We start from the raw sequence: 56,024 nt of genomic DNA, 5'->3' as shown, positions 1-56,024 counted from the left end.
GGTGTCCTACGGCGTGGGATGCCGCGATTTTCAGGAACCCGGGTCGATCACAGCGCCGCTCAGCGCACCCGGGCGAGGGTGAGGCCGTCGGCGATGGGCAGCATCACCGGGTCCACCCGTACGTCGGCCAGCACCTCATCGTTGAACGCCGCGATCGCCCGGTCGTTGACGTCCTGCGGCGCGATCACCCGCCCGCCGCGCAGCACGTTGTCGACGGCGATCACCCCGCCCGGCCGCATTCGCGGCACCAGCTCGGCCCAGTAGACCGGGTACCCGGTCTTGTCGGCGTCGATGAACGCGAAGTCCAGGTGGCGCTCCTGCGGCAGTTCCCGCAGCGTGTCGCCGGCCGGGCCGATACGCAGGTCGATGAGGTCCTGCACCCCGGCGCGGGACCAGTAGCGCCGGGCGATCCCGGTGTACTCCTCGGAGATGTCGAAGCAGGTCAGCCGCCCTCCCTCGGGCAAGCCCCGGGCGATGGCCAACGCCGACAGGCCGGTGAACGTGCCGACCTCGACGGCCTGCCGTACGTCGAGCAGCCGGGTCAGGAACGTCAGGAACGCGGCCTGCTCCGGCGCCACCTGCATGCTGGCGTGCTCCGGCAGCACCGACCGGGTCTCCTCGGCCAGATCTCGAATGATCTGGTCCGGCGGCGCGCCGTGCGCGACCAGGTAGGCGTGCAACTCGTCGGTGAGCGGGATCGACTTCGTGGTCATGAATGGACGTTACCGAGCGGCTCGACCGATTGGCCGCCCGGCGCGACCTTTGTCCACAGGTCCGTGATCTGCAGCCCCAGTTCCGCCAGTAGCCGACGCAGCAACGGCATCGACAACCCGACGACGGTCCCCGGGTCACCCTCGATGCGCTCCACGAACGCCCCGCCCAACCCGTCGATCGTGAACGCGCCCGCCACCGCCAACGGCTCGCCCGTGGCGACGTACGCGGCGATCTCGTCGTCACTGATGTCGGCAAAGTGGACGACCGTCGAGGCGACCGCCTCCGCCCGCCGCCCGGCGACACCGTCGATCAGACAGTGGCCGCTGTGCAGGACCCCACTGCGCCCCCGCATCCGCAACCAACGACGGGTCGCGTCCGCCGCGTCGGTCGGCTTGCCAAGAATCTCCCCGTCGAACTCGAGCACCGAGTCACACCCGATGACCAGGGTCCGCTGGCGGGCCGTGCTGGCGCTGGTGGTTGCGGTGTTGGTGCTTGCGGTGTTGGTGCTGGTGGTGGTGGTGCTTTCCGTGCTGGTGTTGGCGGTGTCCTTGGCGTTGGTGGTTGCGCTGAGCGTCGTGGCGGTCGGATTCAACCGGGCGAGCACCGCCTCGGCCTTGAGCCGGGCCAACTCGAGGCAGAGATCCTCAGCCCGATCGGCCACCACCAGGGATTCGTCCACCCCGCTGACCAGCACGTCCGGCTCGATGCCGGCGGCCCGAAGTGACTTTCGACGAGCGGGACTGGCAGAGGCCAGCACAAGGCGAAGCGGCAGAGTGTCAGACACCGGCCCGACGTTACCCGGCCCGCCACGCCTGACACTCGTTCCCGGCCCTCACCGCCGCGCCGCGCGCCGCCGTGCCGCGCGCCGCAATGATCAACTCAACTTCCAGCAAACCGCGGCATCCCAGGCCACCGGACACCCCAACCTCAAGGAACCCGAGTCGATCGAGGACGCCCGCCGCCGTGGTCCACTCGGCTTCCAGTAAAACCGGGGCATCCCGAGCCACCGGACACCCCAACCTCAAGGATCCCGAGTCGATCGAGGACGCCCGGCACGCCTAGCGACTGATTCTGGGCGGCGGGTCATCTCCGCGCCGCCGACGCCGTGCCACGAAGGCCCACCCAGCCCCAACGGCGACGATCACGCCAAGGGCGGCAAAGCCCCGAACCGCCGAGCCGGCATTGTCGTCCGGCCGAGCATCGGCCGTGCCGGCTGGCGCGCTCACCGATTCAAACCCCAGCGGAGGTACGTCCGCCGTCAGTGCCGCCACAAGATCGATCACGCCGTACCCGTACTCGTCGTCCCGGCCGGGCGGCCCTTTGTCAACGGCTGTGGCCGTGAGCCGGTGGGCCACTTCCTGCGCCGGCAGGTAGGGATACTTCGACCTGATCAACGCCGCCGCCCCGGCCACAATCGCCGCGGCATCGGAGGTGCCGGTGCCCTTACGGTACTTGCCGTCAATGCTCGTGCTGTAAATATCGACTGCAGGTGCGACCACATCAATCTCAGGACCGGTTACAGAGATGTCTGCATGATTCCCGTCGCGACCTACTCCTCCGACCGCGATGACTGCATCCTCCGATGCTGGATAACCAACGGCAGCATCCCCTGGCTTGTTGCCGGCGGCTGCAACCAGAACGACGTCAGCAGCAACTGCTGCTTCGATCGATTGCTGCAACGGGATTCCGGCGCCACCGACCGAAGAAATGCAGATCACGTCTGCCCCATTTCGAACGGCATAATCAACGCCAGCTGCTAGGGCGTCGGGCTCCCCTTGGCCGTCACTGGAGGTGTCGCGTATCGGCAAAATTTTTGCGTCTGGTGCCATGCCTAGGGCGCCCAGAGCGTCTCCTCTTCCGTGGGCGGCGATTAATCCGGCCATGCCAGTGCCGTGGCTGTTCTGGTCGTTCTTTCCGTCGCCCTCTCCGGATATCAAGTCGATTCCATCCAGCAAATTTTTGTCTAGATCGGGATGAGGTTGAACTCCCGTGTCCGGAACTGCGACAACAATCCCTGCCCCTCGAGTGATCCGCTGTGCGTCGCGGACCTTGAGGTAGTTTAGGTGCCACTGATCTGCCCGGACTAGTTCGGCCTCGGTGGGTTCTAAAGTTAGCTGGCTGGCTGCCCCTGCGAACAGGGACGTTGGCGCGATTAGGACCAGAGAGGCAGCCCAAGCTGCCAAACTCTGCGGAATAAGGTAGGTCACCGATCGAGGCCGATGGCAGGTCCTGGGTCAGATGGCCCTGGCTCGTCCGGAGAGCGGACGACTGGGCTTACACCCTTTTCGGTCTCCCAAGGGTGGTCGGGGTCCCAATTCCTCCCGTTCCTATCGCCCTCTGTTTCGTTTGTGCGGCCGGGGGGAGAGTAGGAGCCGAAATTGCTCCCTAAGCCTGGGGTGCCGCCACCGATGGGCGGCAAGCCCTGTGCTCCGGAAGCGCCTCGACCGCTGCCCGGTCGCGTACCGGCACCGCCGGTCGGCGTGGTCCCGGCACCGCCGCCGCCGATTACGCCGCCGATCGGATTTACCTTGCGGGCGGAATTGCCGCCAGGTGAAGGTGAGTTAGCCCCGAAGCCAGGCGTGGCGCCAATTATGCCGTTAGTCGGCGTAGGCCGAGGCGGTGGAACGTGTGGAACTCCGCTGTTAGATCCGCGAGTGGGTCGTTCCATGCTGTTCGTCTGCCCTTGTGGCGGCAAGAGCGGGCGGGCAGGCGAGCTGGTCGATATTTGGGCCGTACCGTAGCCGATGGTTGGGCTGTTCGATGTGACGCCCTGCAACCCTGTGTTTATCGGAGTTGGTGCGGTGCCGAGCCCAGCGCTGCCTAGTACTGGTCCAACTCCACCGGCGGATTGAATAGGATTCGTCTTGGTCGCAACATTCGGTGAGAGCTGCGGCGCGGCTGTATCCGGCCTAACGGGGACGGGAACAATCGGCGGGATCGTTGGGCCCGGAGCAGAGTCGTAGGCGTCTGTGGTGGACGGATCTCGTCGTGACCGAGGGGGTGGGGGTGGGGGTTTTTGGAGGGTGGCTTGGGCTTGTTGTAATTCGCCACTCAGGTTGAACATCATTGCCCGCGCCTGCACGTTCAGCCGTTCCAGGTCGCTGTCCGTCACCGGCGCGTCCACGACCCGATTGCCCATGACCGCCTTGGGGTCGGCGGCGGTGGCCTCGTACGCCCGCTTCTGTTGGAGCTTTGTCGCGTACTCCTCGTGGAGCTTGCGGAGCTCAGCGCGCGTGGTGCCGATGGCCTGGGTGGCGGCGGACAGCGCGGTGTAGTTGGCGGCGGCGGCGTCGTGGGTGTGTCGCACCTTGGCGATCAGGTCGTCGAGTTGGGCGAGGTACGTGCCGGAGGCGGCGCTGGTTTCGGGGGGCCATGCCTCGGCGAGGCCCCGCCGGTACTCCTGAAGTCGGCCGAGGTGGATCTGGGCGAGGTCGCAGACCTTGCGCCAGCCGGCGACCTGTTTCCAGTGGCTGGTGGTGTCGTGGTCCTGGAGGCACGCCCACATGCTGTTGAGGTCCATCAGGTGCCAGTCGGTCTGGCTTGAGGTGCGGCCGCCACCACGCTCGATCACGGGAGGACCACCGGCCTTTCGCTGTCGGGGCCGGTGGGGTCGCTCAGTGTCGGCGTCCGGCTGCCGGGCAGGACGCTTCCCGGGTCGGCGAGGGCGTGTTGGACGTCCACGGCGCGGGCGGCGGAGAAGGCGTCGCTGTCGGCGTACTGGGTGGCGACCCGGTCGGCGACGGCGGCCAGGTGGCCGGTGGCGCCGCGGACGGCGTACACCATGTCGGTCGTGGCCTGCTGCGTCTCGTGGTGGGCGTGCAGGAAGGTGACCAGTTCGACGAACGCGTCGCAGGGGTTGGGCACCTTCGCGGACATGTCTTCGGCGATGTACGGCAGGTGGGGCGCGTAGTTGTTCTCGACCTCGGCGGCGAGCCGGTCGGCGAACTCGCGGAGTTGACGGATGTCGGCCTCGATGCCGCCGTAGCCGTGCAGCCAGGGCGCCGGCTGGTCCTCTTCGGGGATCATCGACCCTCCCTGTCCGTCACCGCACCGTTTCCCTCAGTGAGATTAACGGCTAACCGCCATCCTGGCAGCCCCCACCGGGGCGGCCCGGGTCAGCGAGGGAGACCGGAAGCGCGCCAGGTGTCGGGGCGGGCCGGCCGGCCGCTGCGCGCCCAGGCGGACGTGGCGGCCGGCGCGGGTGGGGTGGCCGGTCGGGACCGCACGATGACCGCCCCGATCAGGGCGGCCAACTCCTCGGCGGTGGGCGCGCCGCGGACGACCCGGAACAGCGGCTCTTCGGCAGGCATGCCGCCAGCGTACGCGGCCCGAAGTCACGTCACACGCACAGTGGCGTGCCGGCGGTGTGACCGTCGGCGGGTCCGGGTACCGTCTCACCGATGTCGAACGCGCTTCCCCAACTCGTCGCTGACCGATACCGGCTTCTGTCGCCGCTCGGCCAGGGTGGCATGGGTCGGGTGTGGAAGGCGCGCGACGAGGTGTTGCACCGCGACGTCGCCATCAAGGAGTTGGTGCCGCCGCCCGGCCTCACCGACGAGGAACGCCGCGAGATGCGGGAGCGGTCGCTGCGCGAGGCGCGGGCCATCGCCCGGCTGAACCACGTCAACGTGGTACGCATCTTCGACGTTCTGCGCACCGACGGCGACCCGTGGATCGTCATGGAGTACGTGGCGTCGAGGTCGTTGCAGGACACTCTCGCCGAGGACGGGCCGGTGTCGGTCGCCCGCACGATCGAGATCGGCCTGGGCGTGCTGGGCGCGCTGAACGCGGCGCACAAGGCGGGCGTCATGCACCGCGACGTCAAGCCGGGCAACGTGCTGCTGGGCGAGGACGGCCGGGTGGTGTTGACCGATTTCGGCCTCGCCACGATCCCCGGTGACCCGAACGTCACCCGTACCGGCATGGTGCTCGGCTCGCCCGCGTACATCTCGCCGGAACGGGCCCGGGAGGGCACCGCCGGGCCGGAGGCCGACCTGTGGTCGCTGGGCGCGACGCTCTACGCGGCGGTGGAGGGCAAGTCGCCGTACGCGCGGCCCTCCGCCATCGCCACGCTGGCCGCGTTGGCCACCGAGCCGATGCCGCCGCCGAAGAACGCCGGCCCGCTCAAGCCGGTGCTCAACGGGCTGCTCCAGAAGGACCCGAACGAGCGGATCACCGCCGAGGTGGCCGAGCGGCTGCTGCGCCGCGCCGCCGGAAAGCGGTCGCGGGGCATCTCGCTGCTCGACGGCGTGCGCCGGCCGGGGCCGAACGGCCCGCGTGAGCCGCGTCCGCCGCTCGTGCCGGCACCCCGCCCGGCCGAGGAGGTCGCCGACCGCCCGGTGTCGCCGCCGGCTCCGCGTACCCCGGGGCCGGTAGCCGCTGCTGCGTCCGGGCCGGCGGTGGCCGACGCGACGCCGACGGAGGTCGTGCCGGCCGGCGCGGACGCCGAGCCGACGGCCACGGTCCCGGCCGAGCCCACGGCGAAGATCGACCGCCCGTCCGAGGCCGAGCCGACCGCGACGGTGCCGGCCGCCGACGACAAGACCGATGACGGTACGCCGGCGGGCGACGACGAGCCGACGGCCGTCGACGGCCCGCCGCCGGTCGCGCCGGAGCAGCGCAAACCCTCGGCGCCCACGTCGGTCATGCCGCCGGTGGGTCCGGCGGGGCGCGCGGCGGTGCCGCAGTTCGAGGGTACGAAGCCGGACAACACCCGCCGGAACGTGCTGATCGGTGCGCTGGTGGCCCTGCTGCTGATCGGCCTCGTGGTGATCGTGCCGATGCTGACCAAGGGCGACGACAACGAGACCCCGCAGGCCGACCCGACGTCCGCCGCCGCGACCTCCGCAGCCCCGACGACCGCCCCGGCGGCGCCCCCGCCGACGAGCGCCGCTGCCAGCCCGACTCCGTCGGCCACGCCGTCGGCCGACCCGAACGCGCTGCCGGCGGGCTGGACGCTGCACAAGGGGCCGACCTTCTCCATCCCGCTCCCACCCGGTTGGAGCGGCCGCCAGACCGGCTCGGACACGGCCGTCTTCAACCAGTCCGGCGGGCCCGGCAAGATGCTGGTCCAGTGGACCCCCACCCCGCTGAAGGACGCGGTCGCCGACTGGAAGGAAAAGGAACCGTACCGTCGGAATCTGGTCAGCAACTACCAGTTGGTGGGCAGCATCAAGGCCTGTGACTGGTATCGGACCTGCGCCGACTGGGAGTGGTTGGAGACCCGGAACAACACCCGCATCCACGTGCGCAATCGGGGCTTCGTGACCGCCAGCAACCGGGGCTACGCCATCCGGTGGGAGATCGCGGAGAAGGACTGGCAGGCCAACCTCGCCAACTTCGACCAGATCGTCAAGGGCTTCAAGCCCGACCGGGTCAACTGAACCGCGTTCCGCACCTGCACGAACCTCTCCCGCATGTTCTTGCGTCGTTCGGGGTATCTGATCTCCAACGACGGAGGGAGGTGCGACATGGGTTACCGATACAGGAACGCCCGGCCCCGGCTGGCACTGTGGATGCTCGTCGCACTCGGGGATGTGGCACTGCTGCTGATCAGCGTTGGGCTTCCGGTACTCGTCGCGCTGTTCGGCGTCGTCGCCATCGCCGTTGGCGCGGTGGGCGTCCGGCGGCTCAGCCGGCGGGACGCGGTCGTCCGCGAGGAAGCTCCGGTGATGGTGCCGGCGATCAGCCGACGGCGGGCCTGACCCGTAACCGGTGGTGTGGCGGCAGCCGGACCGATTGTGCACCGTGCGGTGATAGTCGATCCCGCTGCCGCCAACGGCCCGGTCAGGTGTTGTTCGCGAGGGCGACGAGGCGACTCCGGTCGCCGTTCCAGTAGTTGCGGTCCACGTTGCCGCTGATCCCGGAGACCGAACCCGTGCTGGTGTACTGCCAGAAGCTCCACACCGAAGCGCCGGCCGGCAGGGCGCCGGGGGTGCTCGACCAGCGGGCCAGCCAGAGCGGGTGGTTCGCCCACGGGCCGGTCCAACTGCCGGTGCACTGGTTCCACCAGCTCGTGGTGGTGTAGATGACCGCGTACCGGCCGGTGCGCGAACGGTAGGTGTTCAGGAAGTCCTGCACCCAGTTACGCATTCCGGTGGTGCTGAGGCCGTAGCAGTAGCCGCCGCTGTACGGGTTGGCCTCGATGTCCAGCGCGGCCGGCAGGGTGCGGCTGTCCGCCGACCACGCGCCACCGTTGGAGGCCAGGTAGTTGGCCTGGGTCGAGCCGGCGGAGATGTTGGGCCGGGCGAAGTGGTACGCCCCGCGGATCACCCCGGCGTTGTAGGCGTTGACGTAGTTCGTGTTGAAGGCGGAGTCCTTGACGCTGGTGCCCTCGGTCGCCTTGATGAAGGCGAACTCGATGCCCGCGTTCCGGACGCTGGTCCAGTTGATGCTGCCCTGGTAGTGGGACACGTCGACGCCGGCGGTGGTGGCCGCCGCCGCCGGACCGGCGGTCGCGACCAGGGCGGCCGCCGCGGTGGCGAGGACGGTGAGGCCGGCCGCGAGCGCGCGGCGCAGCGATGATCGGGTACGGGCCATGAGTGCCTCCAGGGACGCCGGTCTATTGACGCCCATCTTTGGAGTTAAGTGCCCTTGATCGCAAGAGTTGTAGAGAAAACTTTCATTGACGGCTGTCGGTGGTCGCCGCGGTTGCGGTGGGTCAACGATCAGCGCAGGGTGGCGGGGTCGAGCTGCCAGCGGAACGGCTCCGCGATGCTCAACGTCTCGCCGGCCTTGGCGACCTGGTCCTCGACGTAGTGCTCGCCGTCGAGCCGGTACAGGCGCAGCGAGTGACCGTCGCCGTCCTGCTCGACCAGCAGGTACCAGGGGATCCGCGCGATGGCGTAGAGCTGCATCTTGACCAGGCGGTCGGCGGCAGCGTTGCCCGGCGAGACGATCTCGCACACCAGCACCACCTCGGCGGCCTCCACGGCCGTGCCCTCGTCGTCGGTGTCAGCGACGACGACGTCCGGGATGACGATCCGGTCCGGCCCAAGCCGAACGTTGACCGCCTCGAAAGCGAGGAAGGATCGTGGCCTCACCGCACGACGCAGGCTGTAGACCAGTTCCCACGACACCAGTTGGTGCCGCTTGCTCGGGGCAGGGCTCACGATCAGGCTCCCGTCGAGCAGCTCGATTCGGTCCGGGGTCTCACCCAGGGCGAAATAGTCGGCCTCGGTCCAGAGACCGAGGTGGTGTCCCAGGGGTTCCGCGCTCATCGGCCCTCACCTCCCGCTTCACTCGCCACCCGATCAGTCTCACAGGATACGAGCCGGTGCCTCGGCAGCGACACGGAACGCCGCCGGTAGGCTCGCGCCCCATGATGTCGATCGACGGACTGGGCGACATGTGGGACACGCTGTTCAGCGCGCAGCCGGATCCGCCCCCGCTGCTGGTGCTGATCACCGCGGCCGTCGCGCTGGTGGTGGTCTCCACCCGGTTGCCCTGGCGGATCGCCCGCAACGCCATCACCATCGCCCACGAGGGCGGGCACGCGCTCGTCGCTCTGCTCACCGGTCGCAAGCTGCGTGGCATCCGGCTGCACTCGGACACGTCCGGGCTGACGCTCTCCGCCGGTCGACCCACCGGGCCGGGCATGATCCTGACCCTGCTCGCCGGGTACGTCGCCCCGCCGCTGATCGGGTTGGCCGGCGCCTGGCTGCTCGGCGGTAACCGGATCACCCTGCTGCTCTGGGTCGCGGTGGCGCTGCTGCTCGCCATGCTGGTCATGATCCGCAACGCGTTCGGCGTGGTGTCGCTGCTGGTCACCGGGGCGCTGGTGTTCGCCGTCTCGTGGTACGCGACGCCGCAGGTGCAGGCCGCGTTCGCGTACACCGGGGTGTGGTTCCTGCTGCTCGGCGGGGTACGGCCGGTGGTGGAGCTGCAACGCCTGCGCGCGCGTGGCCGGATGCCCGCCTCCGACGCCGACCAGCTTGCCGGGCTGACCCCGTTCCCGGCGTTCTTCTGGGTCATGTTCTTCGCCCTGGTCAACCTGGTCGCCCTGGTAGCCGGCGCCCTCCTGCTGACCGGCCCCATCCTCACCGACGCCGGCCTAACCCTCTGACGACGGGGTGCGTCGGGGCGGCGGGCAGAATGGGCCCATGCGATACGTGATCATCGGGGCGGGCGCGGTCGGCGGGACCATCGGCGTACGGCTGGCGCAGGCCGACCGGGACGTGACGCTGGTGGCCCGCGGCGCGCACCTGGACGCGATCCGGCAGCGCGGCCTGACGCTGCGGCAGCCAGACGGCGACGTGACCGCCCGGCTCGCCGCCGTCGACGGCCCGGGTGACCGGCCGCTGCCCGCCGACACGGTGCTGGTGCTCACCGTGAAGTCGCAGGACACCGAGGCCGCGCTGGCGACGTGGGTGGACGCCCCGGTCGCCGGCGGTGGTACGGCCGGTGAGCGACTGCCGCTGGTCACCGCGCAGAACGGGGTGGCGAACGAGCGGGCCGCCCTGCGGCTCTTCGCCGACGTGCACCCGGTCTGTGTCTGGCTGCCGGCCACCCACCTGGACCCGGGCGTGGTGGTGGCGAACGGGCATCCGCACCCCGGGATGCTCCACATCGGCCGCTATCCGGGCGGCGCCGACGACACCGACCGGGCGATCGCCGCCGACCTGACCGCCGCCGGTTTCGTCGCGCCGGTCCGCGAGGACGTGCTGCGCTGGAAGTACGGCAAGCTGCTCAGCAACCTCGGCAACGGCCTTCAGGCGCTGCTCGGGGAGGACATCCCGGACGCCCTCGTCGAGCGGGTACGCGCCGAGGGCGTCGCCGCGCTCGCCGCCGCCGGTATCCCGCACACCTCCCCGGCCCAGGAGCGGGCCGAACGCGGTGACCTGGTCCAGCAGCGCCCGGTCGGCGGCGCCGACCGGTCCGGCGGCTCCACCTGGCAGAGCCTCGCCCGGGGCACCGGCTCGACCGAGGTCGACCACCTCAACGGCGAGGTCGCGCTGCTCGGCCGGCTGCACGGTGTGCCGACGCCCGCCAACGTGGCCGTGCAGCGGGCGGTACGGCAGGCCACCCGGCAGCGGATCGCGGCCGGTGCGTTCCCGCTCGCCGAGCTGGAGAAGATGATCGCCTGAACGTGGCAACCGGAGGCCCCGCACGGCGCGTGTTCCCTGCGACCGACACGGGGAGGTAACGGGTGCCGGACGTCGACGGGTTCGACGAGTTCTACCGGGGGAGCCGACAACGGCTGCTCGGTTTCGTCTACGCCCTCACCGGCGATCGGGTCGAGGCCCAGGACGCGGTGCAGGAGGCGTACATCCGGGCCTGGCAGCGGTGGTCGACGATCAGCGGGTACGACGACCCGGAGGCCTGGGTACGGGTGGTGGCCAGCCGCATCGCCGTCAGCCGGTGGCGCAGCCTGCGCAGTCGCGCCCGCGCGTACCTGCGGCACGGGGCGACCGAGACCGTCCCCGGGCCCGGCACCGACACCGTCGAGGTGGTCGCCGCCCTGCGTCGGCTGCCCGAGGAGCAGCGTGTCGCCATCGCGCTGTACTACCTGGTGGGCATGCCGGTCGCCGAGGTGGCGCGGGAGACCGCCGCCCCGGTCGGCACGGTCAAGGCCCGCCTCTCCCGGGGGCGCGCCGCGCTCGCCGGCCTGCTCGCCGTCTCTGACCTGGAGGAGGCCACCGATGCGTGACGACCCGACGTTCATCGACCGGATCCAGCGCGACCTGAGTGACGTGCGGTGGCCGGAGCCGCAGGAGATCCGGGCCCGGGCCCGCCGGCGCAGTCGCCGGACGGTGGCGCTGGCGACCGTCGCCGTGCTCGCGGCGGTGACCGGGCCGGTGTATGCGCTCAAGGAGCGCACGTCGGCTCCGCCCGATGCCGCCGTGCCCGCCTCGACGCAGAGCCCCGCCCGGGCGGAGATCCCACTCGACTCCCTGGTGGCGGTCACCGAGGTGCCGGTGGGCAGCGTCGTGCCGCTCGGTGACGCCGGCCTCGGTGAGGCCGTCCGGTTGGACCCGACATTGCAGAGGTGCGGCGACGACCGGGGCGTGCCGACGGTTCCCGCGTACTCCCGATACTCGCGTTCGCAGACCCTGTTGTCGCCCACCAAAAAAGGCCGCGCTCCGGCGCGGGTCGAACTCAGTCAGGACGTCTATCGACTCGATCCGCTGGTCGGCGCGCGAATCTTCACTCACCTGAGGGCGCTGCTCGACGCCTGCCCCGACTGGCATTCCGTCCAGTCGGTCGTGGCGGCTGGCGAGACGACGTTGAACGAGAGCAGGCACGCCTGGGAGACGGCGGCGAGCAACTTCGCCGGTGACGAGTCGATTCTGGTGCGGCACGTCGCGTTCGCCCCCGACGGCCCGCCCACCGGTAGGACGCTCCAGCGTTCCACCCCGGTCGGGATGACCGTGGTGGTCCAGGTCGGCGACCTGGTGACAGTGCTGGAAGCCAGTCCGGACCTGGGACTGCGCGACGCGGATCTGGAGGCGCTGGGCCGGGTGGCCGCCCGACGACTGTGCGCCGCCGCCAACCCGGCCTGCTGACTGCCGGCAGTGCGGCGAAGATCCGCGCAACTTCGGCGATGTTGCTGCCTCCCGCCGCCGGGAAGCAGCAGTTTCCCCGAAGTTGCGCGGATCAAGCGAAGCGCGCGGACCAAGCGATCAGGCCGGCGTCAGAGCGGGATGTTGCCGTGCTTCTTCGGAGGCAGGGTCTCGCGCTTCGTGCGCAGGACGCGCAGCGCCCGGACGATCTGGGTACGCGTCTCGTGCGGCGCGATCACCGAGTCGACGTACCCGCGTTCGGCCGCCACGTACGGGTTGGCCAGGGTGTCCTCGTACTCGGCGATCTTCTGGGCCCGGACCGCCGCCGGGTCCTCGGCGCCGGCCAGCTCGGAGCGGTAGAGGATGTTCACCGCTCCCTGCGCGCCCATCACGGCGATCTGCGCGGTCGGCCAGGCGAAGTTCAGGTCCGCGCCGAGGTGCTTCGAGCCCATCACGTCGTACGCCCCGCCGTAGGCCTTGCGGGTGATCACGGTGACCTTGGGGACGGTCGCCTCGGCGTACGCGTAGATGAGCTTGGCGCCCCGGCGGATGATGCCGTCCCACTCCTGGCCGGTCCCGGGCAGGAACCCGGGCACGTCGACGAAGGTCAGCACCGGGATGTTGAACGCGTCGCAGGTGCGTACGAACCGGGCGGCCTTCTCGGAGGCGGCGATGTCCAGGGTGCCGGCGAAGTGCATCGGCTGGTTGGCGACCACGCCGACCGGCCGGCCCTCCACCCGGCCGTAGCCGATGACGATGTTCTGCGCGTAGAGCGGCTGGACCTCCAGGAACTCCCCGTCGTCCAGGACGTGCTCGATGACGGTGTGGATGTCGTACGGCTGGTTGGCCGAGTCCGGGATGAGCGTGTCCAGCTCACGGTCCTCGTCGGTGACGTCGGGATCCGCGTCGACGGAGAAGACGACCGGCTCGTCGAGGTTGTTCGACGGCAGGTACGACAGCAGCGCCTTGACGTAGTCGACCGCGTCGTCCTCGTCGCTGGCGAGGTAGTGGGCGTTGCCGCTGCGCGTGTTGTGCGTACGGGCCCCGCCCAGCTCCTCCATCCCGACGTCCTCGCCGGTGACCGTCTTGATCACGTCGGGGCCGGTGATGAACATGTGGGAGGTCTGGTCGACCATGACGGTGAAGTCGGTGACCGCCGGGGAGTAGACCGCGCCGCCGGCGCAGGGCCCCATCACCAGCGAGATCTGCGGGATGACCCCGGACGCGCGCACGTTCCGGAAGAAGATCTCCCCGTACCGGCCGAGCGACACCACGCCCTCCTGTATGCGGGCGCCGCCGGAGTCGTTGATGCCGATCACCGGGCAACCGATCTTCATGGCGAGGTCCATCACCTTGACGATCTTCTCGCCGAAGACCTCGCCGAGGGAGCCACCGAAGACGGTGAAGTCCTGGGCGAAGACGCACACCTGCCGGCCGTCGACCGTGCCGTAGCCGGTCACCACGCCGTCGCCGTACGGGCGGTTGCGCTCCAGCCCGAAGGCGGTGGACCGGTGCCGGGCCAGCTCGTCCAGCTCGACGAAGGAGCCCTCGTCGAGCAGCATGTCGATCCGCTCGCGGGCGGTCTTCTTGCCGCGGGCGTGCTGCTTCTCGACCGCGCGCGCCGACCCGGCGTGCACCGCCTCGTCGACCCGGCGCTCCAGGTCCGCCAGCTTGCCGGCAGTGCTGTGGATGTTGGTCCCGGTCTCGGTAGTCACCCAGGGAATATAACGATGGTTCAGGTGGGGGCATCTGTGCAGTACGCCTCAACGCCGGCACCACTCGCCGCCGTAGGCTGACGGAATGCCGGGCTCCCCGTACACCGATCTGGACCGACCGCCGCTGTCGGCGGCCCGGCTGCGGCGCGCGCTGGTCGCGCCGAACGGACCGTGGGCCCGCCTGGAGCTGTACGCCGAGACGGGCTCCACGAACGCGGACGTGTCCGAGGCTGCCGCGGCGGGCGAGCCGGAAGGGCTGGTCGTGGTCGCGGAGCGGCAGACCGCCGGGCGGGGTCGGCGCGGCCGGGTCTGGCAGTCGCCGCCGCGCGCGGGCATCGCCACCAGCGTCCTGCTGCGGCCCGGCGACGCCGCGCCGGACCGCGGCTGGGCACCGGTCCCACCCACGGGGTACGGCTGGCTGCCGCTCCTCGCGGGCGTCGCGCTGGTCGAGGCGGTGGCCCGGCTGGCCGAGCTGGACGCCGCTCTGAAGTGGCCCAACGATCTGCTGATCGGCGACGCGAAGTGTGCCGGCGTGCTGGCCGAGGCGGTGCCGGGGCGCTCGCCGGCCCAACCGCCCGCCATCGTCCTCGGCATCGGCCTCAACGTGACCCTGCGGGCCGAGGAGCTGCCGGTGAACCCGACCGGGTTGCCGGCCACCTCGCTGCAACTGGCCGGCGCGGCGGCCACCGACCGGGATCCGCTGCTCCGGGCGCTGCTGCGCTCGGTGGCGGACTGGTACGACCGCTGGCGCACCGCAGGCGGGGACGCCCAGGCCAGTGGCCTGCGCGACGCCTACCTGGAGTCCTGCGCGACGATCGGTCGCGAGGTACGGGTCCTGCTGCCCAACGGCGAGACCCAGACCGGCACCGCCACCGGCATCGACAACGACGGCCAACTCCAGCTCACCACTCCCACGGAAACCCGATCCATCGCCGCCGGAGACGTGCTCCACCTGCGCTGAGCCCCCCTGCGCGGCGATCTTGCACTTTCTGTCGTGGCGTACCGGGCTCAAGGCCGCGTAACGGCGACCGAAAGTGCAAGATCGCGGAAGCTCGGGTGGGGCCGCGTGGCGGATGTCGCCGAGTGGCTTTCGGGGATTACGGTCGGCGCGTCAAAGAAAAGGCGTTGGAGGTTGTCGTGGCGTTCCCCGAAGACGTGCTCACGAAGGACGAGCACGTCGTGCTGCACCTGCACCCGCACTGGAAGGCTCTGGTCCGGCCGATCCTGGTGCTGGTCCTCGCCATCGCCGCCGTGGTGGTCGGCGTGCTCCTGCTGCCCGAGAGTTCCGGCGGTTCGATCGCGTTGGCCGTGATCGGCGCGATCGGCCTGGTCGCGGTCCTCTGGCTCGGTCTGTGGCCGTTCCTGGTCTGGCGTACCACCCATTACCTGTTCACCAACGAGCGCGTGCTGTTGCAGCAGGGTGTGTTCTCCCGGGACCGGCGGGACCTTCCGCTCACCCGGATCAACGACCACTCGATGAACCAGCACTTCTTCGAGCGGCTGCTCGGCTGCGGCACCCTCACCATCGAGTCCGCCGGCGAACGCGGCCAGTCGGTGCTCAAGGACGTACCGGGGGTCGGCCGGGTGCAGACCACCCTCTACGAGCTGGTCGAGGCGCAGCACGACAAGCACTCGCTGGGCGACGGGGAGATGCGCGACATCCTCGCCGACATGCGCGAGGGCAAGCCGCTGCGCGACACCACGAGCTGAGCCGATCGGCACTGACCACTCCGGCCCGAGGACCGGGTCGGAGTGGTCAGGTGTGCTGAGCGGCCCCGGCCGCCGCCGGCCCCGCCGAAGCCTGTTCCGCCCCAGCGTGATCCGTCCCAGCCTGCTCAGCCGGAGCCGGAGTCGGTGCGGTCGAGGGCGGCCCGGCCTCGGGGTCTGTCTCGACCGGCCGTAGCGCGAACCAGCCACGGAAGCGTGTCCGCAGCACCTCCTGCTCGGGCCGGTTGTCCGGGCCGAGGCGGAGCATGGTGCCGGTGAGGATGACGGTGCCGAGCCCCGCGCGAGCGTCCGAGGGGCGCGCGCCCATCACGTCGACCCGGACGGCGAGACGGTCGCCGGCACGGACCGGGGCGAGCCACCGCAACTCCTCCAGGCCGGGGGAGGCGTCCGCCGCCGCGCGGGACAGCAGGTGATCGACATACGCCCGCATGAACAGGCTGACCGTGTAGAAGCCGCTGGCGATGACCCCGCCGTACTGACTGGCCTCGGCCAGCTCCTGGTCGACGTGGTACCACTGCGGGTCGAAGCGCCGGGCGAAGGCCCGCATCTCGTCGCCGTCCACGCTCACCGTCCCGAGGTCGACGGTGAGTCCCGGGACGAGGTCCTCGAAGAACAGCTCGGCGGGCGCCCCGGTTCCGGAGCGGGAGGCGGGAGCCGTCACCGGCGGGGTGCGCGACGCGTGCCGGCGTGCAGCTCCGCGGCGAGTTCCGCGTCCAGGTCGGCGGTCATCGGTCGCCCCTGCACGGGAGCGGCACCGGTCGCTCCGGGTGTCGGGCCGGGCCGGTCGGCGGACTCCGCCTCTTCCAGCTCGGAGACCGATTCGGCCAGCTCGGCGACCGGGTCCATCTCGGCCATGGTGTCCCACTCGTCGCGCGGGATGTCATGCCAGGTGGGCTCGGTCTTCGTGTCGTCCTCGGCCGGCGTGACGGGCTGGAAGACGAAGGTCCGGTAGGACCAGAAGCGGAACAGGGTGGCCAGCAGGACACCGGCGGTCTTCGCCACGTTCAGCGCCAGCAGGCCGTGTACGCCGAGGCCGTACTTGGCCGCGGCCACCGCGCCCAGTTCGATGAGCAGGCCGGCACCGTTGAACAGGAAGAACAGGACGTACTCCCGGCGAAGCGCCGATTTCGGGCGATCCCGGTACGTCCAGTGGCGATTCATCAGATACGACGTGATCGTGGCGACGATCGTCGCGATCACGGTCGCCTTCAACTGACCGTTGACGAAAACGGTAAGTGCAAGGACATTGAACACCGCGTAATTGATGACGGTGTTGATGCCGCCGACGATGCCGAATTTGAGCGCCTCGTGGATGAACTTCTGCCAGCGCTCAGGCAGCAGACGGACAAGACGCATGCGAAACACCTTAGGGCAGTCGGTAGAGCCGGCGGTCACCGGCCGGACGAGGTGGGCGACAGGTCACGCCCCGTGATCCCGGTCGTCCTCCACCTGCGGAACGACCGGAGTTCCCGCTTCGACGAAGACGAACCGCCGGTAGGACCAGAATCGGAACAGCGTCCCGAGGCCGGTGCCCACGACGAAGCTGGCGATGTTGTCGGCCAGTTGGGTCTGGAAGACGGCGGGCCAGATGCTGCCGAGCCCGTAGCGGCTGATCGCGAGGCATCCCACCGCGATCCCCAGGCCGACAGCGTTGAAGAAGAAGAACAGCGCGTACTCCCGCGCCGGGTTGCTGCGCTGGCGGTGCCGCCAGGTCCAGAAGCGGTTGCCCAGGAAGGCGAAGGTCGCGGCGATCACGGTCGAGATGGTCTTGGCCGTCACCTGCTCCATACCGCGCGCCGTCGTCAGGTAGTTGAAGAGCGCGAAGTCGATGAGGAAGGCGATCCCGCCCACCGTGGCGAACTTGCTCAACTCGCGCACGAGGTGACCGAAACGGTCGAGCAGTGCGCGGACCAGACCCGGTCGGGTCTGCCGGGGGCCCGGTTGCTCCCCGGTCATCGTGGCGGCCACGGGGCGAGCCTACCGGCTGTGGAGGTGTCGGCGGGGGAGCAACGGCGAGGGGGACATCGTCGCCCATCGCGGCCCTGTCTGCCGGTGTGCCGCCGTTGAACGCAGCGTAACCAGAAGGGAGGACTGACGCGCCTCGGAACGGGAATCCGCGAACCGGTCGGCAGGGTGGGTTGACGGCCCGACCGCAACACGCGTCGACCGGGGGTGCACAACAAGATTTGCGTGAAACTGCGCAGGAAAGCGGGTATCAGATCGTGATACCGCAGCGTGGCCGTACCTTGTGCAGTTCTTCACAACCAGTCCCACTGACTCGGAAGGCTGCCCGGTTTACGCTGAGCCCAATCCCAGGTTTCCACGAAGGCGGCGCTTCGCGTCGCTGAGACTCGTGCATCCCATAGATCGGTCAGCGTCGACCACAAGGAGATGTGTCATGGTTGCTCCGGCTGTAGTGCGGGGTATCGATCAGGCCCCGACGTCCCATCCGAAACTGCTTGCCTGGGTCCGTGAGGTCGCGGAACTGACCACCCCCGACCGGGTCGTGTGGGTGGACGGGTCCGACGAGGAGTGGCGTCGCCTCACCGATGAGCTGGTCGAGGCCGGCACCCTCATCCGGTTGAACCCGGAGAAGAAGCCGAACTCGTTCTACGCGCGCACCGACCCGTCCGACGTCGCGCGGGTCGAGGAGCGCACCTACATCTGCTCTGTCGACGAGGCGGACGCCGGCCCCACCAACAACTGGATGGCGCCGGCCGAGATGAAGCGGACGATGACCGAGCTGTACCGCGGATCGATGCGCGGTCGCACCATGTACGTCATCCCGTTCGTGATGGGCCCGGTCGAGGCCGAGAGCCCGATGTTCGGTGTCGAGATCACCGACAGCCCGTACGTGGTGGCGTCGATGCGCATCATGACCCGGATGGGCGCGGCGATCCTCGAGGCGATGGGCGACGACGCGGACTTCGTGCACGCGCTGCACTCGATCGGCGCCCCGCTCGCCCCGGGCCAGCAGGACGTGCCGTGGCCCTGCAACGAGACCAAGTACATCTCGCACTTCCCGGAGACCCGCGAGATCTGGTCGTACGGCTCCGGGTACGGCGGCAACTCGCTGCTCGGCAAGAAGTGCTACTCGCTGCGTATCGCCAGCGTGATGGGCCGGGACGAGGGTTGGCTCGCCGAGCACATGCTCATCCTCAAGATCACCTCGCCGGAGGGCAAGGTCCACCACATCGCCGGGGCCTTCCCGTCCGCCTGCGGCAAGACCAACCTGGCCATGGTGGAGCCGACCATCCCGGGCTGGAAGGTCGAGACCATCGGCGACGACATCGCCTGGATGCGGTTCGGCCCGGACGGCCGGCTCTACGCGGTCAACCCGGAGTACGGCCTCTTCGGCGTCGCGCCCGGCACCGACTGGAAGACCAACGCCAACGCCATGCGCACGCTGGACCGCGGCAACTCGGTCTTCACCAACGTGGGCCTCACCGACGACGGTGACGTCTGGTGGGAGGGCATGGGGGAGCCCCCGGCGCACCTGATCGACTGGAAGGGCAACGACTGGACGCCGGAGAGCGACAGCCTCTCCTCGCACGCGAACAGCCGGTTCTGCACCCCGATCACGCAGTGCCCGATCCTCGCCGACGAGTACTTCGACCCGAACGGCGTACCGATCGACGCGATCCTCTTCGGTGGCCGCCGCAAGGACACCATTCCGCTGGTGACCGAGGCCCGCGACTGGGTGCACGGCGTCTACATGGGCGCGACGCTCTCGTCCGAGACGACGGCCGCCGCGTCCGGCGCGGTGGGCGTGGTCCGCCGCGACCCGATGGCGATGCTGCCCTTCATCGGCTACCACGCGGGCGACTACTTCCGGCACTGGATCGAGATGGGCAAGGGCGCCGACGGCGACGAGGCCAAGCTGCCGAAGATCTACTACGTCAACTGGTTCCGCAAGGACCCGGACGGCTCGTTCCTGTGGCCGGGCTTCGGCGAGAACTCCCGGGTGCTCAAGTGGATCGTCGAGCGGATCGAGGGCACGGCCGACGCGGTCGAGACCCCGGTGGGCATGGTCCCGGCGCAGGACGCGCTCGACGTCGAGGGACTGGACATGACCCCGGAGGACGTCCGGATCGCGCTCAAGGTCGACCCGGACGAGTGGCGCAACGAGCTGCCGATGATCACCGAGTGGTTCGAGAAGTTCGGTGACAAGCTGCCCGGCGTGCTGTGGGCCGAGTTGGACGCGCTGCGCGCCCGACTGGACGCGGCGCAGCCCCAGCGCCAGGTGTGAACATCGCCCGTCGCGGGCAACAACGGATTCCATGAGGACGGCCGCCGAGACCGAGGTCCGGCGGCCGTCTGCCGTCCGCGCGCTCACCCTCCTGCTCGCGACGACAGCGGCGGCCACCGTCGTGGTCGAGCTGCTCAATTGGTGGTACGCCCCGGAGCAGGGCTTCGGTCTGGCCGTACGCACCGGCTGGGCCATGCTGCGCTCGTTCGGCTTTCTGCTGCTGATCGGGCACGTGCGAAGGGGCCGGACGGTGGCCCGCCCGTTCGGGTTGATCCTCGCGGTCACCACGATCTTCGCCGTCGGCCGGCTGATCGTGCCCCGGCAGGGAGTGCCGCCGCTGCCGGGACTGCTCGGCTTCGCCGCGCTCACCGCGCTGTGTGTGGCGGTGGTCTGGCTGCTATACCGCTCGTCGGCGCTCGCCGAGCATCTGGTTCGGCACCGGCCCCGGCTGGTCATCGACAAGACCGGCATCTCGTGGCGGGAGACGCCTCCGCGCCGGCCACAGGCGAGCGCGTGGTTGTTGACCAGCCGCGTGGCGGCGTTCACCTACAGCCCGCTGATGCTGGTGCCGGCGCTGGTGGCCGGGGGCGCCATCCTGGACGATCGCCTCTCCGCCGTGCCGGCCGTGCTGTTCTGGTTCGGCGCCGGCATCGCGGCCAGCTACGCCGTGCTGTTCTGCACCGCGTTCCTGATGCGTGGCAAGGACTGGGCGCGGAGCCTGCTGGTCGTCGTCACGCTGGGCGTACTCGCGGTGGACCTGCCGCTGTGCTGGTGGCTGCTGGGCCTGGACGGTCTGATCCGCGACGGCGCCCCCCTGGTAGCCGCCGCAACCCTGGCCCTATACGGCCTACGCCGGTCGGCGCGGGCGTCCGACGCCGCCATCCCCGTCTGACAGCCCGCACGCGGGCCCGCGCGAGGCATTGGGGCCGGCGGGGTTGGTGCGAGGGCTGTCGAGCTGCCCCGGATATGGACCGCCGACCCCCCGTAGCCCTCGGTGGCAGGCTTCCCGGCGGTGGCAGGCTTCCCGGCGGTGGCAGGCTTCCCGGCGGTGGCAGGTCTCCCGGCGGTGGCAGCCTTCCCGGCGGTGGCGAGGCTCAAGGGCCGGCGGGGTGCTCCGGGGCCTATGGGGTTGGTGCGAGGGCTGTCGAGCTGCCCCAGATATGGACCGCCCCCCCGTAGCCCCGGCGGCAGCGCGCGGTCGGGGCGGTTGCCCTGCCCCATTGATGGGGCAGCTCGACAGGCAGCGCACCAGGCGGCACGGGTGCCGGTGCGGACCCGCCGGTCCGGGCGTCGACCAACGGGCGGCAGCGCGCGGTCGGGGCGGTTGCCCTGCCCCGTCCATGGGGCAGCTCGACAGGCAGCGCACCAGACGGCACGGGTGCCGGTACGGACCCGCCGGTCCGGGCGTCGACCGACGGAGGGCAGCGCGCGGTCAGGGTGGTTGCCCTGCCCCATTGATGGGGCAGCTCGACAGGCAGCGCACTAGGCGGCACGGGTGCCGGTGCGGACTCGTCGGTCCGGGCGTCGACCGACGGGTGGCAGCGCGCGGTCGGGGCGGTTGCCCTGCCCCATTGATGGGGCAGCTCGACAGGCAGCGCACTAGGCGGCACGGGTGCCGGTGCGGACTCGTCGGTCCGGGCGTCGACCGACGGGTGGCAGCGCGCGGTCGGGGCGGTTGCCCTGCCCCATTGATGGGGCAGCTCGACAGGCAGCGCACTAGGCGGCACGGGTGCCGGTACGGACTCGTCGGTCCGGGCGTCGACCAACGGGCGGCAGACGGCGGCATGCGGGCGGGCGGCCATGCGGGCGGTCAAGCGGGCGGCTAAGCGGGCGATGCGGCAGCGGCGTGGGCGGGCGGCAGAGCGGCAGCCGTGTGGGCGGGCGGCCAGGGGGCAGGATGGCGGGTGACGTCGGTCACCGTGGCCGGTGTCGACGGCCCAGGTGATCGCCGGGCGGGACGGGTACGAGCCGTGCCGCCCCGGTCGGAGGGAGGCGCGCGGTGAGCGACGAGTTCGACGTGGTGGTGGTCGGTGCCGGGCCGGCCGGGGCGGCCGCCGCCCTGACGGCCCGTCGGGCGGGTGCCAGCGTGTTGCTGCTGGACCGTGCCGACTTTCCCCGGGACAAGGCGTGTGGCGACGGGATCGCCGCGCATTCGGTGGACGTCCTCAACGAGTTGGGCGTGACCGAGGCGGTGGCCGGTTACGCCCCGCTGCCCGCGCTGCGGATGGTCTCGCCGGGCGGCCAGGCGGTGGCTCGGGCGCTGCCCCGGCCGGCGTACACCGTGCCCCGGGAGGTCTTCGACGCGCGGCTGGTGGCCGCGGCGGTGGCCGCCGGCGCGCAGCTGCGTCGGCACAGCGTCCGGCGGGTCCAGCCGCGTGGCGACCGGGTGGTGCTCGACGGCGAGCTGTCCGGCCGGGTGGTGGTGGGCGCGGACGGCGCCGGGTCGGTGGTACGCCGGGCCCTCGGCCACCCCGTGAACCCCGACCGGCATCTCGCGCTGGCCATCCGTGGGTACGCGCCCGCGCTGCCCGGCCCACCCGAGCAGCTCATCGTGACCTCCAAGGCGCGGTGGCCGGCGTACGCCTGGTCGTTTCCGATTGGCGACGGGCGGGCGAACGTCGGGTACGGGGAGGTGCTGCGCGGCGAGCCGCTGAGCCGCGCGTACCTGCTGGATCGGTTGGCCGCGCTGCTGCCCGGCACCGACCTGTCGACGGTGACCGCGTTGCGCGCCCACCACCTGCCGCTGTCCACGCACCGGCCGACGCCGGGCCGGGACCGCACTCTGCTGGCCGGTGACGCCCTGTCGCTGATCAATCCGTTCACCGGGGAGGGCATCTTCTACGCGCTGCTCTCCGGGGCGCTGGCCGGGGCCGCTGCGGCTCGGGAACCGGAGGCGGCGGCTCGCCGCTACGCCGCGGGTCTGCGTCGCCGCCTCGGCACACATCTGCGCCACAGCTCGGTGGCCGCCTGGTTGGCGCGGCGGCGTCGAGTGGTCGACGCCGCGGTCCGGGCGGCCCGCCGAGACGACCGGGTGTTCGACGACGTGGTCGAGTTGGGGCTTGGCGACGGACGGCTCACCGCCCGTACGCTGGGCATGATCGGCATCGAACTGTCCGGCGGGGATCGCCCTCCGAAGGGGTGATCCGGCGGGCGGGTCGCTACGCTGCTAGGTGATGACGCTGCGGAACCTTATCTACTCCGTCTACGAGCGCCGGCTCACGGCGAAGCTCGCGGGCAAACCGGTGCCCCGGCACGTCGGGGTGATGTGCGACGGCAACCGCCGGTGGGCCCGCGAAATGGGCTACGTCGACCCGAACGACGGGCACCGGGTCGGCGCCGCGAAGATCAAGCACGTCCTCGGGTGGTGTGACCAGGCCGGTATCGGCCACGTCACGCTCTACCTGCTCGCCACCGACAACCTGCGCCGCCCGGCCAGCGAGCTGGACCCACTGCTGCAGATCATCGAGGACCTGGTGGTGGAGCTGTCGGAGGAGGGCAACCCCTGGCGGCTGCGCATCGTCGGCGCGCTGGACCTGCTCCCCGCCCAGACCGCCGCAGCGCTCAAGGGCGCGGAGGAGCGTACCCGGGACCGCAGCGGCGGCGCGGAGGTCAACATCGCGGTCGGCTACGGCGGCCGGCGGGAGATCACCGACGCCGTCCGCTCGCTGCTGCTGGAGCACGCCGCGTCCGGCGGCACCCTGGAGGAGCTGGCCGAGGTGCTGGACGTCGAGCACATCGCCGAACACCTCTACACCCGTGGCCAGCCCGACCCCGACCTGGTCATCCGTACCAGTGGGGAGCAGCGACTGTCCGGGTTCATGCTGTGGCAGTCCGCGCACTCGGAGTTCTACTTCTGCGAGCTGAACTGGCCGGACTTCCGGCACATCGACTTCCTGCGGGCACTGCGCTCGTACGCCACCCGCCAGCGCCGCTACGGCGCTTGAGGGCCTCAGGGCAGCTGGTCCAGGGCCCGGGTCAGGAAGTCCCCCAGCGCGGCCGGTGACTCGATGGTCAGGTCGGCCGCGTCGGCCACCTCCTGGCCGGTCTCCGGGTTGGCCACGGCCACACAGACACCGAAGAAGTCCGGGTCGCCCTCGGCGCGGGCGCGCAGCGCCGCGAACGCCTTGATGTCGGAGACGTCGTCGCCGAAGTACCAGGCGCCGCTGGCGCTCTGGACCACCTCGCCGATCACCATCCCCTTGTCCCGGTCGACCGGTGGCTTGAGCTCCAGCACCATCCGACCGGCCTGCACCCGCAGCCCCAGGCGGTCGGCCTGCGCCTGACCCCACTGCTGCACCGTCGCACCGAGCTGCGGGGCCGTACGCCAGTGCAGCGCGACGGAGAGCCGCTTGAACTCGACGAGGGCGCCGGGTGGCAGCTCCTCCCGAGCCAGGTCGGCCAGCTCGGCCATGGTGGGCACCCAGGGCAGGGCGGTGGGCTCGGTGACGGTCTCGCCGCCGGAGTGGCTGTGCTCCAGGCCGTAGAGGCCGTACAGGTCCACGCCGCTCAGCTCGCCGAGGCGGTCGCGGAGGAACTCGACGGGTCGCGCGGAGACGATCGCGATCCGCTGCACCACCGGGGCCAGCGCCTCGATCGCGGCGAGCGCGTTGGGCGCGGGACGGACCGCCGTCGGATCGTCGTCGACGGGCGCGAGTGTGCCGTCGAAGTCGAAGAAGAGCACGGTCCCGCCGGCCCGGCCGGCGGTTATCTGCCATGCCTGGTCGGCGTTCAACGGGGTCCTTGGCTGGTGGTTGCCCAGATTCAACGGCGGCACGCGCGTCAGCGTACCCCGGCGTTGGAGGCTCATTCCTGGCCGAGCGGACCCACTCGGTGGCGCTGTCGTCAGCGTTCGGCGGCCCCTCGTCCACGGCGTCCGAACGGCACCACCGCCGCCTCCTGTCCGTGGCTGAGCAGGTAGCCCTCCACGAACCCGGTGTTGCGATCCCCGGTGTGGGTCTCGATTTCGTTGAGGCGTGCCACCAGGAACTCGGTGAGCGCGCTGATCCGGTCGTTGAGCCGCTCGTGCAGTTCCGCGACGACGGCCAGGATGACCGCCGTGCCGGCGCTGGTGAGCGCGAGAAGGTTGACGAGCAGCGGCAGCTGCCCACCGTTGACCGCAAGGGTCACCACGTTGCCGGTCGCCCACAGTGTCATCGACACCGTGGCGACCACGACTCCCCACCACTTCAGGGTCATGGACAGACCCCTCCTTCTGTCCCGCAGGGCTAGGTTCGGCCTTGTCCCGTCCCCCCGCCGATGACGAGCCCAAGCAGTACGAATAGGGACGCTAGCGTGCCCGTTCCTGCCCCGGAGCGAAACGAATGAACCTGACCAGGCGTTCTTTCGCCATCTGAGGAACTACCCGGCCTGATTGCCTCTTTTTCGGACATCGACCGGCAACGTTGGGCGGTATGCGAGGTATCTGATGGTTTCCCGGATGTGGAACTTCTCCGCGTCCGACACGTTCGGGTCGACGAGGCGGCGCAGCAGGGCCTCGACGTCCGGGTCCATCGGAGGGGCCGGCTGTCCGGCGCGGGGGCCGCTGGCGGTGCGGTCCCAACCCAGCGCGGCGAAGGCGGCGGCGGGGTTCAGTCCCAGGCCCTCGCAGAAGGCGACCACGCGTTCGGCCTCGGGGTCGCTGGCCCAGTCGCCACGGACCCACCGGTTGATGGTCTGCCGGGAGACGCCGGTACGCCGTGACACCTCGGTGCCGCTCCAGGCGCGCGTGGCACGCGCCTCGTCGAGGGCGCGCCGAACGAAGGTGGCGAAGGCGATTTTTCGCGCGTTGGCCGTCTCGGTCACCCCGTGACGGTACGACCAGCCGTCGGCGGATGTTTGCCCAGGCACGCTGCTGTCACGCGGACGTGACGGCGCTCTCGGATTCGTGACCAACGATCCAGCGCCGCTTTCGAGGGGTATCACCCGGGCAGAATAGATGCCCGTCGTGGCGAATGTAAGGGGACGAAAAGCTGATACTGTCACGCTCATGGGACAATCTACGGTGTGTCACGTGCATGAGACGACTGGTGCTCACATGCGTCATGCCCCCGGTGCCGAGGGGGTGTGGTGACCGAGCTCGCCACCCGAGCCCAGGCCTTCGGGCTGATCGCCGAGGGAGTGGCAGCGGGGCTGAGTGCCCCGTGGCGCCTCTACCTTGCCCGAGGTTGCCGATACCTGTCGCTGAGCGTCGGCGACCGCACCGAGTGGAACGCCTGGCGTACCCACCTCGGCTGCCCCGAGTTGAGCGTCCGGGTCTACGACGCCGGCGGGGAGATCCGTCGATCCTCGGTCGCCGAGGTCGTGCTGGACGGCTGTCGGATCACCGTCGAGCTGGTCGAGGAGGTCAGCACCGACGACCTGGACCGGCTGCTGGTCGCGGACCCCACGGCCGACCCCACCACGGTCGAGCCGGAGGAGCGATGAGCCGGCGTCCGGGCCGGGCGGGGGGCGCCCGATGAGCCCGTTCCTCGTGGTCTTCCTCGTCCTGGTGCTCGGTGCCACCAGCTACGCCGCCGGCCGCCTGCACGGCCAGCTCAGCTACCGCATCGGCTATCGCTTCGGTTACCGCCAGGGTTACTTCGACGGGGACCGGGGCGCCTGGAACCGCCGCCGTCGCGACGCCCAGGCGGCGATCGCCTCCGCGTTGTCGGTCGCCTCCCCGGGGGCCGTCCGCTCCGCCGGCACGGTCGTCCGCCCCGACGCGGTGGCCCGCCCCGGCACCACCTACACCGGCTCGTCGTTCACCGCGCCGGCCGCCCCGATCACCGGGCGGCACCCGACCGGCACGCTCGTTCGACGAACCGGCTGAGCCGGCTGGCGGGTCGCCCCAAGCGTCCCGCCGACCGGCACGCGGGAACGCGGTGCGTCGTCCGCGGCGGACACGCACCGTCGGGGCCACGTCAGACCGGTGACGGCGGCCCCGCCGGCCGGGATGCGCGCAGGGGGCATGCATCCCGGCCGGCTCGCCGCGCCCTGCCGCCACGTCGACGGACACCGCGCGTCGTCCCGCGCCGGCTCGTCCGTTCGGCGCTGTCCACACCGCCGTCTACGGAGATCCACGATCGCCCCTAGCCGGGACGGTCCTGCGCCGCTAGCGTCTAGGCATGGCCCGGGGTTCTCCCGAGCCAGCCGGTCCACCCGGATCTGCGACCTCGCGCACGGGGTTCCGCATCCGACCCCTCCGGGCACCGGACGAGGCGGAAAACGGGTGGCCGGGTGCCCATCCGTCGGAGCAGGCCTGTGACGACTCGCCGTACCACCGCCGGTGCCGACCAGACCCCGGCCGCGACTGCCACGACCCGCCGCGCCACCCGGAGCCGCCGTGCGGCGGACGCCGCGCCGGCCGAGAACAAGGAGCCCCGACCAGCGGGGCAGGCCTTCGTTCTCGACACCTCCGTGCTGCTGTCCGACCCGGCGGCGTTCCACCGCTTCGCCGAGCACGAGGTGGTGCTGCCACTGGTGGTCATCACCGAGTTGGAGGGCAAGCGGCACCATCCGGAGCTGGGCTGGTTCGCTCGGCAGTCGTTGCGGATGCTCGACGAACTGCGCATCCGGCACGGCCGCCTCGACCGACCGGTACCCGCCAACGATGCGGGCGGGACGCTGCGGGTGGAGCTGAACCACACCGACGACGGCGTACTGCCCCCCGGCTTCCGTACCGAGAGCAACGACGCCCGGATCCTGTCGGTGGCGCTCAACCTCGCGGCCGAGGGGCGGGACGTCACGCTGGTCAGCAAGGACATGCCGCTGCGGGTCAAGGCCGCCTCGGTGGGTCTGCGCGCCGACGAGTACCGCCACGGCCAGGCCAGCGACCCGACCTGGACTGGCATGTCGGAGATGGAGTTGGGCGAGGAGCAGATCGGCCAGTTGTACGCGGGCGAGACGCTCGATCTGGACGAGGCGGCCGGGCTGCCCTGCCACACCGGGCTGGTGCTGCACTCGGCGCGCGGTTCGGCGCTCGGGCGGGTGCTGCCCGACAAGTCGGTACGCCTGGTTCGGGGCGACCGTGAGGCGTTCGGGCTGCACGGCCGCTCGGCCGAGCAGCGGATCGCCCTCGACCTGCTGCTCGACGAGACGATCGGGATCGTCTCGCTGGGGGGCCGGGCCGGCACCGGCAAGTCGGCGTTGGCGCTCTGCGCCGGCCTGGAGGCCGTGATGGAACGTCGCCGGCACAAGAAGGTGATCGTCTTCCGCCCGCTCTACGCCGTCGGTGGTCAGGAGTTGGGCTATCTGCCCGGGTCGGAGTCGGAGAAGATGTCGCCCTGGGCGCAGGCGGTCTTCGACACGCTCGGCGCGGTCGTGCACGAGAACGTGCTGGAGGAGGTCACCTCGCGGGGCATCCTCGAGGTGCTGCCGCTGACCCACATCCGGGGGCGCAGCCTGCACGACGCCTACGTGATCGTGGACGAGGCCCAGTCGTTGGAGCGCGGGGTGCTGCTCACCGTGCTGTCCCGGATCGGGCAGGGGTCCCGGGTGGTGCTCACCCACGATGTGGCCCAGCGGGACAATCTGCGGGTCGGCCGGCACGATGGTGTGACCGCGGTTATCGAGGCGCTGAAGGGGCATCCGCTCTTCGCCCACGTCACGCTCAGCCGTTCGGAGCGGTCGCCGATCGCCGCCATGGTGACGGATCTCCTCGAGGACATCCCGCAGTGACGGGGGTTTTGTAGTCTTTCGTGCCTATTTTTGGTGTGGCGCAGGTCACAAACGGCGCGGTCGGTTTCCCATGTGTCTCACTGTGCGCGATGGTGTCCCACGAGCGCCCACGCACCACAGGCATCGTCGAAGATCGCTTGCCCGAGGTCGGGGCGGCATCAGTGGCGATCGGTGCGTCGGCGCGACCGGCTCACCGGTCGGGGCGCTCACGGCACGGCTGAGGGCTGACGTGGCCCGGCGCCGCGCCGTGTCCTTGCCCCCGACGAAGGGACCACTTCGTGAGTCGGCTGTGGAGCCGGTTGGGTGCCCGTACGGCTGCTGTCGCGCTGCTCTCCGTGGGCGTCGCGGGTGGCTTCTACCTGGGCGAAGACCGGGAAACTCAGCAGCAGGGCCTGACCGCGCAGGTCGGCGTCGAGGTCGACCGCGTCGACTTCTCCTACCAGCGTGAGCGCCAGGCCAACCACCAGGTCGCGTTCGCCCGGCAGCGGGCCGCCGAGTACCAGGCCAAGCTGCGGGCGGCCCAGGCGGCCAAGGAGGCCGCCGAGCGGGCCCGCAAGGCCGAGGCCGCCGCCGCGTCGCGTAAGCGCGAGCGCGAGGCCGCGGAGAAGGCCGCCAAGCCGTACGACGGGCCGATCCCGGCGTCCTGCGCGGAGTACAGCGGCAACCGCAAGATCGGTTGTGCGCTGATGCTCGAGAAGGGCTTCGGCATCGCCGAGTTCCCCTGCCTGGAGAAGCTCTGGACCAAGGAGAGCGGCTGGAACCACAAGGCCGCCAACCCCATCGGCGCGTACGGCATTCCGCAGTCGCTGCCGGGCAGCAAGATGGGCACGGTCGCGGACGACTGGCGGACCAACCCGGCCACCCAGATCATCTGGGGTCTGGGCTACATCAAGGGCAAGTACAAGACGCCCTGTGGCGCCTGGACCTACTTCCAGAACAACAACCACTACTGACGACGTACGACGGCGGGGCGGGTGGGCGACCACCCGCCCCGCCGTCGCGCGTAACCCGGTCGGGACGTGAGTGGCGGTCGGCCCCTTTTGCTGATAGCAGTTGGGGGGTGAGCCTGCACCCGCCAAGCGGCGACCCGTTCCGGTTCGGCACCGAGGCGTTCTACGCCTCCCTCGGCCGGGCCTTCGTCGCCATGTGCGCGGTGGTCCCGTTCCTCTTCCTCATCGAGGCGATCGACCAGGGGCTCGCGTTCGGCCTGGACGCGACCGCCGGCATCATCCCGCACCGCATCGACGGCCTCGACGGTGTCTTCTTCTCGCCGTTCCTGCACCACGGCTTCGACCACCTCTACAGCAACAGCATCCCGCTGATCCTGCTGGGCACGTTCGTGCTGGCCGCCGGCGCACGGCGGTTCCTGTGGTCGACCCTGGTCATCATCCTGGTCTCCGGTCTCGGGGTGTGGTTCACCGGCTCACCCAACTCGGTGGTGGTCGGCGCGAGCGGGGTGATCTTCGGTTACCTGGGCATCCTGCTCACCCGCGGCATCGTCGAGCGCAGTTGGTGGAACTTCGCCGTCTTCCTGCTCGTCGGCCTGCTGTACGGCTGGCAGCTCGTCGGCATCCTCCCCACCGATGAGCGGATCTCCTGGCAGGGGCACCTGTTCGGGCTGCTCGGCGGCGTGGTGGCCGCGATCCTGTTCCGCCGCCGTCGGCCCATGGTGGACGGTCCGGACTACTCGGGGTCGACCCTCAGCCTGCCCTGACGCGCTCGTCGGCGCGCCTCTGGGACATGCTTGCCCGACCGCTGTGCCCCGCCTACCGTCGAGATCAGCACGCGTTGATCCGCGAGCGGAAAGCGACGGTACGCCATGCGCGAGGTCGATGTCGCCGTGATCGGGGCCGGTCCCGCCGGTCTCTTCGCCGCGTACTACGCCGGGTTCCGGGGCCTGTCCGTGGCGGTGATCGACGCTCTTCCGGAGCCGGGCGGCCAGGTCACCGCCATGTACCCGGAGAAGCTGATCCTCGACGTGGCCGGCTTCCCCGCCGTCAAGGGCCGTGACCTGGTCGCCAACCTGGTCGCCCAGGCGGCGCCCTTCGCTCCGCGGTACCTGCTCGGCACGCGGGCCGAGAAGCTGTCGTACACCGATGACCGGCCGGTGCTCGGCCTGGCCGGCGGCGAGCAGTTGGGCTGCGGCGCGGTCGTGGTCACCGGCGGGCTCGGCAGCTTCAGCCCACGGCCGCTGCCCTGCGCCGACGGCGCCCCCGGTGCCGGCATCGTCTACTTCGTGACCGACCCGGCGGAGCTGACCGACCGGGACGTGCTCATCGTCGGCGGCGGCGACTCCGCCTTCGACTGGGCGCTGGCCCTGCAACCGCTGGCCCGCTCGGTGACCCTCGTGCACCGCCGGGAGAAGTTCCGGGCGCACGCCTCGACGGTCGCCCGGGTGCTGTCGCTGCCGGTGCGGGTGATCGTGAACGCCGAGGTCACCCGACTGATCGGGGACGCCACGGTGACCGGCGCCGAGGTGACCGTGCGCGGCGGCGCGGCCGAGACCCTTCCGGTGGACACGGTGGTCGCCGCCCTCGGCTTCACCGCCGACCTCGGCCCCCTCGCCGAATGGGGGCTCCGACTCGACCGCCGGCACATCGTGGTGGACAGCGCGATGGCGACGAACCTGCCGCGGGTCTTCGCGGCCGGCGACATCACCGAGTACCCGGGCAAGGTGCGCCTGATCGCCACCGGCTTCGGCGAGGCCGCCACGGCGGTCAACAACGCGGCGGTCGCCATCGACCCGGGCGCGCACCTGTTTCCCGGGCACTCCTCCGACGTGGGCTGACCGTCGGTATCGCACACTGACCGGTCCGTGTCCGGATCGAGACGGGTCGAATGGACCCTGAGGGAATGACGGGGACCGGGAAGGCACGTGATGGCGCACCCACGACGCTGGCGTGGCTCTGCCATCCGACGACTCTGCTCGCGTTGGTCCTACTGGTCCTCAACGACCGTCTGTGGAAGGCGGCGTTTCCGGGCCTGGTGACGGGCAAGCTGAGCGACGTGGCGGGCCTGGTGCTTGCTCCGCCGCTGGTCGCGGTGCTGCTCACGCTGGTGGTGCCGCGGCTGCCGGCCCGCACGGCCGCGCTGGTCGGCCTGGTCGCGGTGGGTGCCGGGTTCACGGTGGTCAAATCCAGTGGGTACGCCGCTGAGCTGGCCTCCTCGGCGTGGACCGCACTGGCCGGGCCGTCACTGGTGCGGGCCGACCGGACCGACCTGTTCACGCTGCCGGCGCTCGGCCTGGCGTGGTGGAGCTGGACGCGGGCTCGGAGGCGACCGGTGCGGCACCGGACGGCCCGGCTGGTCCGACTGCTGGTCGTGTTGCCGCCGGCGGTGTTGGCGGTGGCCGCCACCAGCGCGGCCTGGTTTCCGTACGCGCTGGGTACGACGATGCTTGACGGCCGCCCGGCGATCTCGGTCGGCGAGGGCTCCGAAGACGCGTCGTACTGGCCGGACGACCCGGCCGACGGCCAGTGGGCGGTCAGCGACGACGGGGCGGTGAACTGGCGAAACGCCACCGTTGACGAGACGGGACGGCTGAACAGTCAGGACTCCCCGCGTCAGCGGGCGTGTGCGCCGGAAGACCCACGGCGCTGCTACCGGGTGATACCGGGGCACCTTCGGGTGGAGCAGAGCGACGACGCCGGCGTGACCTGGCAGGTTGCCTGGGAGGTGCCGGACCCGCGGCGCGACGCGTTGGCCCAGCGCTACCCGGCCCCCGGCGACGCCCGCCGCCACTTCTCCTCCCGGGAACTGGTCGTCTATCCGCACCTGGGCGGCGGCCACGAGGTGCTGGTCGCGAACGGTCGGGACGGCTTCCTGCGTCGCCTCTCGGATGGCGAGTGGCGGCGCGTCGGGTTCCTCGGTGCGCAGCCGTCCGCGACTGATCCGCCCGAACTGCCCCCGGTGAGCGACGGCGGGCGGGTCCAACGCGGGGTCGACCTCTGGCTCGCGTTCGGGCTCGCGTTGCTGCTCGGCTGCGTGGTCACCGTATTCGCCGGTCATCTGGCGATCCGACGTGGCGGCGGCGGTCGCGGGTGGGGGATCGCCGGGGCCCTCACGATCGTGCTGGCCGGACTCGTGCTGGATGCCAGCTGGCCCCGGGTCGACGCGACGAGCGTCGTGGTCACGGTGCTGTTCCTCGTCGTGCCGTTGGGCGCATTGGCGGCGGGCGCGCTGCTCCTCGTCCCGTGGCTCAAATTTGCTCCGGGACACTGGGTCGGGTTGGCCGTGGGCGATCTGCTGCTCACCGTGATCCTGGCCTCGCTGCCGCTGGCCGGCTGGCTGAACGGCACACCCGGGCAGACCTGGGTGGCCGTCGCGCTGGCCGGGCTGGCCACCGTGCCGGGCCTGCTGCTGGCCGTCCGGCTCGCCAGGCTGGCCGACCCGGCCCGCGAAGAGAACCGGCGTGACACGCCGCCCTACCCGCCGTACCAACCCCTGCCGCCGCGAGTTACGCCTTGATCGACTCGGGTTCTGGAAAACCGGGGCATCGGAGGCGGTAGGACAGCGCAGTTCCCATGAACCCGAGTGGATCAGCTCCCGCCTTCAGGCGGGGCGGGGCATGCTCAGCGGGCGGCGGGTGGGGCCAGGGCGGCTATCAGCACGGCGACCAACGTCAGTGCGGCCCCCAGCAGGCTGTTCACGCTGGGGTGCGAGGCCGCTGTGGGCAGCACCAGGTCCAGCAGTACGGCCCCCACGATCTGGCCGGCGATGGTGGCCAGGCCGAGCAGCAGCACACCAGTCGTCCGTACGATCGCGGCGGCGATCGCGATGAACACGATGCCGATCGGGCCGCCCAGGTAGAGCCACGGTTCGCTCGGCGCGTGACCGGTCGGCCAGCCGCGTACGGCGATGTCGACCGTGAACGCGACCAGCAGGGTTGCCGTGCCCACGGCGAAGTTCACGAGCGTGGCGGTCAACGCGCTGTCGGCCGCCGCCCGGACCTGCCCGTTCACCCCCTGCTGCCAGGCGATGCCCACCCCGGCAAGCAGGGGCAGCAGTGCCAGCGCCAGCCCGCCCGGGTCACTGAGCCGGTCACCGACCGCCAGGACGACCGCGAGCACCGTGAGCACCGCGCCGGCCAGGCGCTGTCGGGTGACCGGCTGCCGACCGGTCGGGCCGATGCCGGCGCGGTCGACGGCGAGGCTGCTGCCGGACTGGCCGGCCACCACCGCCACGGTGAAGACCGCCACCCCCAGCGAGCCGATGGTGAGCCCCTGCGTGGCCACCAGCAACGCCCCGCACATCCCCCCGAGGCACTGCCACGGGCGCAGCGTGCCGGCCGTGAGGGCCCGTCGTACGGCGAGCAGCCCTCGCCGTCCGCCAGGGGTGGCCGGCACCAGCACCAGCAGCACCACCAGGCCCAGCCCGAACGAGACCACCGCGGCGGCGAAACCATCGGCCAGGCGTACGCCCAGTTCGCCGTTGATCCGAGACTGCGCCGCCACCGCGACCCCGGCGACCGACGCCAGCGCGACACCGATGATCCGGCGGGTGGCTGGCAGGGTCGGCGGAGCCGCGGTGCCGGTGCCGCTCACTCCTGTTCGGCGAGCGGGCGACCGTCGAAGTCGACCGCGGAGTAGAGCGCCAGCTTCTCCAGCCGGTGGTACGAGTCGATGACCCGGATGGTGCCGCTCTTCGAGCGCATGACGATCGACTGGGTGTACGCGCCGCCGGCCCGGTACCGCACCCCGCGCAGCAGGTCACCGGAGGTGACCCCGGTCGCCACGAAGAAGCAATTGTCCCCGGTGACCAGGTCGTCGGTGCCGAGCACCCGGTCCAGGTCGTGCCCGGCGGCGAGGGCCTTCTCCCGCTCCTCGGCGTCGCGCGGCCAGAGCTTGGCCTGCATGGCGCCACCCATGCACTTGAGCGCGCAGGCCGAGATGATGCCCTCCGGGGTGCCGCCGATGCCCATGAGCACGTCGACGTCCGACTCGCCGCGGGCCGCCAGGATGGAACCGGCGATGTCGCCGTCGGAGATGAACCTGATGCCCGCGCCGGTCCGGCGGATCTGGGTGACCAGGTCCTCGTGGCGGCTGCGGTCCAGCACGCAGACGGTCACCTCGGAGACGTCGGTGCCCTTGATCTTGGCGATCCGGCGCAGGTTCTCGCTGACCCCGGCGTTGATGTCGATCACGTCGACGTACGCGGGGCCGACCGCGAGCTTCTCCATGTAGAAGACCGCGCTGGGGTCGAACATCGCGCCTCGCTCCGAGACGGCGAGCACCGCGAGGGCGTTCGGCATGCCCTTGCTCATCAGGGTGGTGCCGTCCACCGGGTCGACCGCGACGTCCACCTCCGGGCCGGTGCCGTCGCCGACGTGTTCGCCGTTGAAGAGCATCGGGGCGTTGTCCTTCTCGCCCTCGCCGATCACCACGACACCGCGCATCTGGATCGAGTTGATCAGCTTGCGCATGGCGTCGACAGCGGCGCCGTCGCCGCCCTCCTTGTCACCCCGGCCGACCCAGCGGCCGGCGGCCATCGCCGCGGCCTCGGTGACCCGGACCAGGTCGAGGGCCAGGTTACGGTCGAGATCCTGTGGGATGCGGGTCCTGGTGTTCGTCATGACGGCTGCTCCTCCTCGCGACGGTGCGGGGACGGCCGGCGGCGAAGTGGCGTCGCTGCCGGCTTTGTCGCTGATCCTCACACGATGGCCGACCGAGCGCCGGTGCGGGGCGGTGATGGGCCGGATACCGCCGGTCGGGCGGCTGCGAAGATGGCAGGGTGGAACCCGCACAGCCTGCTGACCGCGTACCCGCCGACCAGACGCCGCCCGACGGCCAGCCGCCGGCCGACCTCCCGGACGCCCCCGGCGCCGGGCCCGCCGCGACGGGCCCGGCGGATCCGACGGCACCGACCACCGGCGAGCCGGCCCTGGTCGCCGACGAGGCGACCCCCGTGGCCGAGCCGGCCCACGTCGGACCGGGGCCGGCGGCCCGGCCGTCGCCGCCCCGGGCGGCCGCGCCGGCGGGCAAGTCCGAGCGGTCACCCAAGGACATGGCGATCTCGCTGCTGGTGCTGCTCATTCCGATCGCGCTGCTGCTGGCGTTCTACCGGGGTTTCCTGGGCGGGGACCAGGCCACGACCGTCGACCCCGCGCCGGCGTTCGAACAGGCGCGGTCCGCGAACACGTTCCCGGTGAGCGAGCCGCAGGGGCTCGGCTCCGGCTGGCGTACGGTCAGCGCCCGCTACCAGAGCGTCGAGGGTGGCGCGACGCTGCGGATCGGCTACCTGACGCCGGAGGGCAGGGGTGTGCAACTCGTGCAGAGCAGCGTGCCGGCCGAGCGGCTGCTCCCGGCCGAGCTGACCGACCAGGGGCAGCCACAGGGTCCGACCGAGTTGGGTGGGCGCACCTGGCAGCGGTACACGGCCCGGGGGAACCAGCAGGCGCTGGCCCTGCTGGAGCCGACCCGTACGGTGCTCGTGATCGGTGACGCGCGGGACAACGAGTTGCGGGAGTTGACCGGCGCGCTGCGCTGAGGAGTCCACAGTCGATGGGGCGCACGCCGAGGGGGCCGGTCCGGTACGCTCCCTCGGCTCGGTCCGGCCCGCACACGGGGCCGGGCCACGTCCATCTCTGTGAAGTGAGAACTCAGTGAACATTCGACGGTGGAGCTTCGGCTTCCTCGCCGCCACCCTGCTCGTCCCCGGCCTGGCCGCGTGCAAGTCCGACGCCACCGAGCCGGCCGCCGCCCCCAGCGCGTCCGCTCCGGCCGTACCGGCCGACCCGAAGGAGGCGCTGCTCGCCTCCACGAAGGAGATGGCCAAGGGCGACTTCACGTTCACCATCGCGGGCGCCGACCTGACCGGCGGTGGCCTGGTGCACAAGCCCAGCAACAGCGCGCAGTTGACCATGAAGATGGGCGACGCCTCCCAGGACGTGTCGATGGAGATGGACCTCATCTACATCGACACGGAGAGCTGGGTGCGGATGGAGATCGGCGGCGCCATGGCGGCCATGGTCCCCGAGCTGGCGAAGAACAAGGGCAAGTACCAGCACCTCGACAAGACCAAGGCCAAGGAGATCAAGGACCTCCAGCTCGACCCGGAGACGCTCGACCCGATCGACAGCGAGACCCTGGTCAAGGGCGTGACCGAGGTGCAGAAGACCGGCGAGGGCAGCTACGCCGGCAAGATCGACATCAGCGCCTCGGCCGAGTCGGTCGCCCTCGACGAGGACGTGGTCAAGGCGCTGGGCGCCCAGGCCAAGGCGCTGCCGTTCACCGCCAAGCTGGACCCGCAGGGCCGCCTCACCGAGCTGGTCATCTCGGTGCCGGCCGCCGGCGAGACCGCCGCCCACGACATCAAGATCGGGTACGCGGGTTACGGCTCCGGCACCGGCGCGCAGAAGCCGCCGGCGGACAAGGTGGTCGAGGCCTCGGCGGAGACGTACGAGATGTTCAAGTAAGCCGCACGGCGGGCCGGGGCGACCACTGGTCACCCCGGCCCGCTCTGTTCGGCACCGGTTGTCCGCAAACAACCGGACAACAAGGGTGATTGCCCGACGCGTCGACAGGGAACAAGAAGAGAGCGATCCGGGCGCGCCGCTCGGTCCGGATCGTGCGACGTGGCCGAAGGGCTGCCGCGTCGCCCGGTTTCCGGCGCCGACCAGGTCGTCGGGTGACCCCCTTGGGAGACACGTATGACTGTTCGACGACTGGGTGCCGGCCTGGTAGCCGCCGCCCTGTTCACGCCCGCCCTGGCCGGCTGCGCCGGTGGCACGACCGGCACGGCCGGGTCAACCGCGTCCCCGACGGTGAGCGCGTCCGGGGCACCGAGCCAGTCCGGCGGTGCGCCGGTGTCCGGCGACGCCAAGCAGGCCCTGCTCGACTCCACCAAGGCCATCAGCGACGGCAACTTCCGGTTCACCCTCTCCGGCGCCGGGTCCACGGCCGAGGGGCAGGTGCACCAGCCGAGTCAGAGCGCCGCGATGAAGTTCGCCATCGGTGGCCCCTCCTCCGACCTGGCCATGAAGCTCGACGTGATCCACGCCAAGCCGGACAGCTGGGTGAAGTTGGAACTGACCGGTCCCACGGCCGACAGCCTGCCCGCCATCAAGCAGCTCAACCTGGGCAAGTACCAGCACCTCGACCAGGCCCGCATCAAGGGCAACAAGAGCCTCGGCTTCGACTTCGAGAAGGTCGACCCGGCCGGCAGCGCGGTGCTGACCCAGGGCATCACCGAGGTCCGCAGCACCGGGACCGGCACGTACGCCGGCACCGTCGACGTCACCAAGGCCGCCGAGGCGGGCTCGCTGAACGCCGCCACGATCGCCGCGCTGGGCACCCAGGCGAAGACGGTCCCGTTCAGCGCGAAGGTCGACCCGCAGGGCCGGCTGAGCGAGCTGGTGCTGCAACTCCCGGCCTCCGGCCAGACCACGGCCCAGGAGATCAAGATGACGTACTCCGACTACGGCTCCGCCACCCCGGCCCAGAAGCCGCCGGCGGACCAGGTCGTCGAGGCGCCCGCCGAGCTGTACAGCCTGTTCAACTGACCGTTCTCGGGTGGGGTGGTTCCGGCCATCCCACCCGAGAATCAGGCGGACGGGTCCTGACGGGCGGCGTCGATTCGCGCCCGCGCGCCGTCCAGCCAGCGCTGGCAGACCACCGCCAGCGCCTCGCCGCGTTCCCACAGCGCCAGCGACTCCTCCAGGGACGTGCCGCCGGCCTCCAGCCGCTCGACCACCGAGGCCAGTTCGGCGCGGGCCTGCTCGTAGCTGAGCCGCTCGTCCGGCCCGGCCTTCGTGTCGTCAGTCATCGCGTCCATCTCAGCACACCCCGGTCGGTGTCACCGCGTCGCCACGTCCCCGTCGACCGTCGCGGCCAGCTCGCCCTCGGCGAGGCGTACCCGTAGCGGGTCGCCCTTGCCGACCTCGGCCGCCGCCCGGACGACGTGCCCGTCGGCGCGCTGCACGATCGCGTACCCCCGGTCGAGCGTCGCGGCGGGGGAGAGGGCGCGCAGTCGGGCGAGGGTGTGCCGCAGGTCGTCGGCGGCGGTCGCGAGCCGGTGATCCAGGCAGCGCCCGGCGCGTTGACGCAGTGCGGCCAGCTCGGTCGCACGGTGCTCCACCATCACCTGGGGCCGGGCCAGCACCGGCCGGGACCGCAGGCTGTCGAGGCGGTGCGACTCCCGGTCGACCAGGTTGCGCACCGCCCGCTGGAGCCGGTGCCGGGCCTGACCGATGAGGCGTACCTCCTCGGTGAGGTCGGGGACCACCCGCTTGGCCGCGTCGGTCGGGGTGGAGGCCCGTAGGTCGGCGACGTAGTCGATCAGCGGCGTGTCCGTCTCGTGGCCGATCGCGCTGACCACCGGGGTACGGCAGCCGAAGACGGCGCGGCACAGAGCCTCGTCGGAGAACGGCAGCAGGTCCTCGATGCCGCCGCCACCCCGGGCGATGATGATCACATCGATGCTCGGGTCCGCGTCCAGGACCTTGAGCGCGTCCACGATCTGCGGCACGGCGGACGTGCCCTGGACGGCCACGTTGACCGTCCGGAACTCCACGGCCGGCCAGCGCCGCCGCGCGTTGGTCAGCACGTCCCGCTCGGCGGCGGACGCACGGCCGGTGATCAGACCGATCCGGCCGGGCAGGAACGGCAGCCGGCGCTTGCGGGCCCGGTCGAACAGCCCTTCGGCGGCGAGCAGCTTCTTGAGCTTCTCCAGCCGGGCCAGCAGCTCACCGAGGCCCACCTGGCGGATCTCGTCGGCCCGCAGGCTCAACGTGCCCCGGGCGGCGTAGAACTCCGGCTTGGCGTGCAGCACCACCCGGGCGCCCTCGCGCAGCTCCGGCGCTCCGGCGTCGAGCACGTCACGGTTGGTGGTGACGGTCAGGCTCAGGTCGGCGGACGGGTCACGCAGGGTCAGGAAGACGGTGGTGGCCCCGGGACGGCGGCTGATCTGCGCCACCTGCCCGTCCACCCACACCCAGCCCAGCTTGGCGATCCACGCCCCGACCTTCTGCGAGACGACGCGAACAGGCCAGGGCTCCTCGGCGCTGCTCCTGCCCTCAGCGCTGCTCCCACCACTCGCCCCACCCACACCACTCACCCCCCAACCCTACGGACGCCCTCGGTGATCAAGAAGTTTGCGTCGGATCCGGGCGCGTTTCTGACGCGAACCTCTTGATCAACGGGATTTGGGCCCGGGTGCGGGGGGACCAGCGGCACGTAGGATGGGGACGTGACTGATCTCCGGAGCGGTAAGCGCGTGCTTTTGGCCAAGCCTCGTGGCTACTGCGCGGGCGTGGACCGCGCCGTGCAGACCGTCGAGGAGGCGCTGAAGCTGTACGGCGCCCCGATCTACGTTCGTAAGCAGATCGTGCACAACAAGCACGTCGTGCAGACCCTGGAGTCGCAGGGCGCGATCTTCGTGGAGGAGAACGAGGAGGTGCCGGAAGGCTCGACCGTCATCTTCTCCGCGCACGGCGTGGCGCCCGAGGTCTACGAGCAGGCGCGGGAGCGTTCGCTGAAGGCCATCGACGCGACCTGCCCACTGGTCACCAAGGTGCACCAGGAGGCAAAGCGGTTCGCCGCCGAGGACTACGACATCCTGCTGATCGGCCACGAGGGGCACGAGGAGGTCGTCGGCACCGCCGGCGAGGCGCCCGCGCACATCCAGCTCGTGGACGGCCCGGACGGCGTCGACAAGATCACCGTGCGTGACCCGGAGAAGGTGGTCTGGCTCTCCCAGACCACGCTCTCGGTGGACGAGACCCTGGAGACGGTGGCCCGGCTCAAGCAGCGGCTGCCACTGCTCCAGTCCCCGCCCAGCGACGACATCTGCTACGCCACCTCAAACCGGCAGCACGTGGTCAAGGAGATCGCCCCGGAGTGTGACGTGGTGATCGTCGTCGGCTCGACGAACTCGTCCAACTCGGTGCGCCTGGTCGAGGTCGCCCTGGACGCCGGCGCCCGCGCCGGTCACCTCATCGACTTCGCCCACGAGATCGACGACGCCTGGCTGGCCGACGCCCGCACGGTCGGCGTGTCCTCCGGCGCGAGCGTCCCCGAGGACCTGGTCCGCGATGTGCTGGCACACCTGGCCGAGCGCGGCTTCGCCGACGTCGAAGAGATCACCACCGCCAACGAACGGCTCACCTTCTCGCTTCCGCAGGAGCTGAAGCGGGACATGAAGGCCGCCGCGGCCCGCGGCTGACACGATCCAGCGCCAGCGCGGTGGAACGCCGGGCCGGTGCCGTACGTCGAAGACGGCATGAGGACCCTTCGGTTCGTCGTCCCCGCCCTGGTCGTCTGCGCGGCGCTGAGCGCCTGCGGTGAAACCGGCGGTCCCGCCACCCCCGCCGGACCGTCGGCGACGACCGGGCAGCCCGCCTCCGCGTCGCCGGGCACCCCCGCGTCGCCCAGTACCCCCGAGTCGCCCAGCACCCCCGCCCCGCCGATCAAGTCGCCGGTCGGGCCCACCGTCCCGCCGCCGGTCGGCGCCACCGAACTCACCGGCACGATCACCGCCGGGGTGGAGCCGAACTGCGTGCTCCTCGACGGCTACCTGCTGGTGGGCGGGCCCCGGGACGTGCTGACCGCCGGCGCCCAGGTGACCGTCACGGGCCGGGTGGAGAAGGGCACGATGACCACCTGCCAGCAGGGCATCCCGTTCGTCGTCGAGAGCGCCAACCGCCGTTAGGACAACGCCCCGCGTCAGCGGTCGACGTCGTTGAGCAGCTCCGGCGCCTGCGGCTGACGCGGGGTCAGCTCGACCTGGGCGGGGGCCGCCAGCTCCTCGTCCGAGACGCCCAGCTCGGCGAGCTTGCGGGCGCTGACCAGCACCCGCGCCTCCAGCGAGCCGACCGCCCGGTTGTACGCGGTCACCGCGCCGGTCAGCGACGATCCGAGCTTGCCCACGTGGTCGCCGAGGGTGGCGAGCCGGCCGTACAGCTCCCGGGCGAGGGTGTGCACCGCCACCGCGTTGCGGGCCAGCGCCTCCTGCCGCCACGAGTAGGCCACCGTGCGCAGCAGCGCGACCAGGGTGGCCGGCGTGGCCAGCACGACGTTGCGGGCAAACGCGTGCTCCAGCAGCGTCGGGTCGCGTTGGAGCGCGACGTCGAGGAACGGGTCGGCCGGCACGAACAGCACCACGAACTCGGGCGAGCTGTCGAACGCGGCCCAGTACGACTTGGCGGCCAGGGCGTCGACGTGCCCGCGCAGGTGTCGGGCGTGCGCGTCGAGGTAGGTGTCCCGGCCGCGCTCGTCGCGGGCCTCCATGGCCGTCAGGTACGCGTCGAAGGGCGCCTTCGCGTCCACCACCACCGACCGGCCGCCGTGCAGGCGTACCACCAGATCCGGGCGGACTACCTGGTCGTCGGTGGCGGCGGTCACCTGCTCGGAGAAGTCGCAGTGCTCCAGCATGCCGGCCGCCTCGACGATCCGGCGCAGTTGGTGCTCGCCCCAGCGGCCCCGCACCTGCGGCGCGCGCAGCGCGGCCACCAGTTGCTTGGTCTCGGTGCGCAGCTCACCGGAGACGACGTTCATCGAGCGGACCTGCTCGCGCAGCTCGGCGTACGCGTCGACGCGGTCGTGTTCCAGCTCGGCCACCCGCTGCTCGTAGCGGCGCAGGGTGTCGTGCAGCGGCGCCACGGCCCGGGCCACCGCCTCCTGGGACTGCGCGGTGGCCTCGTAGCTCAGCGCCCGCATGGACTGCTCCAGCCGTCCCTCGCCCTCACGGGTGGCGGTCAGGGTGGCGTCGAGCCGGGCGATGTCGGCCGCCGACCGGGACCGGGCCGCGAACCAACCCACCGCCCCGCCGGCACCGAGGCACAGGATCACCACCAGTAACGTCGAGACGTCCATCACCGGAGCTTGCCAGACGGGTACGACGTGACACCCGGGGGTACGTTCGTTGACATGGAAGCTCTGCTGTGCCTGGTGGTCGTCTTCGCCGCCGTGGTGGGTGCCGGCCTGCTCGCCTACTCCCGGTCCAACGCCCAGCGGCGTGTCGCGCTCGGCGACGCCCGCGCCGAGGCGCAACGGTGGTACGAGCGCCTCGGCGGCCAGCTGATGACCCTGCAGGGTGAGGAGCCCGCCGTCCGGCAGGCGCTCGCCGACGCGGGGGAGCGCTACAACGCGGCCGGCTCGCAGTTGGAGCAGGCGCGGACGCCGAACCAGTTCGCACTCGCCCGAGAGACCGCTCTGGAGGGGTTGGCGTACATCCGGGCGGCGCGGACCGCGCTGGGCATCGACCCCGGGCCGGAGGTGCCGGCGCTGGCCGCCGCGCGGGGCGTCGGGCAGCTCACCAAGGAGCGCGAGGTCGACGTGCAGGGCCAGACCTTCCGGGCCGGCCCGCAGCCCGGCCGGGACACTCCCTACTACTACCCCGGCGGCCGGTACCAGGGCCGGCCGGTGCCGGCCGGTTGGTACTCGACGCCGTGGTGGAAGACCGCGCTGGGCGCGGGCGCCGGCGTGCTCGGCGGCATGCTGATCGCCGACGCGCTGTTCTCGCCGGCCTTCGCTGATCCGGGCTACGGCTACGACCAGGGCTACCAGGAGGGCTTCGGCGACGGCGCCGACTACGCCGACGACCAGGGCGGCGACGCCGGTGACCAGGGCGGCGACTACGGCGACCAGGGCGGCGACTTCGGTGGCGGCGACCAGGCGGGTGACTTCGGCGGCGGTGACTATGCCGGCGGCGACTTCGGCGGCGGAGGTTTCGGCGGCGGCGACTTCGGTGGTGGCGACTTCGGCGGCGGCGACTGGTGAGCGCCGGCTGGCGCTGACGAGCGTCGGCGCTGACCGGGTGCGCGACCGGTGAGTACCGTGCTGACTGAGTGCGGCGAGCGGTGACCCGCGGGGGCGCGACCCGGGAACGACGCCTGCCGACATGCGAAACGGGCCCCGGTCGACTCGACCGGGGCCCGTTGCCGTGCTGTCTGGTCAGCCGGTGTTGCGCATGCCGGCGGCGATGCCGTTCACGGTGGTGAGCAGCGCCCGTTCCAGGGCCGTGCCGTCGCTGGGAGCGCGTCGACCACCCGGCGCGGTGGCGACCGCCCGGCCCGCCGCGCCCGACTCCCGGTACTGGCGCAGCAGCGCCACCTGGAGGTGGTGCAGCGGCTCCAGGTAGGTGTCCCGCACGGCCAGGGTGCGCTGGAGCACCGGGGAGTTCTCCAGCAGGGCCGGTGAGGCGGTCACGGCCAGCACCTCGCGCTTGGTCAGCTCGTACTCCTGCTCGATCTTCTCGAAGATCGGGTGCAGCTTCTTCGGCACGAGGGTCTCGACGTACCGGCGGGCGATGCTCAGGTCGGTCTTGGTCAGCATCATCTCGACGTTCGACAGGAACGTGCGGAAGAAGTGCCAGTTGCGGTGCATCTCGGCCAGCACGTCCGCGTGTCCGGCCTCGCGGGCGGCGGCCAGGCCCGAACCGACGCCGAACCAGCCCGGCACGATCTGCCGGGTCTGCGTCCAGCCGAACACCCACGGGATGGCCCGCAGCCCGGACAGGCCGGCGCCGGTGTTGGGACGCTTCGCCGGCCGGGAGCCGATGTTCAGCGCGCCGAGCAGTTCGGTGGGGGTGGACGCCCAGAAGTACGCCGGCAGGTCCGGGTCCTCGACGAGCGACCGGTACGACCGGAACGCCGACTCGGACACCACGTCCATCGTCGCGTCCCAGCGTTCCAGCATCTCGGCCGGCTGCCGGGGCGCGGTGTGCAGCAGCGTCGCCTGGAGCACCGCCGCGAGGGTCAGCTCCAGGTTCTCCCGGGCCAGCGAGGGCAGCGTGTACTTGTCGGAGATGACCTCGCCCTGCTCGGTCACCTTGATCGCGCCGTCCAGCGTGCCGTACGGCTGGGCCAGGATCGCCTCGTGGGTCGGGCCACCGCCGCGCCCGACCGTACCGCCGCGACCGTGGAAGAGCCGCAGGTGTACGCCGTGCCGGGCGGCCACGTCACGCAGCGCGCGTTGGGCCCGGTGGATCGACCACTGGCTGGTGGTGATCCCCGCCTCCTTGTTGGAGTCGGAGTAGCCGAGCATGACCTCCTGCACGTCGCCACGGGCCGCGACCAGCGCCCGGTACGCGGGCAGCGACAGCAGCTCGTCGAGGATCTCGCCGCCGGCGTTCAACTCGGCCGGGGTCTCCAACAGCGGTACGAAGCCGATGCGGGCCCGGCCGCTGTGCACGTCGACCAGCCCGGCCTCGCGGGCGAGCACCACGGCGGCGAGCACGTCGTCGACGCCCAGGGTCATCGAGATGATGTACGACTCGATGACCTCCGCGCCGAACCGGTCCTGCGCCTCGCGGATCGTGCTGAACACGTCGAACGTCTTGCGGGCCGACTCGGTCAGCGGGGTGTCCAGGGTGGACAGCGGCCGCCGGCCGGTCAGCTCGTCGGCGAGCAGTTTGGTGCGCTCCAACCGGCTCAACGCCGGGTAGTCCGGCACCTCGCCGACCGCCTCGTAGAGCTGGGTGAGCACCTCGTGGTGCTTCTCGGCGTGCTCCCGGACGTCCATCGTCGCCAGGTGCAGGCCGAACGCGGACACCGTACGGATGGTGGAGGCCAGCCGGCCGACGGCCGTGAGCTGCCCCGAGTTGCGGGCCAGTGACGCGCGCAGCAGGTCCAGGTCGGCGATCAGCTCGGCCGAGCCGCGGTAGTCCCGACCCGGTACGTGGGCCGTGCCCTGGCGCAGCCGCTGCCGGGTGTTGGCCAGCTTGGCCTTCACGCAGCGCGCCTTCAGGCGGTAGGGCTCCTCGGCGTTGACCCGGCGGAACCGGGGCGCCACCTCGGGCAGCGCGTCGAGGTCGGCGGCGAGGCTGGCGGAGAGGTCGAGCGACACCCCGCGCAGCCGACGCGAGACCGACACCTCGTTGATCAGGTGGTCCATCGCCTTCTCGGTGGCGGCGATGCCGTGCTCGTGCTGGATGGTCAGCACCTCGCGGGTGACCGCCGGGGTGACGAACGGGTTGCCGTCGCGGTCGCCGCCGATCCAGGTGCCGAAGCTCAGTGGGCGAGCCGTCGGCGACGTCTCCACGCCGAGGGTGCGCAGCGTGTCGGCCAGGTCGTCGAGCACCTGCGGCGCGGCCTCGGCGTACAGGTCCCGCAGGTAGTAGATGGCGTTGCGGGCCTCGTCGGTCGGATCCGGCCGGTCCAGCCGCAGCTCGTCCGTCTGCCACATGAGGTCCAGCAGCTCGGCCAGCCGGCGGTTGGCCGGCCCCTCGTCGCTCGCGCCGTAGAGGATCGCGTTGGCGGTCTCGGTGTCCAACTCGTCGGCGATGGCCCGCAGCTTCGACAGGATCGAACGGCGGGCCGCCTCGGTGGGGTGGGCGGTGAAGACCGGCCGGACCGCCAGCCGGCGAGCGACCGCGGCGATCTCCTCGGCCGGCACGCCCCGCTCGGCGATCATCTTGGCTGCCTGGTCGAGCCAGCCGCCCTGCACGGCGCGGCGGCGGCGCAGGTCCCGTGCGCGGTGCACCTGCTCGGTGATGTTGGCCAGGTGGAAGTAGGTGGAGAAGGCGCGGGCCAGCTTGGTGCCGGTGGTCACGTCCAGCCCGCCGAGCCGCTGGGCGGCGGCGGGGACGTCGGAGCGTACCTGGGCGCGGATCTCCTCGACGAGGTCGAGCAGCGGGCGGCCCTCCTGGCGGGCCAGGGTCTGGCCGAGGAGGGTGCCGAGCCGGCGGATGTCGGCGCGCAGCGCGGCGTCCGGGCCGTCGTGGTCGTGCTGGTCGGTCACGATGCGCTCCTTACGTGAGTACGAAGGACAGCGCTGTCCGACTCCCTGGATGGTATCCGCGTCTGGCCCTCCGGTAGGAGGGGCTTCGGGCGCGCCGCGTCGTGAGACGGAACACCTCGGAGATCACCTCAGGGTCTTGCGCGGGTGCGTGCCCGGCCTCCCCGCACCACGGTCGCGGCCAGAAGGGCCGCCAGGGCGACCACCGCCCACAGCGCCAGTCCGGTCAGGGGCCAGCCGATCGACCGTCGGTCGAAGTAGACCGCCGACTTGACCAGATCGGTGGCGAGCCCGGGCACGTTCCACCTGTGCATACCGCGCAGCCAGGTGGGCAGGAACTCCGGGGCGTAGATGCCGCCGGAACCCGGATTGCCGAGCACCACCAGCAGCAGGATCACCAGTCCGGTGCCGAGCACGCCCAACCAGCCCTGCACGGCGGCGGCCACCATCGCGGCCGCGAAGGCGGCGAGCATGCCGGCGCCGGCGACGGCCGGCAGGTCGTGGTGCCAGACGTCCAGCACCGGGCCGACGATCACCGCGCCGGCGATGCCGAGCACGACGCTGTAGACGGCGAGCGCCCCGATCCGTACGCCCGCGCGGCGCAGGGTGCGCGGGGTGGTGCCGACGGAGATGCCCAGCGCGGTCGAGGCCAGGTACCCGCCGAGGACGCACCCGATCGCCAGGTAGAACGGGACCAGACCGCGCGGGTCGGTGTCGGCGACCGGCACCTCGTCGGCCACCCGCAGTGGCATCCGGGCCTGCTCGGCGGCGGCGGTGAGGACCTGGACGACGACCTCGGTGGCGGCCGGCGCGCTGGCGCTGGCGGTGGTCAGGACGAACCCGCCGTCGGGGGTGGAGTTGAGTACCCCGTACACCTCACGGCTGGTCAGACCGTCGTCGGCGGCGCCCGGATCGGCGTACTCGACGGCCTTGATCGTGTTGGTCCGGTCGCGAACGGCGGTCAGGACCGTTCGCGCGGCCTGGTCGCCGCTCGCCACGCCGACCGGCACGTCGCGGGGGTGGGGTTGGTGCAGGGCGCCGACGTAGGCGGCGATGAACCCGACGGCCAGCGCCAGGGTGCCGAGCAGCAGGCCGGCGGTACGGGGGATCTGGTCGCGTAGTCGGACCTCCGGCGACTCATCCACCAGGTCAGCCTAGGGTGCCGTTTGCGCAGTTTGCGGCGTTTCTGTCGGCGTGCGTTCGATGCTGATCGCCGTCCGGGGGAACGAGCAATTTTCTTCAAGACCTGTTCAAGCTCTCGCGGCGACGATGGTTCTCGTCGGTCCGGAGGTCACCCCGCCCAGGGTGCCGACCCGGAGCACGCGGGCCTGTTCGGGGAGGCCCGAAGCCCGGCCGGGCCCGCGCCCGTGGAGGTGCCGTACACCCCCAGGTACGGCACCTCCATCCCGCGTCCGGGGTCAGGCGGTGACGGTCGGGTCCGTTCCGGCGGTGGCGAGCAGTCGACGCAGGCGCGCGGGTGGATGACCCACCTGCTCGCGGACCACCCGGGTCAGGTGCGCCTGGTCGGCGAAGCCGTACTCGGCGGCGAGCGCGCCCAGCGGACGGCCGTCGGGCTCGGCGAGGGTGTCCAGTACGGCGCGTACCCGCAGGCGGTTGCGGTAGGCGGTCAGGCTGCTGCCGGTCACCCGCTGGAACACCCGGCTGAGGTGGTGCGGTGAGCTGCCCACCTCCCGGGCCACCTCGCCCAGGCCGAGTGTGAAGCCGGAGTGGGCCAGCACCTCGCGCGCCCGGTCGGCGAGCCGCCGATGCGCGGCCAGCGTCGCCGGCCGTCGGCGGACGGCCCGCTCGATCTCGGCGTCCACCTCGTCGGCCGCGAGGTCGCTGTGGTGCAGCAGGCGGGCCAGGAACCGCTGGAGCCGTTCGGCCATCTCGAACCCGTCGAGCCCGCGCCGGAACTCGGCCACCAGCAGCCGGTGGGCCAGGTCCAGCGTGGCGTCCGAGGTGCCCGCCCACCCGCTCCGGTCCATCCAGCGCTGGGCGTCCGGCCGTTCCGCCAGCACCGACGGATCGATCTCCAAGCAGGTGTACGAGTCGCCGCAGCCGAACGGGTGCGCCACGGCCATGTCGTCCCCGGGCCGGGTGAGCAGCACCGAGGTGGCGTCGGAGAGCTCGACCTGCCCGTTGAGCCGACGCCGGTACGCCCCGGACCGACCCAGCATGATCTTGTGGTGATCCTGGGTGACCGTCTCCGTCCACCCGTGGTTCTCGACGATGCAGCGCACCTGGTAGATCAGCATTCCGTCCGGATGCCCCAGCACCCGCCAACGGGCGGGGGTGGTGTGGCGCCGCGGATCACTACCGAACTGCTCAGCGGGCATCGCGTCCCTCGACTTCCGATCTGCTCGGCATCGCACGGCGGCTCGTGACCGCACGGGGCTTCGTGACCGCCAAGGCCTCAGCTCTCGACCACGGCGAAGGCGCGGACCGGGAAGGTGCCCATCCCGGCCACCATCGGCGGCGCCGCGGTGAACCGGAACCCGGTCGGCGGCAGCGCGTCCAGGCCGGTCAGGTGCTCCACGACCGGGATGCCGGCGGCGAGCAGGATGCTGTGCGCGGGGCGTACGCCGTTCGCCGCCGGGGTCATGTCGTCGATGTTGATCGAGTCGATGCCGACCAGGGCCGCGCCCGCGTCGGCCAGTGCCCGGGCGCCGTCCTCGCTCAGGTACGGCGCCTCCGGCGCGGCGTACCGCTCGGCGCCGAAGTGCGCGTCCCACCCGGTGTGCAGCAGCACCGCACGCCCGGTCACCTCGTACGGCGCCAGCATCAGCCGATCCACGGCCCGGGTGTCGGCCGGTACCCGGACCACCACCCCGGGCAGATCGGCGAGGCGGTCCAACGGCACCCCGGTCAGATCGTCGCGACCGGCCCAGCGGTGGGCGGGGGTGTCCACGTACGTGCCGGTGTTGGCGATCAGGTCGATCCGGGCCACGTGGAACTCGGTGCCCGGCGCGTACCGCTCCCGGGACGCCGCGTACGTCAGCCAGTCGGTGATCCGCGGGCCCGGCCACCCGGGCAGGGTGGTCATCCCGTCGCTGATGACGTGGCTCAACTCCACCAACCGACGACGGCCGCCGGCCGTGGCGACGGCGCGGCCACCCTTGTGCGGTTCCTCGATCATCGTCTTCGCGCTGATCCGGACCTCGGCGACCATGAGCAGCCCGAGATGCCGGACGAAGAGCGCGGCGAGGTCGTCGTCGCTGATCTCCGGCCCCGGGACGTCCAGCCGGAAACCCTCCGTACGCAGCCCGCCGTCGTTGGCGAAGCTCACCTCCGCGTCGAACTGCGCCCGCCACTGCTCACCCATCCCCGCACTCGACCATGACGCCCGGCGGCGGTCAAGATCCCCGCGGAATCGTGCCGTCCGCATGGGCGCGCCGCGCAAGATCCGCGCAACTTCACCGTTGTTGCTGCCTCCGGCGCATCTGAGGCAGCAACATCCCCGAAGTTGTGAGGATCTTGGGCGCGGGGCGCGGGGCGCGGGGCGCGGGGCGCGGGGCGCGGGGCGCGGGGCGCGGGGCGCGGGGCGCGGGGCGCGGGGCGCGGGGCGCGGGGCGCGGCACGTGGGACCTGGGACCTGGGCGGAACGGGGTGGGTGTCGGTCGACGGAGATAGGCTTGTGGGGCGTGCACCCCCCGTCCGGCTGGGCGAGGGGCCCGCCGTCGTGTGCGTCGACTCCCCCGGAAAGGACTGCCTTGCTCACCGGTCTGTTCTCCGCCGCCCTGGCCGATCCCGGGCTGGCCCGGGCGCGTGACCTGGCGCGCTCCGGTGCCGCCCAGGTCGACGGCCTCGACATCACCGCTCCCGCCGCGCTGCGCCCGTTCGCCGTCGCGGCCGTCGCCGCGGACACCACCGACGCCGGCCCCGGCAGCACCGCCGCGGGCAGCGGTGGCGGCGCCGGACGACCCGTGCTGGCCGTGACCGCCACCACCCGCGAGGCCGACGACCTGGCCGCCGCGCTCGGTGGGCTGCTGCCGCCGGAGCAGGTGGTGGTCTTTCCCTCCTGGGAGACGCTGCCGCACGAACGGCTCTCCCCCCGATCGGACACGGTGGGCCGACGGCTGGCCGTGCTGCGCCGCCTCGCGCACCCCGAGTCGGCCGACGCGCACGGCCGCACCGGCCCCCTGCGGGTGGTGGTCGCCCCGGTCCGGTCGCTGCTGCAACCGCAGCTCAAGGGCCTCGGTGACCTCGAGCCGGTGCAGCTCGCCGCCGGCGAGGAAGCCGATCTGGAGGAGGTCGCCCACCGCCTGGTCGACATGGCGTACGCCCGGGTCGACCTGGTCACCAAGCGCGGCGAGTTCGCGGTGCGCGGCGGCATCCTGGACGTCTTCCCGCCCACCGACGAGCACCCGTCCCGGGTCGAGTTCTGGGGCGACGAGGTGGAGGAGATCCGCACCTTCGCGGTCGCCGACCAGCGCACCATCGAGCAGGTTCCGCTGCTCTGGGCGCCGCCCTGCCGGGAGCTGCTGCTGACCCCGGCGGTGCGCGAGCGGGCCGCCGCGCTCGCCGAGCAGCACCCCGAGCTGGCCGAGATCCTGGACAAGCTGGCCGAGGGCATCCCGGTGGAGGGGATGGAGTCGCTGGCCCCGGTGCTGGTCGGCCCCGACTCGCTGGAGCTGCTGCTGGACGCGATGCCGGCCGGCACCCACGTCCTGCTGTGCGACCCGGAGCGCATTCGCACGAGGGCGCACGATCTGGTGCGTACCTCTGAAGAGTTCCTGCAGGCCTCCTGGGCCGCCGCCGCGGTCGGCGGCCAGGCCCCGGTGGACGTCGGCGCCGCCGCCTTCCGCACCCTGGCCGAGGTACGTGCCACCGCCGGCGCGCTCCGCCAGCCCTGGTGGACGCTGTCCCCGTTCGGCCTGGTGGAGGCGGAGACGGCCGAGGTGCGGCAGCCCTGGGAGGACGCCCCCGAGCAGGCCAGCGTCACCCCGGACGACGCCATCGCGGTGACCCTCGCCGCCCAGCCCGCCCCGCTCTACCACGGCGAGACCGCGCGGGTCGTCGACGACCTCAAGCGCTGGGCCGGCGAGGGCTGGTCGATCGCGCTGGTCTTTGAGGGGCACGGCCCCGCCCAGCGTGCCGTGGAGGTCCTGCGCGATGCGGGCCTGGGCGCGCGGCTCACCGAGGAGGTGCCCACCGCACCCCCGCCCGGCGACGTGGTCGTCACCTGCGGCGCTCTGACCAGCGGATTCGTCGACGAGGCGTCCCGTTTCGTGCTGCTGACCGGCAACGACGTGACCGGTGGCCGGGGCACCTCGACGCGGGACATGCGCAAGATGCCGAGCCGCCGGCGCAACACGATCGACCCGCTGGAGCTCAAGGCCGGCGACTACGTGGTGCACGAGCAGCACGGCATCGGTCGGTACGTCGAGCTGGTGCAGCGCACCGTCAACGGCGCCAGCCGGGAATACCTGGTCATCGAGTACGCGGCCAGCAAGCGCGGCCAGCCCGGTGACCGGCTGTTCGTGCCCACCGACCAGCTGGACCAGCTCTCCCGGTACGTGGGCGGTGAGCAGCCGGCCCTGCACAAGATGGGCGGCTCGGACTGGCAGAAGTCCAAGGCCCGGGCCCGCAAGGCGGTCCGGGAGATCGCCGCGCAGCTCATCCAGCTCTACGCCGCGCGTAAGGCGTCCAAGGGCCACTCGTTCGGCCCGGACACCCCGTGGCAGCGGGAGTTGGAGGACGCGTTCCCCTGGCAGGAGACGCCCGACCAGCTCGCCGCGATCGACGAGGTCAAGCGGGACATGGAGCAGACCGTTCCGATGGACCGGTTGATCTGTGGCGACGTCGGCTACGGCAAGACCGAGATCGCGGTGCGGGCGGCGTTCAAGGCCGTGCAGGACGGTAAGCAGGTGGCCGTGCTCGTGCCGACGACCCTGCTGGTGCAGCAGCACTACAACACGTTCGCCGAGCGGATGAGCCAGTTCCCGGTGCAGATCCGGCAGCTCTCCCGGTTCCAGACGGCGAAGGAGACCGAGCGGACGCTGGAGATGGTCGCCGACGGCACCGTCGACATCGTCATCGGCACGCACCGGTTGTTGCAGACCGCCACCCGGTTCAAGCAGCTCGGGCTGGTGATCGTCGACGAGGAGCAGCGGTTCGGCGTCGAGCACAAGGAGCACCTGAAGACGCTGCGCGCCTCGGTGGACGTGCTGAGCATGTCGGCGACCCCGATCCCGCGGACCCTGGAGATGGCCATCACCGGCATCCGGGAGATGTCCACCATCGCCACCCCGCCGGAGGAGCGGCACCCGGTGCTCACCTTCGTGGGCGCGCAGGACGACCGGCAGGTCGCCGCGTCCATCCACCGTGAGCTGCTGCGCGACGGGCAGGTCTTCTACCTGCACAACCGGGTCGAGTCGATCGACCGGGCGGCGCGGCGGCTGCGCGAGCTGGTGCCCGAGGCCCGGGTCGCCGTCGCGCACGGGCAGATGAGCGAGGAGGCGCTGGAGAAGGTCATGGTCGGCTTCTGGGAGAAGGAGTTCGACGTCCTGGTCTGCACGACCATCGTGGAGTCGGGCATCGACATCCCGAACGCCAACACCCTGATCGTCGAGCGGGCCGACCTGCTCGGCCTGGCCCAGCTGCACCAGATCCGTGGTCGGGTCGGCCGGGGCCGCGAGCGGGCGTACGCGTACTTCCTCTATCCGCCGGAGAAGCCGCTCACCGAGCACGCCCACGAGCGGCTGGCGACCATCGCACAGCACACCGAGCTGGGCGCCGGCATGTACGTGGCCATGAAGGACCTGGAGATCCGGGGTGCCGGCAACCTGCTCGGCGGTGAGCAGTCCGGGCACATCGAGGGCGTCGGCTTCGACCTGTACGTGCGGATGGTCGGCGAGGCGGTCTCCGCGTTCAAGGGCGAGCGCCAGGAGGAGGAGACCGACGTCAAGATCGACCTGCCGATCGACGCGCACCTGCCGCACGACTACGTGAGCGTGGAACGCCTGCGCCTGGAGATGTACCGCAAGCTCGCCGAGGCGCGCGACGAGGACCGCCTGCGCGAGGTCGTCGCCGAGATGACCGACCGGTACGGCGAGCCCCCCGCCCCGGTGCAGAACCTGGTGGCGGTGGCCCGGTTCCGCCTGCTGGCCCGCCGGTACGGCCTGACCGACGTGACCATGCAGGGCAAGCACATCCGGTTCGGTCCGCTGCCGCTGCCCGACTCGAAGCAGTTGCGGCTCAAGCGCTACCACCCGGACGCGGTCTACAAGCAGGCCACCGACCAGGTCAGTGTGCCCCGGCCGAGCACCCGTCGGATCGGCGGCGAACCGCTGCGCGACCAGGCGTTGCTCGAATGGTGCGCGCAACTGCTCTCCGACGTGCTGGGCGCCCCCGCCCCGCTCGCCGCCGCGAGCGCGTGAGACCCGCGTGCGTGTCGGCCGTGACCGCGTGCCGGCGTGGTGAGGTGGGGGCCGTCACAGCGGCCGGGAGGGCATGAGAGAGTGACGGGCATGCGTGCTCGCCGTGTGATCGCCGCCGCCAGCGTCGCGGCTCTGGGTGTCCTCTCCCTCGCCGCGTGCCAGAGGTCCGCGCCGGACGTCGCCGTGTACGTCGGTGACCGGGCCTATTCGCTGGACCGGGTCGACGGGATCTACGACGAGGTGCAGGCGGAGTACGGCGATGTGGTCCGTCAGGCGGCCAGCCAGGCCAGCGCGACGCCGTCGCCCGAGCAGTTGCGGTCGCCCGTCAGCAAGCAGGACGTGGTGAACCTGTTGGTCAGCCTGGAGTTGGGCAAGCGGGTGGCGAAGGCCAAGAACATCCAGGTACCCGACGAGGTCACCCCGCAGCAGTTGGAGCAGAGCCTGCGGGTGCCGGCCTCCACCGAGTACACCAAGCTCTGGGGCGAGTGGGTCGACCTGCTTCAGGCCTTCAACCAGCAGCTTCCGCCGGCCGAGGTGAGCGACGAGTCGGTGATGGCCGTCTACCAGGCGCTGGCCAAGGTCGGGGCGATCCCGGGCGGGCTGCCGGTGGCCGAGGTCCGTCAGCGGTTCGGCGAGGGTGCCTTCGTCGGCAGCGCCACCGCCCTCAGCCTCGCGCTGGAGCAGGAGGCGGACCGGGCCGACGTCTCCATCAACCCGCGCTACCGCGAGGTGGGGGTGCCGTCGCTGGTGAGCACCGGTCAGTCGGTCATCTTCTACGCGCTGCCGTTCATCAACGAAGAGGGCCCGGTCACCGACATCTCCACCCCGGACGCGTCGCCGTCGAGCCCCAACCCAGACGCCGAGGGTACGGCCAGCTGAGCATGACGGCACGGATCGTCCTGCTGGTCACCTCGCCCCGGCTGCCGGCCGGCCTGCTGACCTCGGCCGCCTGGGATGTCGTACGCCAGCATCCGGTGCTGACCGGTGCGGAGAGCGAGTTGACCACGGCCGTGCGGCAGGCGGGCGCCGAGGTGACCGTCGTGGCCGGACCGGCCACGCAGGCGCTGCTGGACACGGTCGCGGCGCACGGTACGGCGGTCTGGCTGGCGGGACCGGCCGGGGACGAGTCGCTGGCCCGGGAGTTGGGCCTGCGGCTGGCCCGGGAACCGGGGCTCGCCGAGATGGAGCTGATGTACGGCTCGTGGGATCCGCCGGGAGCACGGCTGCTCGACGCGGTGGCCGTGCTGGACCGGCTGGCCTCGCCGGGCGGCGACCCGTGGAAGCGGGCGCAGACGCACCGTAGCCTCGCGGGTTACCTGCTGGAGGAGAGCTACGAGGCGTACGACGCGATAAGCGCCGACGACACCGACGCGCTCCGCGAGGAGTTGGGCGACGTGCTGCTCCAGGTGGTGCTGCACGCGCGGCTCGCCGAGGAGTTGCCCGAGGGTGAGCGGTGGAACATCGACGACGTGGCCGGTGGCCTGGTCGACAAGATGATCCGGCGCAATCCGCACGTCTTCGCCGGTGCGGAGGCGGGCACGCTGGAGGACATCACCGCCAACTGGGAGCGGATCAAGCGGGCCGAGAAGGCGCGCGACTCCGTGTTGGACGGTGTTGCGCTCAGCCAACCCGCCCTGTCCCTGGCCGCGCAGATCCTCGACCGCGCCGCCCGCGCCAACCTGACCGTTCCACCCCCACCCGCCGACGCCGAGGCGGACGAGGAGGAGCGCCTAGGCGCCACCCTCCTGTCCCTGGTGTCAGAAGCCCGCCAGGCCAACCTCGACCCGGAGGCGGCCCTGCGCCGCGCGACCCTGACCCACGCCGACGCGATCCGCGCCGCCGAAACCCCACCCCCACCCCCACCCCCACCCCCACCCACCTGACCTCGTCGATCATGAAGTTATTGCCGTGACACGCCGGCGCGGCGGGCAATAACTTCATGATCAACGAGAGCAGTGCGGGGTGGTCGGTAGGGTTGTCCGGTGGAAGCGTTTGGGGTACTGGCTGAGCGGGTTGTCGAGGCACTACTGGAAGCGCGACCGGGGGTTGCCACCTCGGCCGGGGACCATCGGTTCGACGACCGGCTTCCCGATCTGTCCGCCGACGCGTTGGCCGCCGACCGGGTGATGCTCACCGACGCGGCGAACGCGCTGTCCGAACTGGACCCCGACGCGCTGGACGTCGACGAGCAGGTGGACCACGCGCTGCTCACCTCCTTCGTCGACCGGGAGCTGTTCGAGCTCACCGAGATCCGGTCGCACGAGTGGGACCCGCTGGCCCACAACCCCGGCCCGCTGCTGCACCCCCTGCTGGCCCGCCCGTACGCCCCGGCCGAGGTGCGCCTGACGCAGCTCGCCGGCCGGCTCGCCGCCGTACCGGATGCCCTCGCCACCGCACGCGCGACACTG

The 56,024-nt window shown here is 71.5% G+C and carries 52 protein-coding genes (1 of these 52 only partly in view); 29 read left to right on the top strand and 23 right to left on the bottom strand.

Annotation, left to right across the window (positions count from 1 at the left end):
- Positions 1–59: 59 nt before the first annotated feature.
- From ACIA3K_RS12735 to ACIA3K_RS12715, 5 genes are all read right to left on the bottom strand, one after another.
- Complete coding sequence (locus tag ACIA3K_RS12735) at positions 60–713, bottom strand: O-methyltransferase (RefSeq protein WP_396800953.1); 654 nt, start codon at positions 711–713, stop codon at positions 60–62.
- Entirely contained in the window at positions 710–1,498 is a 789-nt protein-coding gene (locus ACIA3K_RS12730; protein ID WP_396800952.1) for a Maf family protein, read from the bottom strand. Before ACIA3K_RS12730 ends, ACIA3K_RS12735 begins: the two co-directional genes overlap by 4 nt.
- Before the next feature lie 274 nt (positions 1,499–1,772).
- On the bottom strand, positions 1,773–2,867 hold the full coding sequence (locus tag ACIA3K_RS12725; RefSeq protein ID WP_396801286.1) for a S8 family serine peptidase: 1,095 nt from the start codon (positions 2,865–2,867) through the stop codon (positions 1,773–1,775).
- Positions 2,868–4,281: 1,414 nt separating this feature from the next.
- On the bottom strand, positions 4,282–4,740 hold the full coding sequence (locus ACIA3K_RS12720) for a hypothetical protein (protein WP_396800951.1): 459 nt from the start codon (positions 4,738–4,740) through the stop codon (positions 4,282–4,284).
- A gap of 89 nt (positions 4,741–4,829) precedes the next feature.
- Positions 4,830–5,024: an acyl-CoA carboxylase subunit epsilon gene (locus ACIA3K_RS12715; protein ID WP_396800949.1), complete on the bottom strand. Its 195-nt coding sequence runs from the start codon at positions 5,022–5,024 to the stop codon at positions 4,830–4,832.
- A 90-nt stretch (positions 5,025–5,114) separates the two neighbouring features.
- Between ACIA3K_RS12715 and ACIA3K_RS12710 the strand changes: the two genes are divergently transcribed.
- Entirely contained in the window at positions 5,115–7,097 is a 1,983-nt protein-coding gene (locus tag ACIA3K_RS12710) for a protein kinase (protein ID WP_396800948.1), read from the top strand.
- 87 nt (positions 7,098–7,184) lie between these two features.
- Positions 7,185–7,418, top strand: a complete 234-nt coding sequence (locus tag ACIA3K_RS12705) for a hypothetical protein (protein WP_396800947.1) — start codon at positions 7,185–7,187, stop codon at positions 7,416–7,418.
- A gap of 82 nt (positions 7,419–7,500) precedes the next feature.
- Here ACIA3K_RS12705 and ACIA3K_RS12700 read toward each other — a convergent pair whose 3' ends face one another.
- Entirely contained in the window at positions 7,501–8,253 is a 753-nt protein-coding gene (locus tag ACIA3K_RS12700) for a GH25 family lysozyme (RefSeq protein ID WP_396800945.1), read from the bottom strand.
- 128 nt (positions 8,254–8,381) lie between these two features.
- Complete coding sequence (locus ACIA3K_RS12695) at positions 8,382–8,933, bottom strand: Uma2 family endonuclease (protein ID WP_396800943.1); 552 nt, start codon at positions 8,931–8,933, stop codon at positions 8,382–8,384.
- A 101-nt stretch (positions 8,934–9,034) separates the two neighbouring features.
- Between ACIA3K_RS12695 and ACIA3K_RS12690 the strand changes: the two genes are divergently transcribed.
- The 4 genes from ACIA3K_RS12690 to ACIA3K_RS12675 all read left to right on the top strand — a co-directional run bounded on the left by ACIA3K_RS12690 (position 9,035) and on the right by ACIA3K_RS12675 (position 12,218).
- The gene (locus tag ACIA3K_RS12690; RefSeq protein ID WP_396800942.1) at positions 9,035–9,778 is read left to right on the top strand and encodes a M50 family metallopeptidase; all 744 of its coding nucleotides are present in this window, start codon (positions 9,035–9,037) and stop codon (positions 9,776–9,778) included.
- A 37-nt stretch (positions 9,779–9,815) separates the two neighbouring features.
- Complete coding sequence (locus ACIA3K_RS12685) at positions 9,816–10,799, top strand: ketopantoate reductase family protein (protein ID WP_396800940.1); 984 nt, start codon at positions 9,816–9,818, stop codon at positions 10,797–10,799.
- A 62-nt stretch (positions 10,800–10,861) separates the two neighbouring features.
- Positions 10,862–11,362: a SigE family RNA polymerase sigma factor gene (locus ACIA3K_RS12680; protein ID WP_396800939.1), complete on the top strand. Its 501-nt coding sequence runs from the start codon at positions 10,862–10,864 to the stop codon at positions 11,360–11,362.
- The gene (locus tag ACIA3K_RS12675) at positions 11,355–12,218 is read left to right on the top strand and encodes a hypothetical protein (protein WP_396800938.1); all 864 of its coding nucleotides are present in this window, start codon (positions 11,355–11,357) and stop codon (positions 12,216–12,218) included. Before ACIA3K_RS12680 ends, ACIA3K_RS12675 begins: the two co-directional genes overlap by 8 nt.
- A 128-nt stretch (positions 12,219–12,346) precedes the next feature.
- Here the strand turns inward: ACIA3K_RS12675 and ACIA3K_RS12670 are convergent, their stop codons facing one another.
- Positions 12,347–13,930, bottom strand: a complete 1,584-nt coding sequence (locus ACIA3K_RS12670; RefSeq protein WP_396800936.1) for an acyl-CoA carboxylase subunit beta — start codon at positions 13,928–13,930, stop codon at positions 12,347–12,349.
- An 85-nt stretch (positions 13,931–14,015) separates the two neighbouring features.
- On the opposite strand from ACIA3K_RS12670, the gene ACIA3K_RS12665 reads away from it, so the two are divergent.
- Positions 14,016–14,891 (top strand): biotin--[acetyl-CoA-carboxylase] ligase, encoded by an 876-nt coding sequence (locus ACIA3K_RS12665; protein ID WP_396800934.1) that lies wholly within the window; start codon positions 14,016–14,018, stop codon positions 14,889–14,891.
- Between the two features lie 176 nt (positions 14,892–15,067).
- A complete protein-coding gene (locus ACIA3K_RS12660) occupies positions 15,068–15,640 on the top strand; it encodes a PH domain-containing protein (RefSeq protein WP_396800933.1) in 573 nt (190 codons plus the stop codon).
- 46 nt (positions 15,641–15,686) lie between these two features.
- Here ACIA3K_RS12660 and ACIA3K_RS12655 read toward each other — a convergent pair whose 3' ends face one another.
- From ACIA3K_RS12655 to ACIA3K_RS12645, 3 genes are all read right to left on the bottom strand, one after another.
- Entirely contained in the window at positions 15,687–16,319 is a 633-nt protein-coding gene (locus ACIA3K_RS12655; protein WP_396800932.1) for a MaoC/PaaZ C-terminal domain-containing protein, read from the bottom strand.
- The gene (locus ACIA3K_RS12650) at positions 16,316–17,014 is read right to left on the bottom strand and encodes a GtrA family protein (protein ID WP_396801284.1); all 699 of its coding nucleotides are present in this window, start codon (positions 17,012–17,014) and stop codon (positions 16,316–16,318) included. The genes ACIA3K_RS12655 and ACIA3K_RS12650 overlap by 4 nt, the downstream gene beginning before the upstream one ends.
- A 63-nt stretch (positions 17,015–17,077) precedes the next feature.
- Positions 17,078–17,614 carry a GtrA family protein gene (locus tag ACIA3K_RS12645; RefSeq protein ID WP_396801283.1) on the bottom strand — a complete coding sequence of 179 codons (537 nt, stop codon included), beginning with the start codon at positions 17,612–17,614 and terminating at the stop codon, positions 17,078–17,080.
- 442 nt (positions 17,615–18,056) lie between these two features.
- Here ACIA3K_RS12645 and ACIA3K_RS12640 point away from each other — a divergent pair, with 442 nt between their 5' ends.
- From ACIA3K_RS12640 to ACIA3K_RS12625, 4 genes are all read left to right on the top strand, one after another.
- Positions 18,057–19,907, top strand: coding sequence for a phosphoenolpyruvate carboxykinase (GTP) (locus ACIA3K_RS12640; protein WP_396800930.1), 1,851 nt, complete (start codon positions 18,057–18,059; stop codon positions 19,905–19,907).
- Between the two features lie 31 nt (positions 19,908–19,938).
- A complete protein-coding gene (locus ACIA3K_RS12635) occupies positions 19,939–20,799 on the top strand; it encodes a hypothetical protein (RefSeq protein ID WP_396800928.1) in 861 nt (286 codons plus the stop codon).
- Positions 20,800–21,906: 1,107 nt separating this feature from the next.
- Positions 21,907–23,049, top strand: a complete 1,143-nt coding sequence (locus ACIA3K_RS12630) for an NAD(P)/FAD-dependent oxidoreductase (protein ID WP_396800927.1) — start codon at positions 21,907–21,909, stop codon at positions 23,047–23,049.
- Between the two features lie 31 nt (positions 23,050–23,080).
- Entirely contained in the window at positions 23,081–23,851 is a 771-nt protein-coding gene (locus ACIA3K_RS12625) for an isoprenyl transferase (protein WP_396800926.1), read from the top strand.
- 5 nt (positions 23,852–23,856) lie between these two features.
- On the opposite strand, the gene otsB is transcribed toward ACIA3K_RS12625, so the two are convergent.
- The 3 genes from otsB to ACIA3K_RS12610 form a co-directional block, all read right to left on the bottom strand.
- On the bottom strand, positions 23,857–24,681 hold the full coding sequence (gene otsB, locus ACIA3K_RS12620) for a trehalose-phosphatase (protein WP_355048879.1): 825 nt from the start codon (positions 24,679–24,681) through the stop codon (positions 23,857–23,859).
- Positions 24,682–24,749: 68 nt separating this feature from the next.
- On the bottom strand, positions 24,750–25,103 hold the full coding sequence (locus ACIA3K_RS12615) for a hypothetical protein (RefSeq protein ID WP_355048878.1): 354 nt from the start codon (positions 25,101–25,103) through the stop codon (positions 24,750–24,752).
- A gap of 162 nt (positions 25,104–25,265) precedes the next feature.
- Positions 25,266–25,709, bottom strand: coding sequence for an XRE family transcriptional regulator (locus tag ACIA3K_RS12610; RefSeq protein WP_355239439.1), 444 nt, complete (start codon positions 25,707–25,709; stop codon positions 25,266–25,268).
- A gap of 264 nt (positions 25,710–25,973) precedes the next feature.
- Between ACIA3K_RS12610 and ACIA3K_RS12605 the strand changes: the two genes are divergently transcribed.
- From ACIA3K_RS12605 to ACIA3K_RS12575, 7 genes are all read left to right on the top strand, one after another.
- Positions 25,974–26,330, top strand: a complete 357-nt coding sequence (locus tag ACIA3K_RS12605) for a hypothetical protein (RefSeq protein ID WP_355048876.1) — start codon at positions 25,974–25,976, stop codon at positions 26,328–26,330.
- A gap of 31 nt (positions 26,331–26,361) precedes the next feature.
- Positions 26,362–26,715 (top strand): hypothetical protein, encoded by a 354-nt coding sequence (locus ACIA3K_RS12600; protein ID WP_396800923.1) that lies wholly within the window; start codon positions 26,362–26,364, stop codon positions 26,713–26,715.
- Positions 26,716–27,146: 431 nt separating this feature from the next.
- Complete coding sequence (locus ACIA3K_RS12595) at positions 27,147–28,562, top strand: PhoH family protein (protein ID WP_396800921.1); 1,416 nt, start codon at positions 27,147–27,149, stop codon at positions 28,560–28,562.
- A 278-nt stretch (positions 28,563–28,840) separates the two neighbouring features.
- Positions 28,841–29,515 (top strand): lytic transglycosylase domain-containing protein, encoded by a 675-nt coding sequence (locus ACIA3K_RS12590; protein WP_396800920.1) that lies wholly within the window; start codon positions 28,841–28,843, stop codon positions 29,513–29,515.
- A 107-nt stretch (positions 29,516–29,622) separates the two neighbouring features.
- Entirely contained in the window at positions 29,623–30,276 is a 654-nt protein-coding gene (locus tag ACIA3K_RS12585; RefSeq protein WP_355048872.1) for a rhomboid family intramembrane serine protease, read from the top strand.
- 105 nt (positions 30,277–30,381) lie between these two features.
- Positions 30,382–31,350: an NAD(P)/FAD-dependent oxidoreductase gene (locus tag ACIA3K_RS12580; protein ID WP_396800918.1), complete on the top strand. Its 969-nt coding sequence runs from the start codon at positions 30,382–30,384 to the stop codon at positions 31,348–31,350.
- A 65-nt stretch (positions 31,351–31,415) separates the two neighbouring features.
- Positions 31,416–33,029: a hypothetical protein gene (locus ACIA3K_RS12575; RefSeq protein WP_396800917.1), complete on the top strand. Its 1,614-nt coding sequence runs from the start codon at positions 31,416–31,418 to the stop codon at positions 33,027–33,029.
- Positions 33,030–33,133: 104 nt separating this feature from the next.
- Here ACIA3K_RS12575 and ACIA3K_RS12570 read toward each other — a convergent pair whose 3' ends face one another.
- On the bottom strand, positions 33,134–34,105 hold the full coding sequence (locus ACIA3K_RS12570; RefSeq protein WP_396800916.1) for a DMT family transporter: 972 nt from the start codon (positions 34,103–34,105) through the stop codon (positions 33,134–33,136).
- Positions 34,102–35,133 carry a class II fructose-bisphosphatase gene (gene glpX / locus ACIA3K_RS12565; protein ID WP_357130177.1) on the bottom strand — a complete coding sequence of 344 codons (1,032 nt, stop codon included), beginning with the start codon at positions 35,131–35,133 and terminating at the stop codon, positions 34,102–34,104. Before glpX ends, ACIA3K_RS12570 begins: the two co-directional genes overlap by 4 nt.
- A gap of 158 nt (positions 35,134–35,291) precedes the next feature.
- On the opposite strand from glpX, the gene ACIA3K_RS12560 reads away from it, so the two are divergent.
- From ACIA3K_RS12560 to ACIA3K_RS12550, 3 genes are all read left to right on the top strand, one after another.
- Entirely contained in the window at positions 35,292–36,047 is a 756-nt protein-coding gene (locus tag ACIA3K_RS12560; RefSeq protein ID WP_396800915.1) for a DUF4245 domain-containing protein, read from the top strand.
- A 115-nt stretch (positions 36,048–36,162) separates the two neighbouring features.
- Positions 36,163–36,975, top strand: a complete 813-nt coding sequence (locus ACIA3K_RS12555) for a hypothetical protein (RefSeq protein WP_396800914.1) — start codon at positions 36,163–36,165, stop codon at positions 36,973–36,975.
- A 234-nt stretch (positions 36,976–37,209) separates the two neighbouring features.
- Positions 37,210–38,061 (top strand): hypothetical protein, encoded by an 852-nt coding sequence (locus ACIA3K_RS12550; RefSeq protein ID WP_396800913.1) that lies wholly within the window; start codon positions 37,210–37,212, stop codon positions 38,059–38,061.
- Between the two features lie 41 nt (positions 38,062–38,102).
- On the opposite strand, the gene ACIA3K_RS12545 is transcribed toward ACIA3K_RS12550, so the two are convergent.
- Both ACIA3K_RS12545 and xseA read right to left on the bottom strand, forming a co-directional pair.
- Positions 38,103–38,324, bottom strand: coding sequence for an exodeoxyribonuclease VII small subunit (locus ACIA3K_RS12545; protein WP_396800912.1), 222 nt, complete (start codon positions 38,322–38,324; stop codon positions 38,103–38,105).
- Between the two features lie 30 nt (positions 38,325–38,354).
- On the bottom strand, positions 38,355–39,605 hold the full coding sequence (xseA, locus tag ACIA3K_RS12540) for an exodeoxyribonuclease VII large subunit (protein ID WP_396801282.1): 1,251 nt from the start codon (positions 39,603–39,605) through the stop codon (positions 38,355–38,357).
- Between the two features lie 141 nt (positions 39,606–39,746).
- Between xseA and ACIA3K_RS12535 the strand changes: the two genes are divergently transcribed.
- A complete protein-coding gene (locus ACIA3K_RS12535) occupies positions 39,747–40,721 on the top strand; it encodes a 4-hydroxy-3-methylbut-2-enyl diphosphate reductase (RefSeq protein ID WP_396800911.1) in 975 nt (324 codons plus the stop codon).
- 57 nt (positions 40,722–40,778) lie between these two features.
- Positions 40,779–41,207, top strand: a complete 429-nt coding sequence (locus ACIA3K_RS12530; RefSeq protein WP_396800910.1) for a hypothetical protein — start codon at positions 40,779–40,781, stop codon at positions 41,205–41,207.
- A gap of 14 nt (positions 41,208–41,221) precedes the next feature.
- Here the strand turns inward: ACIA3K_RS12530 and ACIA3K_RS12525 are convergent, their stop codons facing one another.
- The gene (locus tag ACIA3K_RS12525) at positions 41,222–42,370 is read right to left on the bottom strand and encodes a DNA recombination protein RmuC (protein WP_396800908.1); all 1,149 of its coding nucleotides are present in this window, start codon (positions 42,368–42,370) and stop codon (positions 41,222–41,224) included.
- 54 nt (positions 42,371–42,424) lie between these two features.
- Here ACIA3K_RS12525 and ACIA3K_RS12520 point away from each other — a divergent pair, with 54 nt between their 5' ends.
- On the top strand, positions 42,425–43,276 hold the full coding sequence (locus ACIA3K_RS12520; RefSeq protein ID WP_396800907.1) for a hypothetical protein: 852 nt from the start codon (positions 42,425–42,427) through the stop codon (positions 43,274–43,276).
- A gap of 174 nt (positions 43,277–43,450) precedes the next feature.
- Here the strand turns inward: ACIA3K_RS12520 and ppc are convergent, their stop codons facing one another.
- From ppc to ACIA3K_RS12500, 4 genes are all read right to left on the bottom strand, one after another.
- Positions 43,451–46,237 (bottom strand): phosphoenolpyruvate carboxylase, encoded by a 2,787-nt coding sequence (ppc, locus tag ACIA3K_RS12515; protein ID WP_355048859.1) that lies wholly within the window; start codon positions 46,235–46,237, stop codon positions 43,451–43,453.
- A gap of 128 nt (positions 46,238–46,365) precedes the next feature.
- Positions 46,366–47,379, bottom strand: a complete 1,014-nt coding sequence (locus tag ACIA3K_RS12510) for a hypothetical protein (protein WP_396800905.1) — start codon at positions 47,377–47,379, stop codon at positions 46,366–46,368.
- A 273-nt stretch (positions 47,380–47,652) separates the two neighbouring features.
- Positions 47,653–48,573 carry a helix-turn-helix domain-containing protein gene (locus ACIA3K_RS12505; RefSeq protein WP_396800904.1) on the bottom strand — a complete coding sequence of 307 codons (921 nt, stop codon included), beginning with the start codon at positions 48,571–48,573 and terminating at the stop codon, positions 47,653–47,655.
- A gap of 77 nt (positions 48,574–48,650) precedes the next feature.
- The gene (locus ACIA3K_RS12500) at positions 48,651–49,559 is read right to left on the bottom strand and encodes a cyclase family protein (RefSeq protein ID WP_396800902.1); all 909 of its coding nucleotides are present in this window, start codon (positions 49,557–49,559) and stop codon (positions 48,651–48,653) included.
- A gap of 388 nt (positions 49,560–49,947) precedes the next feature.
- Here ACIA3K_RS12500 and mfd point away from each other — a divergent pair, with 388 nt between their 5' ends.
- The 4 genes from mfd to ACIA3K_RS12480 all read left to right on the top strand — a co-directional run.
- Positions 49,948–53,616 (top strand): transcription-repair coupling factor, encoded by a 3,669-nt coding sequence (gene mfd / locus ACIA3K_RS12495; protein WP_396800901.1) that lies wholly within the window; start codon positions 49,948–49,950, stop codon positions 53,614–53,616.
- A 90-nt stretch (positions 53,617–53,706) separates the two neighbouring features.
- Positions 53,707–54,495 carry a hypothetical protein gene (locus tag ACIA3K_RS12490; protein WP_396800900.1) on the top strand — a complete coding sequence of 263 codons (789 nt, stop codon included), beginning with the start codon at positions 53,707–53,709 and terminating at the stop codon, positions 54,493–54,495.
- 2 nt (positions 54,496–54,497) lie between these two features.
- Positions 54,498–55,499 (top strand): nucleoside triphosphate pyrophosphohydrolase, encoded by a 1,002-nt coding sequence (locus ACIA3K_RS12485; RefSeq protein WP_396800899.1) that lies wholly within the window; start codon positions 54,498–54,500, stop codon positions 55,497–55,499.
- A gap of 99 nt (positions 55,500–55,598) precedes the next feature.
- On the top strand, positions 55,599–56,024 hold the beginning of the coding sequence (locus tag ACIA3K_RS12480; RefSeq protein ID WP_396800898.1) for a DUF885 domain-containing protein. 1,194 nt of this gene lie beyond the right edge of the window; 426 of the gene's 1,620 nt are visible here — the first part of the coding sequence; the start codon lies at positions 55,599–55,601; its stop codon lies beyond the right edge, outside the window.

The sequence above is a fragment of the Micromonospora sp. NPDC051543 genome (genome assembly GCF_044454415.1).
Classification (GTDB): Bacteria; Actinomycetota; Actinomycetes; order Mycobacteriales; family Micromonosporaceae; genus Micromonospora.
The sequence above is the reverse complement of the archived record's forward strand: the minus strand, read 5'-3'. Positions and strand labels throughout refer to the sequence as shown.

What these genes read in the sequence shown, in the direction of transcription:
- ACIA3K_RS12735 (WP_396800953.1), bottom strand. Translation starts at nt 713, where the DNA reads ATGACCACGAAGTCGATCCCGCTCACCGACGAGTTGCACGCCTACCTG.
- ACIA3K_RS12720 (WP_396800951.1), bottom strand. Translation starts at nt 4,740, where the DNA reads ATGATCCCCGAAGAGGACCAGCCGGCGCCCTGGCTGCACGGCTACGGC.
- ACIA3K_RS12715 (WP_396800949.1), bottom strand. Translation starts at nt 5,024, where the DNA reads ATGCCTGCCGAAGAGCCGCTGTTCCGGGTCGTCCGCGGCGCGCCCACC.
- ACIA3K_RS12710 (WP_396800948.1), top strand. Translation starts at nt 5,115, where the DNA reads ATGTCGAACGCGCTTCCCCAACTCGTCGCTGACCGATACCGGCTTCTG.
- ACIA3K_RS12705 (WP_396800947.1), top strand. Translation starts at nt 7,185, where the DNA reads ATGGGTTACCGATACAGGAACGCCCGGCCCCGGCTGGCACTGTGGATG.
- ACIA3K_RS12700 (WP_396800945.1), bottom strand. Translation starts at nt 8,253, where the DNA reads ATGGCCCGTACCCGATCATCGCTGCGCCGCGCGCTCGCGGCCGGCCTC.
- ACIA3K_RS12695 (WP_396800943.1), bottom strand. Translation starts at nt 8,933, where the DNA reads ATGAGCGCGGAACCCCTGGGACACCACCTCGGTCTCTGGACCGAGGCC.
- ACIA3K_RS12690 (WP_396800942.1), top strand. Translation starts at nt 9,035, where the DNA reads ATGATGTCGATCGACGGACTGGGCGACATGTGGGACACGCTGTTCAGC.
- ACIA3K_RS12685 (WP_396800940.1), top strand. Translation starts at nt 9,816, where the DNA reads ATGCGATACGTGATCATCGGGGCGGGCGCGGTCGGCGGGACCATCGGC.
- ACIA3K_RS12675 (WP_396800938.1), top strand. Translation starts at nt 11,355, where the DNA reads ATGCGTGACGACCCGACGTTCATCGACCGGATCCAGCGCGACCTGAGT.
- ACIA3K_RS12665 (WP_396800934.1), top strand. Translation starts at nt 14,016, where the DNA reads ATGCCGGGCTCCCCGTACACCGATCTGGACCGACCGCCGCTGTCGGCG.
- ACIA3K_RS12650 (WP_396801284.1), bottom strand. Translation starts at nt 17,014, where the DNA reads ATGCGTCTTGTCCGTCTGCTGCCTGAGCGCTGGCAGAAGTTCATCCAC.
- ACIA3K_RS12645 (WP_396801283.1), bottom strand. Translation starts at nt 17,614, where the DNA reads ATGACCGGGGAGCAACCGGGCCCCCGGCAGACCCGACCGGGTCTGGTC.
- ACIA3K_RS12640 (WP_396800930.1), top strand. Translation starts at nt 18,057, where the DNA reads ATGGTTGCTCCGGCTGTAGTGCGGGGTATCGATCAGGCCCCGACGTCC.
- ACIA3K_RS12635 (WP_396800928.1), top strand. Translation starts at nt 19,939, where the DNA reads ATGAGGACGGCCGCCGAGACCGAGGTCCGGCGGCCGTCTGCCGTCCGC.
- ACIA3K_RS12625 (WP_396800926.1), top strand. Translation starts at nt 23,081, where the DNA reads ATGACGCTGCGGAACCTTATCTACTCCGTCTACGAGCGCCGGCTCACG.
- ACIA3K_RS12615 (WP_355048878.1), bottom strand. Translation starts at nt 25,103, where the DNA reads ATGACCCTGAAGTGGTGGGGAGTCGTGGTCGCCACGGTGTCGATGACA.
- ACIA3K_RS12600 (WP_396800923.1), top strand. Translation starts at nt 26,362, where the DNA reads ATGAGCCCGTTCCTCGTGGTCTTCCTCGTCCTGGTGCTCGGTGCCACC.
- ACIA3K_RS12580 (WP_396800918.1), top strand. Translation starts at nt 30,382, where the DNA reads ATGCGCGAGGTCGATGTCGCCGTGATCGGGGCCGGTCCCGCCGGTCTC.
- ACIA3K_RS12575 (WP_396800917.1), top strand. Translation starts at nt 31,416, where the DNA reads ATGACGGGGACCGGGAAGGCACGTGATGGCGCACCCACGACGCTGGCG.
- glpX (WP_357130177.1), bottom strand. Translation starts at nt 35,133, where the DNA reads ATGACGAACACCAGGACCCGCATCCCACAGGATCTCGACCGTAACCTG.
- ACIA3K_RS12550 (WP_396800913.1), top strand. Translation starts at nt 37,210, where the DNA reads ATGACTGTTCGACGACTGGGTGCCGGCCTGGTAGCCGCCGCCCTGTTC.
- ACIA3K_RS12545 (WP_396800912.1), bottom strand. Translation starts at nt 38,324, where the DNA reads ATGACTGACGACACGAAGGCCGGGCCGGACGAGCGGCTCAGCTACGAG.
- ACIA3K_RS12530 (WP_396800910.1), top strand. Translation starts at nt 40,779, where the DNA reads ATGAGGACCCTTCGGTTCGTCGTCCCCGCCCTGGTCGTCTGCGCGGCG.
- ACIA3K_RS12525 (WP_396800908.1), bottom strand. Translation starts at nt 42,370, where the DNA reads ATGGACGTCTCGACGTTACTGGTGGTGATCCTGTGCCTCGGTGCCGGC.
- ACIA3K_RS12520 (WP_396800907.1), top strand. Translation starts at nt 42,425, where the DNA reads ATGGAAGCTCTGCTGTGCCTGGTGGTCGTCTTCGCCGCCGTGGTGGGT.
- ACIA3K_RS12505 (WP_396800904.1), bottom strand. Translation starts at nt 48,573, where the DNA reads ATGCCCGCTGAGCAGTTCGGTAGTGATCCGCGGCGCCACACCACCCCC.
- ACIA3K_RS12500 (WP_396800902.1), bottom strand. Translation starts at nt 49,559, where the DNA reads ATGGGTGAGCAGTGGCGGGCGCAGTTCGACGCGGAGGTGAGCTTCGCC.
- ACIA3K_RS12490 (WP_396800900.1), top strand. Translation starts at nt 53,707, where the DNA reads ATGCGTGCTCGCCGTGTGATCGCCGCCGCCAGCGTCGCGGCTCTGGGT.
- ACIA3K_RS12485 (WP_396800899.1), top strand. Translation starts at nt 54,498, where the DNA reads ATGACGGCACGGATCGTCCTGCTGGTCACCTCGCCCCGGCTGCCGGCC.